Annotated in this window: 54 protein-coding genes, 3 tRNA genes, 1 other RNA gene and 1 pseudogene (2 of these 59 cut by a window edge); 35 read left to right on the top strand and 24 right to left on the bottom strand. The window is 67.7% G+C overall.

Annotated elements, in window-relative coordinates; genetic code table 11:
* On the bottom strand, window positions 1-2006 hold the 5' portion of the coding sequence (locus ABEA33_RS18245) for a transglycosylase domain-containing protein (protein WP_345528346.1). The gene continues 286 nt to the left of window position 1, outside the view; the window shows 2006 of its 2292 coding nt (coding positions 1-2006); the start codon lies at window positions 2004-2006; its stop codon lies beyond the left edge, outside the window.
* Window positions 2007-2243: 237 nt separating this feature from the next.
* Between ABEA33_RS18245 and ABEA33_RS18240 the strand changes: the two genes are divergently transcribed.
* The 3 genes from ABEA33_RS18240 (at window position 2244) to ABEA33_RS18230 (ending at window position 5163) form a co-directional block, all read left to right on the top strand.
* The gene (locus tag ABEA33_RS18240; protein WP_345528345.1) at window positions 2244-2876 is read left to right on the top strand and encodes a PadR family transcriptional regulator; all 633 of its coding nucleotides are present in this window, start codon (window positions 2244-2246) and stop codon (window positions 2874-2876) included.
* A gap of 17 nt (window positions 2877-2893) precedes the next feature.
* Window positions 2894-3979 (top strand): inositol-3-phosphate synthase, encoded by a 1086-nt coding sequence (locus tag ABEA33_RS18235; protein ID WP_345528344.1) that lies wholly within the window; start codon window positions 2894-2896, stop codon window positions 3977-3979.
* Between the two features lie 143 nt (window positions 3980-4122).
* A complete protein-coding gene (locus tag ABEA33_RS18230; protein ID WP_345528342.1) occupies window positions 4123-5163 on the top strand; it encodes a hypothetical protein in 1041 nt (346 codons plus the stop codon).
* 43 nt (window positions 5164-5206) lie between these two features.
* Here ABEA33_RS18230 and ABEA33_RS18225 read toward each other — a convergent pair whose 3' ends face one another.
* On the bottom strand, window positions 5207-6778 hold the full coding sequence (locus ABEA33_RS18225; RefSeq protein WP_345528341.1) for a helicase HerA-like domain-containing protein: 1572 nt from the start codon (window positions 6776-6778) through the stop codon (window positions 5207-5209).
* 35 nt (window positions 6779-6813) lie between these two features.
* On the bottom strand, window positions 6814-8241 hold the full coding sequence (locus ABEA33_RS18220) for a CCA tRNA nucleotidyltransferase (RefSeq protein ID WP_425577451.1): 1428 nt from the start codon (window positions 8239-8241) through the stop codon (window positions 6814-6816).
* Between the two features lie 99 nt (window positions 8242-8340).
* Here ABEA33_RS18220 and ABEA33_RS18215 point away from each other — a divergent pair, with 99 nt between their 5' ends.
* From ABEA33_RS18215 to trxA, 7 genes are all read left to right on the top strand, one after another.
* Window positions 8341-10497 carry a DUF6049 family protein gene (locus ABEA33_RS18215; RefSeq protein ID WP_345528340.1) on the top strand — a complete coding sequence of 719 codons (2157 nt, stop codon included), beginning with the start codon at window positions 8341-8343 and terminating at the stop codon, window positions 10495-10497.
* Window positions 10498-10516: 19 nt separating this feature from the next.
* The gene (gene murJ, locus ABEA33_RS18210) at window positions 10517-12214 is read left to right on the top strand and encodes a murein biosynthesis integral membrane protein MurJ (protein ID WP_345528339.1); all 1698 of its coding nucleotides are present in this window, start codon (window positions 10517-10519) and stop codon (window positions 12212-12214) included.
* A 71-nt stretch (window positions 12215-12285) separates the two neighbouring features.
* Window positions 12286-14142, top strand: coding sequence for a protein kinase family protein (locus tag ABEA33_RS18205; RefSeq protein WP_345528338.1), 1857 nt, complete (start codon window positions 12286-12288; stop codon window positions 14140-14142).
* Between the two features lie 10 nt (window positions 14143-14152).
* Entirely contained in the window at window positions 14153-14836 is a 684-nt protein-coding gene (gene sigM / locus ABEA33_RS18200) for an RNA polymerase sigma factor SigM (protein WP_345528337.1), read from the top strand.
* Window positions 14837-14875: 39 nt separating this feature from the next.
* Window positions 14876-15571: a hypothetical protein gene (locus tag ABEA33_RS18195; RefSeq protein WP_345528336.1), complete on the top strand. Its 696-nt coding sequence runs from the start codon at window positions 14876-14878 to the stop codon at window positions 15569-15571.
* A 109-nt stretch (window positions 15572-15680) separates the two neighbouring features.
* Window positions 15681-16694 (top strand): thioredoxin-disulfide reductase, encoded by a 1014-nt coding sequence (gene trxB, locus ABEA33_RS18190; RefSeq protein ID WP_345528334.1) that lies wholly within the window; start codon window positions 15681-15683, stop codon window positions 16692-16694.
* Between the two features lie 92 nt (window positions 16695-16786).
* Window positions 16787-17110 carry a thioredoxin gene (trxA, locus tag ABEA33_RS18185; RefSeq protein ID WP_345528332.1) on the top strand — a complete coding sequence of 108 codons (324 nt, stop codon included), beginning with the start codon at window positions 16787-16789 and terminating at the stop codon, window positions 17108-17110.
* A 72-nt stretch (window positions 17111-17182) separates the two neighbouring features.
* Here the strand turns inward: trxA and ABEA33_RS18180 are convergent, their stop codons facing one another.
* Entirely contained in the window at window positions 17183-17824 is a 642-nt protein-coding gene (locus ABEA33_RS18180) for a GNAT family N-acetyltransferase (protein ID WP_345528331.1), read from the bottom strand.
* Between the two features lie 61 nt (window positions 17825-17885).
* Here ABEA33_RS18180 and ABEA33_RS18175 point away from each other — a divergent pair, with 61 nt between their 5' ends.
* Both ABEA33_RS18175 and ABEA33_RS18170 read left to right on the top strand, forming a co-directional pair.
* A complete protein-coding gene (locus ABEA33_RS18175; protein ID WP_345528330.1) occupies window positions 17886-19100 on the top strand; it encodes a pyridoxal phosphate-dependent aminotransferase in 1215 nt (404 codons plus the stop codon).
* A 13-nt stretch (window positions 19101-19113) separates the two neighbouring features.
* Window positions 19114-19878 (top strand): lysophospholipid acyltransferase family protein, encoded by a 765-nt coding sequence (locus tag ABEA33_RS18170; RefSeq protein WP_345528329.1) that lies wholly within the window; start codon window positions 19114-19116, stop codon window positions 19876-19878.
* A gap of 59 nt (window positions 19879-19937) precedes the next feature.
* Here ABEA33_RS18170 and ABEA33_RS18165 read toward each other — a convergent pair whose 3' ends face one another.
* The 8 genes from ABEA33_RS18165 to rpmH form a co-directional block, all read right to left on the bottom strand.
* Entirely contained in the window at window positions 19938-20915 is a 978-nt protein-coding gene (locus tag ABEA33_RS18165; RefSeq protein WP_345528328.1) for a ParB/RepB/Spo0J family partition protein, read from the bottom strand.
* 67 nt (window positions 20916-20982) lie between these two features.
* Window positions 20983-21813: a ParA family protein gene (locus ABEA33_RS18160; protein ID WP_345528327.1), complete on the bottom strand. Its 831-nt coding sequence runs from the start codon at window positions 21811-21813 to the stop codon at window positions 20983-20985.
* 266 nt (window positions 21814-22079) lie between these two features.
* The gene (rsmG, locus tag ABEA33_RS18155; protein WP_345528326.1) at window positions 22080-22805 is read right to left on the bottom strand and encodes a 16S rRNA (guanine(527)-N(7))-methyltransferase RsmG; all 726 of its coding nucleotides are present in this window, start codon (window positions 22803-22805) and stop codon (window positions 22080-22082) included.
* Between the two features lie 35 nt (window positions 22806-22840).
* Complete coding sequence (locus tag ABEA33_RS18150) at window positions 22841-23392, bottom strand: Jag family protein (protein WP_345528325.1); 552 nt, start codon at window positions 23390-23392, stop codon at window positions 22841-22843.
* Window positions 23385-24386: a membrane protein insertase YidC gene (gene yidC, locus ABEA33_RS18145; protein ID WP_345528324.1), complete on the bottom strand. Its 1002-nt coding sequence runs from the start codon at window positions 24384-24386 to the stop codon at window positions 23385-23387. Before yidC ends, ABEA33_RS18150 begins: the two co-directional genes overlap by 8 nt.
* 3 nt (window positions 24387-24389) lie before the next feature.
* Window positions 24390-24683, bottom strand: a complete 294-nt coding sequence (gene yidD, locus ABEA33_RS18140) for a membrane protein insertion efficiency factor YidD (RefSeq protein ID WP_345528323.1) — start codon at window positions 24681-24683, stop codon at window positions 24390-24392.
* Window positions 24680-25039: a ribonuclease P protein component gene (gene rnpA, locus ABEA33_RS18135; RefSeq protein ID WP_345528321.1), complete on the bottom strand. Its 360-nt coding sequence runs from the start codon at window positions 25037-25039 to the stop codon at window positions 24680-24682. The genes yidD and rnpA overlap by 4 nt, the downstream gene beginning before the upstream one ends.
* A 29-nt stretch (window positions 25040-25068) precedes the next feature.
* Window positions 25069-25206 carry a 50S ribosomal protein L34 gene (rpmH, locus tag ABEA33_RS18130; RefSeq protein WP_185253047.1) on the bottom strand — a complete coding sequence of 46 codons (138 nt, stop codon included), beginning with the start codon at window positions 25204-25206 and terminating at the stop codon, window positions 25069-25071.
* Between the two features lie 467 nt (window positions 25207-25673).
* Between rpmH and dnaA the strand changes: the two genes are divergently transcribed.
* The 12 genes from dnaA to ABEA33_RS18070 all read left to right on the top strand — a co-directional run bounded on the left by dnaA (window position 25674) and on the right by ABEA33_RS18070 (window position 37863).
* Entirely contained in the window at window positions 25674-27149 is a 1476-nt protein-coding gene (gene dnaA / locus ABEA33_RS18125) for a chromosomal replication initiator protein DnaA (protein WP_425577450.1), read from the top strand.
* 420 nt (window positions 27150-27569) lie between these two features.
* On the top strand, window positions 27570-28706 hold the full coding sequence (gene dnaN, locus ABEA33_RS18120; protein ID WP_345528319.1) for a DNA polymerase III subunit beta: 1137 nt from the start codon (window positions 27570-27572) through the stop codon (window positions 28704-28706).
* 23 nt (window positions 28707-28729) lie between these two features.
* Entirely contained in the window at window positions 28730-29635 is a 906-nt protein-coding gene (gnd, locus tag ABEA33_RS18115; RefSeq protein WP_345528317.1) for a phosphogluconate dehydrogenase (NAD(+)-dependent, decarboxylating), read from the top strand.
* A gap of 12 nt (window positions 29636-29647) precedes the next feature.
* Entirely contained in the window at window positions 29648-30802 is a 1155-nt protein-coding gene (recF, locus tag ABEA33_RS18110) for a DNA replication/repair protein RecF (protein ID WP_345528316.1), read from the top strand.
* On the top strand, window positions 30792-31334 hold the full coding sequence (locus ABEA33_RS18105) for a DciA family protein (protein ID WP_345528315.1): 543 nt from the start codon (window positions 30792-30794) through the stop codon (window positions 31332-31334). The genes recF and ABEA33_RS18105 overlap by 11 nt, the downstream gene beginning before the upstream one ends.
* A 318-nt stretch (window positions 31335-31652) precedes the next feature.
* Window positions 31653-33710 carry a DNA topoisomerase (ATP-hydrolyzing) subunit B gene (gyrB, locus tag ABEA33_RS18100; protein WP_345528637.1) on the top strand — a complete coding sequence of 686 codons (2058 nt, stop codon included), beginning with the start codon at window positions 31653-31655 and terminating at the stop codon, window positions 33708-33710.
* 108 nt (window positions 33711-33818) lie between these two features.
* Window positions 33819-36494 (top strand): DNA gyrase subunit A, encoded by a 2676-nt coding sequence (gyrA, locus tag ABEA33_RS18095; protein ID WP_425577449.1) that lies wholly within the window; start codon window positions 33819-33821, stop codon window positions 36492-36494.
* Window positions 36494-37078, top strand: a complete 585-nt coding sequence (locus tag ABEA33_RS18090; protein ID WP_345528312.1) for a DUF3566 domain-containing protein — start codon at window positions 36494-36496, stop codon at window positions 37076-37078. The genes gyrA and ABEA33_RS18090 overlap by 1 nt, the downstream gene beginning before the upstream one ends.
* Before the next feature lie 82 nt (window positions 37079-37160).
* A tRNA-Ile gene (locus ABEA33_RS18085) sits at window positions 37161-37237 on the top strand.
* A 35-nt stretch (window positions 37238-37272) separates the two neighbouring features.
* Window positions 37273-37398, top strand: a complete 126-nt coding sequence (locus ABEA33_RS18080) for a DLW-39 family protein (RefSeq protein WP_345528311.1) — start codon at window positions 37273-37275, stop codon at window positions 37396-37398.
* A 25-nt stretch (window positions 37399-37423) separates the two neighbouring features.
* Window positions 37424-37499, top strand: a tRNA-Ala gene (locus ABEA33_RS18075).
* A 166-nt stretch (window positions 37500-37665) separates the two neighbouring features.
* On the top strand, window positions 37666-37863 hold the full coding sequence (locus ABEA33_RS18070) for a hypothetical protein (RefSeq protein WP_345528310.1): 198 nt from the start codon (window positions 37666-37668) through the stop codon (window positions 37861-37863).
* Between the two features lie 53 nt (window positions 37864-37916).
* On the opposite strand, the gene ABEA33_RS18065 is transcribed toward ABEA33_RS18070, so the two are convergent.
* Complete coding sequence (locus ABEA33_RS18065) at window positions 37917-39230, bottom strand: hypothetical protein (RefSeq protein WP_345528309.1); 1314 nt, start codon at window positions 39228-39230, stop codon at window positions 37917-37919.
* A 131-nt stretch (window positions 39231-39361) separates the two neighbouring features.
* On the opposite strand from ABEA33_RS18065, the gene ABEA33_RS18060 reads away from it, so the two are divergent.
* From ABEA33_RS18060 to ABEA33_RS18040, 5 genes are all read left to right on the top strand, one after another.
* On the top strand, window positions 39362-40522 hold the full coding sequence (locus tag ABEA33_RS18060; protein ID WP_345528308.1) for a DNA cytosine methyltransferase: 1161 nt from the start codon (window positions 39362-39364) through the stop codon (window positions 40520-40522).
* A gap of 73 nt (window positions 40523-40595) precedes the next feature.
* Complete coding sequence (locus ABEA33_RS18055; RefSeq protein ID WP_345528306.1) at window positions 40596-41138, top strand: hypothetical protein; 543 nt, start codon at window positions 40596-40598, stop codon at window positions 41136-41138.
* Between the two features lie 13 nt (window positions 41139-41151).
* Complete coding sequence (locus ABEA33_RS18050; RefSeq protein WP_345528304.1) at window positions 41152-41586, top strand: very short patch repair endonuclease; 435 nt, start codon at window positions 41152-41154, stop codon at window positions 41584-41586.
* 75 nt (window positions 41587-41661) lie between these two features.
* Window positions 41662-42047: RNase P RNA component class A (gene rnpB / locus ABEA33_RS18045), an RNA gene on the top strand.
* 96 nt (window positions 42048-42143) lie between these two features.
* On the top strand, window positions 42144-43004 hold the full coding sequence (locus ABEA33_RS18040; RefSeq protein ID WP_345528302.1) for a nuclease-related domain-containing protein: 861 nt from the start codon (window positions 42144-42146) through the stop codon (window positions 43002-43004).
* A gap of 131 nt (window positions 43005-43135) precedes the next feature.
* Here ABEA33_RS18040 and ABEA33_RS18035 read toward each other — a convergent pair whose 3' ends face one another.
* From ABEA33_RS18035 to ABEA33_RS18010, 7 genes and pseudogenes are all read right to left on the bottom strand, one after another.
* The gene (locus ABEA33_RS18035; RefSeq protein ID WP_345528300.1) at window positions 43136-44413 is read right to left on the bottom strand and encodes a hypothetical protein; all 1278 of its coding nucleotides are present in this window, start codon (window positions 44411-44413) and stop codon (window positions 43136-43138) included.
* Window positions 44414-44900: 487 nt separating this feature from the next.
* Entirely contained in the window at window positions 44901-45734 is an 834-nt protein-coding gene (locus ABEA33_RS18030; RefSeq protein ID WP_345528299.1) for a tyrosine-type recombinase/integrase, read from the bottom strand.
* A gap of 135 nt (window positions 45735-45869) precedes the next feature.
* Window positions 45870-45974: pseudogene (locus ABEA33_RS27585) on the bottom strand (hypothetical protein); the annotation flags it as partial.
* A 429-nt stretch (window positions 45975-46403) separates the two neighbouring features.
* On the bottom strand, window positions 46404-47042 hold the full coding sequence (locus tag ABEA33_RS18025) for a hypothetical protein (protein WP_345528298.1): 639 nt from the start codon (window positions 47040-47042) through the stop codon (window positions 46404-46406).
* A gap of 124 nt (window positions 47043-47166) precedes the next feature.
* Window positions 47167-47439: a hypothetical protein gene (locus ABEA33_RS18020; RefSeq protein WP_345528297.1), complete on the bottom strand. Its 273-nt coding sequence runs from the start codon at window positions 47437-47439 to the stop codon at window positions 47167-47169.
* Window positions 47440-47528: 89 nt separating this feature from the next.
* A complete protein-coding gene (locus ABEA33_RS18015) occupies window positions 47529-47951 on the bottom strand; it encodes a relaxase domain-containing protein (protein WP_345528636.1) in 423 nt (140 codons plus the stop codon).
* Window positions 47908-48273 carry a relaxase domain-containing protein gene (locus ABEA33_RS18010; RefSeq protein WP_345528296.1) on the bottom strand — a complete coding sequence of 122 codons (366 nt, stop codon included), beginning with the start codon at window positions 48271-48273 and terminating at the stop codon, window positions 47908-47910. The genes ABEA33_RS18015 and ABEA33_RS18010 overlap by 44 nt, the downstream gene beginning before the upstream one ends.
* On the opposite strand from ABEA33_RS18010, the gene ABEA33_RS18005 reads away from it, so the two are divergent.
* A complete protein-coding gene (locus ABEA33_RS18005) occupies window positions 48254-48895 on the top strand; it encodes a helix-turn-helix domain-containing protein (protein ID WP_345528295.1) in 642 nt (213 codons plus the stop codon). The genes ABEA33_RS18010 and ABEA33_RS18005 overlap by 20 nt on opposite strands.
* Before the next feature lie 232 nt (window positions 48896-49127).
* Window positions 49128-51509, top strand: a complete 2382-nt coding sequence (locus tag ABEA33_RS18000) for an ATP-binding protein (RefSeq protein WP_345528294.1) — start codon at window positions 49128-49130, stop codon at window positions 51507-51509.
* Window positions 51510-51518: 9 nt separating this feature from the next.
* Here ABEA33_RS18000 and ABEA33_RS17995 read toward each other — a convergent pair whose 3' ends face one another.
* From ABEA33_RS17995 to ABEA33_RS17980, 4 genes are all read right to left on the bottom strand, one after another.
* A complete protein-coding gene (locus ABEA33_RS17995) occupies window positions 51519-52883 on the bottom strand; it encodes a hypothetical protein (RefSeq protein ID WP_345528293.1) in 1365 nt (454 codons plus the stop codon).
* A complete protein-coding gene (locus tag ABEA33_RS17990) occupies window positions 52880-53419 on the bottom strand; it encodes a hypothetical protein (RefSeq protein ID WP_345528292.1) in 540 nt (179 codons plus the stop codon). Before ABEA33_RS17990 ends, ABEA33_RS17995 begins: the two co-directional genes overlap by 4 nt.
* A gap of 432 nt (window positions 53420-53851) precedes the next feature.
* Window positions 53852-54445, bottom strand: coding sequence for a site-specific integrase (locus tag ABEA33_RS17985; RefSeq protein WP_345528291.1), 594 nt, complete (start codon window positions 54443-54445; stop codon window positions 53852-53854).
* The gene (locus tag ABEA33_RS17980; protein WP_345528290.1) at window positions 54430-55032 is read right to left on the bottom strand and encodes a hypothetical protein; all 603 of its coding nucleotides are present in this window, start codon (window positions 55030-55032) and stop codon (window positions 54430-54432) included. Before ABEA33_RS17980 ends, ABEA33_RS17985 begins: the two co-directional genes overlap by 16 nt.
* A gap of 139 nt (window positions 55033-55171) precedes the next feature.
* On the opposite strand from ABEA33_RS17980, the gene ABEA33_RS17975 reads away from it, so the two are divergent.
* The 4 genes from ABEA33_RS17975 to ABEA33_RS17960 form a co-directional block, all read left to right on the top strand.
* Window positions 55172-55232 (top strand) — tRNA-Ser (locus tag ABEA33_RS17975).
* 206 nt (window positions 55233-55438) lie between these two features.
* A complete protein-coding gene (locus ABEA33_RS17970; protein WP_345528289.1) occupies window positions 55439-55663 on the top strand; it encodes a hypothetical protein in 225 nt (74 codons plus the stop codon).
* Between the two features lie 31 nt (window positions 55664-55694).
* Window positions 55695-57155, top strand: coding sequence for a plasmid pRiA4b ORF-3 family protein (locus ABEA33_RS17965; protein ID WP_345528288.1), 1461 nt, complete (start codon window positions 55695-55697; stop codon window positions 57153-57155).
* Between the two features lie 133 nt (window positions 57156-57288).
* Window positions 57289-57523, top strand: the 5' portion of a protein-coding gene (locus ABEA33_RS17960) for a hypothetical protein (RefSeq protein WP_345528287.1). Its footprint extends 224 nt past the window's final position; 235 of the gene's 459 nt are visible here — the first part of the coding sequence; it begins with the start codon at window positions 57289-57291; its stop codon lies off the right edge, out of view.

Here is a 57523-nt window from a genome sequence, read left to right as displayed (position 1 = left end):
TAGACCGGTGGCGGGAAGTCCTCCACCTCGGTGCCGTCGAGGTCGCGGGTCATCACGTCGGTCCAGGTGCGCGCCGGGTAGGAGCCGCCGAAGTACTCCGGCAGCCAGCCGTCGAGCTGGCCCTGACCCTTGCCGCGCACGTACATGACGGCGGTGGCGAGCTGCGGCGTGTAGCCGACGAACCAGGCCGAGGAGACCTGGTCGAGCCCGTTGGTCGCCGTACCGGTCTTCCCGGCCGCGGGGCGCCCGAGCCCCAGGGCGGCGGTGCCGGTGCCGGTGCTGACGACCTGCTGCATGGCGTACGACGTGTCGGCGGCGACGTCCTCGGAGACGGCCCGATCAGTGTGCTGCTTGTAGGAGTAGAGCGGCTCGCCGTCCTTGCTCACCACCTTGGAGATCACGTGGGCATCGGCCTTCCGGCCGCCGTTGGCGATGGTGGCGTAGGCGTTGGCCATGTTGACCGGGGCGATCGTGGCCGAGCCCAGCGCGATGCCGGAGATCGGCTCGAGACCCGGGCTGTTGTCGATGTTGTTGTAGCCGCCCTTGTTCTTGTTCCAGTTGGGGATGCCCAGGTCCTCGGCGGTCTTGAGGATCTTGTCGGGGCCGTCGGGCATCGAGACGGTGAGGTCGGCGAAGACGGTGTTGATGGAGTCCTCGGTGCCGCGCAGCAGGCTGACCGCGGAGCCGTAGTCGGTGCCGAGCCCGTCCGATCCGGTGCCCTCGTTGCGCACCCGGGGACCGGTGCCCTCCTCGTTGTAGTAGAAGGGGGAGTTGCCCTCGAAGCTGTCCTTGAGCGAGAAGCCGTCCTTGAGCGCCGCGGCGACGGCGAACGGCTTGAAGGTCGAGCCGGCCTGACCGCCCGTGACGGCCCAGTTGATCTGGGACTGGAGGTAGTCCTGGCCGCCGTAGAAGCCGCGGATCGCTCCGGTCCCGGGCTCGACGGACGCGACGGCGACGTGGAGGTTCTTCTCCGAGAACTCCTTGCCCTCGGGCCGCTGCGCCATGACGCCGTCCTTCGCCGCGGCCATGGCCTTCTGCGTGAAGGTCGTCGTGACCCGCAGGCCGTCGCCGTCGATCCTCTCGTCATCGAAGCCGAGCTTGTTCAGCTCGCTGCGAACCATGGCGAGCATGTGGCCCTTCTGCCCGCCGTACCTGCTCTCGGCCTGGATCTTCGGGAACTTCGGCAGCCGGCGCTCGGCCTTCTCAGCCTCCTCGGCGGTGATGTTGTCGGCGTCGGCCATCCCGTCGAGCACATAGTCGTAGCGCTCCTTGAGGGCGGCGCGAGCGTCGTCGCCGTTGGCGGGGTCGAACCTCGACGGGTTGTTGAGCACGGTGGCGAGGACGGCAGACTCACGCAGGCTGAGGTCCTTGGCGTCCTTGTCGAAGTAGGCCTGCGACGCCGCCTGCACGCCGTACGCACCGCGACCGAAGTAGATGGTGTTGAGGTAGCCCTCGAGGATCTCGGTCTTCGACTTGGTGCGCTGGAGCTTGAGCGACAGGACCGCTTCCTTCATCTTGCGCTCGTAGGACCGCTCCTGCGTGAGGTAGAGGATCTTGACGTACTGCTGGGTGATCGTCGACGCGCCCTGGGTCGAGTTGCCCTTGGCGTTGCTGAACGCGGCGCGGACGATGCCGCGCGGGTCGATGCCGCTGTCGCTCCAGAACGTGCGGTTCTCCGCGGCCACCACTGCGTTCTGCAGGTTGTCGGGCATGTCCTTGATCGGGATCGACTCGCGGTTCTGGGTCGCGAAGCTGCCGACCTCGGACTTGCCGTCGGCGTAGTAGACGAACGACGTCTGCGTCTCGAAGTCCTCGTTGGGATTCGGGATGTCCGTCGACCGGTAGAGGTAGACGAACCCGCCGGTGACCAGGAGGGCCCCGACCACACCAGCGACGAGGAGCCAACGAGCGACCCGCCACACCTTCTGCTTGCGGCTGCGGGGTCGCTTCGGGGACTTCTTGCTGTTCTGCTGCGTGGGCGCGGCGGCCCGGCGCTTGCCATTCACGTCGACGGCTCCGCGGGTCGGGATCAGGTCAAGGAAACTCAGGGTCGAGATCGTTCGACAGGGTACGGGGGCCGTCCATGCGCGCCCAAGACGACGCACGGCGCGCCATACACCCAGCCTGTGGAGCACGCGTGACGGGGCTCCCTGCGGTGATCGACGTCTCCATGGGAGCCGGCGACCGAACTCGCAACAGGTCCGTAGTTCGCAACGCGCGGATATATCGCTACGATAGGTCGCATGGCACGTCGCGCAGAGACCATCGAGCTGGCAGTCCTCGGACTGCTGCACGAGGGACCCATGCACGGCTACGAGCTCCGCAAGCGCCTCAACCTGATGCTCGGGTGGGGTCGAGTGCTCTCGTACGGGTCGCTCTACCCGACGCTGAAGAAGATGCTGCGCTCCTCGCTCATCGAGGAGACGTTGTCGACCAGGACCCCGGGCGCACCGGTCTCGAAGCGCCCGCGGATCACCTACCAGGTCACCGAGGCGGGCACCCGCGAGTTCGAGCGCCTGATGTCGGAGGTGGGTCCCACTGCGTGGGAGGACGACAACTTCGACATCCGGTTCGCGTTCTTCTCCTCGACCGACATGGAGATCCGGCTGCGGGTCCTCGAGGGCCGGCGTACCCGGCTCCAGGAGCGTCTCGACCGGGTGCAGAGCCAGCTGGCGATGACCCAGAAGGAGGTCGACCGCTACGCGGCCGAGCTCCAGCGCCACGGCGTCGAGTCGGTCGAGCGCGAGGTGGAGTGGCTCTCCAACCTGATCAACGCCGAGCGCAACGGCACGCCTCACCAGAAGTCTCCGACCACGGCGCCCAAGGCGCCTACGAGCAGGCCACCCGCGACCCCCGCGGCTGACCAGAAGTTGTGAACAGGAAAGGAATCCCGATGGGTTCGGTACGAGTAGCAATCGTGGGAGTCGGCAACTGCGCCACCTCCCTGATCCAAGGGGTCGAGTACTACAAGGACGCCGACCCCACTGGCACGGTCCCGGGTCTCATGCACGTGATGTTCGGTGAGTACCACGTGTCCGACGTGCAGTTCGTCGCGGCGTTCGACGTCGACGACAAGAAGGTCGGCAAGGACCTCTCCGAGGCCATCAACGCCTCCGAGAACAACACGATCAAGATCGCCGAGGTCCCGACCCTCGGCATCGAGGTGCAGCGCGGCCCGACGCTCGACGGTCTCGGCAAGTACTACCGTCAGACGATCGAGGAGTCCGGCGCCGACCCCGTCGACGTCGTGCAGGTCCTCAAGGAGACCGGCGCCGACGTGCTCGTCTCCTACCTCCCCGTGGGCTCGGAGCAGGCCGACAAGTTCTACGCCCAGTGCGCGATCGACGCCGGCGTGGCCTTCGTCAACGCCCTGCCCGTCTTCATCGCCTCCGACCCCGAGTGGGCCAAGAAGTTCGAGGACGCCGGCGTCCCGATCGTCGGCGACGACATCAAGTCGCAGGTCGGCGCCACCATCACGCACCGCGTGATGGCGAAGCTGTTCGAGGACCGCGGCGTGGTGCTGGACCGCACCTACCAGCTCAACGTCGGCGGCAACATGGACTTCAAGAACATGCTCGAGCGCGAGCGCCTGGAGTCCAAGAAGGTCTCCAAGACCCAGGCCGTCACCTCGAACCTGACCGGCCCGCTGGCCGGCCTGGTCGACAGCAAGAACGTCCACATCGGCCCGTCCGACTACGTCGCCTGGCTCGACGACCGCAAGTGGGCCTACGTCCGCCTCGAGGGTCGGGCCTTCGGTGACGTCCCGCTCAACCTCGAGTACAAGCTCGAGGTCTGGGACTCCCCGAACTCCGCCGGCATCATCATCGACGCGATCCGCGCCGCGAAGATCGCCAAGGACCGCGGCATCGGCGGCCCGATCATCTCGGCCTCGTCGTACCTGATGAAGTCCCCCCCGGTGCAGCTCCCCGACGACGAGGGCCGCCGCCGCGTCGAGGCCTTCATCAAGGGCGAAGAGTGACCTCAGCGCGCTGAGACCGTCGAGTGACGTGAAGTGGCTGTCAGGACTGGTTCCTGGCAGCCACTTCGCGTCTCTCGACGCGGTTTCCACAGGTACGACGGACCGCTGATTCGTCCACATGCGGTCCCGGGCATCCAGGACCTATGCCGCACCGCTGGGATCCGATCGCACCACCCGTCCCGGGCCTGGTGGTTCCGGTCCGCTTCGACCCGACCGGGGTGACCGGACCGACCCGGGGCCAGGCACGCGGACCGCGGTGGCGCATCACGTCGCCCGGTCTCGCCGTCCCGGCTGACGTTGGTGACGAGCTGGTCGAGCAGCGCATCCTCGAGGCCTACGCACGATCCGGGTCTCGCGCGGTCGTGACCGGCTGGGCCGCGTTGCGCCTCCACGGAGGCAACTTCTTCGACGGACTGGCGCGCGACGGTATGACCCGGCGACCGGTGCTGATCGCGGCGAACGGCGAGCGCCTCGGCAGCGACGCCCGCACGAGCGTCACGCGCGACCTGGTCCCGCCCGACGAGGTCGTGGTCATCCACGGCATCCGGTGCGCGATCGTCGAACGCGCGCTGTACGACGAGATGCAGCGGATCGGTGAGGTTCGCGAGATGGCGGTCGCGGTGGGCGCGGCCTGCGCGGCGCAGCTGACGTCGGTGAAGCGCATGCGGGCGTACGCCGCGACCCGCCGCTGGTACCGCGACGTACGGCTGGTGATGGAGGCCGTCGAGCTGTCGGTCGAGGGCTGTCGATCGCCGCAGGAGGATCGGTTCCGCCAGATCTGGGAGCTCGACGCATGCTGGGGTCGCCCGCTCATCAACCGGACCGTTCTCGATCTCGACGGCCGCTTCGTCGCCATGCCTGACCTGCTGGACCCGGTGCGCGGTGTCGTCGGGGAGTACGCCGGCGCCGATCACCGCGACATCGACCGACACGAGGCCGACGTCGACCGCCAGGCCGACGTACGACGGGTCGGCCTGGAGTGGGTCGAGGTGGTCGGCCGCAACCTCCGGGATCCGTACCGAGTGATCACTCGGATGGAGGATGCCGCGGCCCGGGCCGCCGGTGGACCTCGTCTCTGGACGGTCGCGCCGCGGACGACGCCCACCCTCGACCAGATCCTGGATCGGCGGGATGCCGGGTTGAGCCGTCGAGCGACGCGAATTGGCTCGGATTCCGCCGGATAGACAGCCAGTTGGCGTCGCTCGACGCGCCACGCCGACGAGACCGTCAGCGCCGACCCGTCTTGAACATCCCGCGGGCGATCTCTCGCGCCGCCGTACGCACGAAGTCCTTGAACGCCGCGGAGCCGACGACCTGGTCGACGAGCCCGTCGTCCTCGGCCGGCACCTTCTTCGGCGCCTTCTTGGGCACCTTCGGCTTCGGGGCCTTCGGCGCCACCTCGGCCTCCTGCTGCTGCTTGGCCGCACCTTGCTCCAGCCGGTCGGCGAGCATCTCGCGGGCAGACTCGCGGTCGACGGCGACCTGGTACTTCTCCGCTCGCGGGCTCGCGGCGACGGCTGCTGCCAGCAGGTCGGCGTCGCACGGGTCCATCCGCGACTCCGGGGCTCGTAGGCGCGTCCAGGCCACCGGGGTCGGGGCACCGCGCTCGTTCATCACCGTCACGACCGCCTCGCCGATGCCGAGCCCGGTGATGACGGCGCCGAGGTCGTCGTACCCGCTCGTCGGATAGGTGGCGACGGTCGCCTTCAGGGCCTTGGCGTCGTTGGGAGTGTGAGCCCGCAGCTGGTGCTGGACCCGGGAGCCCAGCTGGGCCAGGACGTTGTCGGGTACGTCGGTCGGGCTCTGCGTCACGAAGAAGACGCCGACGCCCTTGGAGCGGATGAGCCGCACGGTCTGGGCGATCTGGTCGAGGAAGGCCTTGGACGCGTCGGCGAAGAGCAGGTGGGCCTCGTCGAAGAAGAAGACCAGCTTGGGCTTGTCGACGTCGCCGACCTCGGGCAGGTCGTGGAAGAGGTCGGCCAGCAGCCACATCAGGAACGTCGAGAAGATCGCCGGCCGGTCCTGGAGCTGCGGCAGCTCGACCAGGGAGACCAGCCCGCGACCGTCCTCCCCGACCTGGAGCAGGTCCGCCGACTCGAACTCGGGCTCGCCGAAGAACACGTCCCCGCCCTGGTCCTCGAGCCCGATCAGCTCACGCAGGATCACCCCGGCGGTCGCGGAGGACAGGCCGCCCAGCTCCTTCAGCTCCGCCTTGCCCTGGTCGCTGATGAGGTGGGCGACCACGGCACGGAGGTCGGCGAGGTCGAGCAGCGGCAGCCCGCCCCGGTCCGCGTAGTGGAAGATCAGGCCGAGGCTGGACTCCTGGGTGTCGTTGAGGCCGAGCACCTTGCTGAGCAAGGTGGGCCCGAAGGCGCTCATCGTGACCCGCAGCGGCACCCCCGACCCCACGCCCCCGATGGCGTAGAACTCGACCGGGAAGCCGGTCGCGGTCCACTGCTGGCCCAGCGTCGCCGTCCGGTCGAGCAGCTTGTCGCCGCCCTCCCCCGGCTGGGCGAGACCGGACAGGTCCCCTTTGATGTCGGCAGCGAAGACCGGGACGCCCTGAGCGCTGAGCTGCTCGACGAGCAGCTGCAGCGTCCGGGTCTTCCCGGTGCCGGTCGCGCCGGCGACCAGGCCGTGCCGGTTCACCATGGCGATCGGGATCCGGATCGGTACGCCGGCGAGCCGGTCCGCGTCCAGCATCAGGCCCCCGAGCTCGAGTGCGGGGCCCTCGAAGGTGTAGCCCGCACGTACGGCGTCGGCGAGGGTCGGGTCCTCGGCGGCTTCAGTCGCTCCCATCGCCCGACTCTAGGACGGCCGTCAATGCGAGCCGCTCAGCGCTGCGCGCGCTCCGCCCACCACTCGAGGAGCGCAGCGGTCGCGTCCTCCGCGCTCTGCGGTCCGCGGTCCATGCGCAGCTCGAGGAGGAACTTGTAGGCCTCGCCGACCTCACGCCCCGGGCCGACTCCCAGGATCTCCATGATCTGGTTGCCGTCGAGGTCGGGCCGGATCGAGTTCAGCTCCTCCTCCTCGGCCAGGTGAGCGATCCGCGCCTCGAGCTCGTCGTACGTCCGGCTCAGCCGCTCGGCCTTGCGCTGGTTGCGGGTCGTGCAGTCCGCGCGCGTGAGGATGTGGAGTCGCTCGAGCTGGTCACCGGCGTCGCGCACATAGCGGCGTACGGCGGAGTCGGTCCACTCGCCCGAGCCGTAGCCGTGGAAGCGCAGGTGCAGCTCGACCAGCTCGCCCACCGCGTCGATCTCGTCGTTGGAGAAGCGCAGCGCCTTCATCCGCTTGCGGGTGAGCTTGGCCCCGACCACGTCGTGGTGGTGGAAGGTGACCGTGCCGTCGTCGAGGAAGCGGCGGGTCCGCGGCTTGCCGACGTCATGCATCAGCGCGGCGAACCGCGAGACGAAGTCCGGACCGCCGCCGGGCAGCCGTGACTCGAGGTCGATCGCCTGCTCCAGGACGGTGAGCGTGTGTTGGTAGACGTCCTTGTGCCGGTGGTGCTCGTCGCGCTCGAGTGCCAGCGCCGGGAGCTCGGGCAGCACGATCTCGGCCAGACCGGTCTCGACGAGGAGCGTCAGGCCGAGCCGCGGGTACGGCGCGCACACCAGCTTGACCAGCTCGTCGCGCACCCGCTCGGCGGAGATGATCTCGATCCGTCCCGCCATCGCGCGCATCGCCTCGACCACCGCCGGGTCGACGGTGAACCCGAGCTGGGCGGCGAAGCGCGCGGCGCGCATCATCCGCAGCGGGTCGTCGGAGAACGAGTCCTCCGGCCGGCCGGGCGTCCGCAGCAGCCGGTGCGCCAGGTCCACCACGCCGCCGTACGGATCCTCGAGCTCGCGCCCGGGCAGCCGCACCGCCATGGCGTTGACCGTGAAGTCGCGCCGGCCGAGGTCACCGGCGAGGTTGTCGCCGAAGTCGACGTCGGGCTTGCGCGAGGAAGGGTCATAGGACTCGGAGCGGTACGTCGTGATCTCGACCTGCCAGTCACCCTTGCGGCACCCGATCGTGCCGAACGAGCGGCCCATGTCCCAGATCGCGTCGGCCCAGCCCCTCAACAGCCGCTCGGTCTGCTCCGGTCGCGCCGAGGTCGTGAAGTCGAGGTCGTTGTGCTGGCGTCCGAGCATCGCGTCGCGCACCGGACCACCGACCAGGGCGAGCTCGTGGCCCGCCTCGGTGAACCGCCGGCCGAGGTCGTCGATGACCGGCGCGATCCGGTCCAGCTCGGTGGTGACGGAGCGTTGGACCTCGGCGATCTGCAGAGGCTCGAAGGGGGCGTCGGACACGGGAGACGAGTCTAGAGCCCGGGGGCCCGGGGGCCCGATTCGCACAGGTGCGGCCAGTAGAGTCGGCGCGTGCCACGCCCGTCGCTTCTGCCTGCCCTCGTGGCGGCCACGTTCGCGGGCATCCTTCTCTCACCACTGGGCGCCCCGACCGCCGGTGCCGCCGAGGTCGCCGCACCCAAGGCAACCGAGCAGGCACCGCTCGCGGTGACGATCGACCGGCTGACCCCGTCGGAGCTCCCGCGCACCGGACCGATCCGGGTGAGCGGCACGCTGACCAACACCGACGACGAGACCTGGACGACGGTCAACCTCTACCCCTGGTCGTACGACGTTCCGATCACCAGCACCGCCGAGCTGGCGGAGGCCGCCGACACCGACCCCGACAACCCCGTCGGCGAGCGGATCACCGACCCGGCGCCGTACTACACGATCGACGAGCTCGCTCCCGGCGAGACCATGCAGTACTCCTTCGCCGTACCCCGCAAGCGAATCCCCACCCAGGGCCCGGGCGTCTACTGGTTCGGGGTGCACGCCCTCGGCGCGAACGCCGACGGGCGCGACAACGTCGCCGACGGCCGCGCGCGCACGTTCCTGCCGCTGGTGCCGTCGAGGACGAGTCGCACCGTCGACACCGCACTGGTGCTGCCGATCCGACACGCCGTACGCCACGACGCGGACGGACGGATCGCCGACCTGCCCGGATGGACCAGCACACTCTCGGCGCTGGGACAGCTGCGCACCCTGACCGACTTCGGGGTTGCGGCCGGCGACCGTCCACTGACCTGGTTGGTGGACCCTGCGGTCACCGACGCCGTCGTCCGGCTGACGGAGGGCAACCCGGAGCGCTCGCTGGCGCCGACCATCGAACCCGGCGAGCCGGACGGGGAGGAGTCCGAGAGCCCGTCTTCCGATGCCTCGGACGAGCCCTCAGACGAGGCGAGCCCCGGGAACGGCGAGTCGGAGGACGCCGAGCCCGAGGACCCGGACGTCGCTGCCGCCTCGGCCGCCGGGTCCGCATGGCTCGACCGGCTGCACACGGGTCTCGAGGGCACCGAGATCCTGGGGCTGCCGTACGGCGACCTCGACGTCTCCGCAGCCGCCACCCACGACCCGGGCGCCTATGAGTCCGCCCGCGAGAGGTCGGGCACCGCGCTCGCTCCGTGGGGGCTCCCGCTGTCCCCGGCGGTGTCCGGGCCGTCCGGCTACCTCTCCCCGGACGCACTGGAGATGACTGGCGCCGACACCCAGGTCCTCGTCACAGACCGGATGTTCCGGGGTCGCGCGCCGTCGGTCGCCGAGATCGACGGACGCCCCGTGGTGGTGACCTCGTCCGAAGCAGCGAGCGGCGGTCCCGGGCCCGAGTCCCCGATGTCACCGGTCGCCGTACGCCAGCGGATCGTCAGCGAGGCGGCGCTCCGGCTGCTGTCGCCCGGGCAGCCGCCGCTCGTCGTCGTCCTGCCCTCGACCTGGGCGCCGGCGTCCAGCACCGGGTTCTGGGACGGTCTCGACCTCGACTGGCTCCGCCTCACCACCGTGAGCGCGATCTCCGCGCAACCGGGCCGCGGCGTCGACCCGGACCGCCTGCTCTACCCGGACCGCCAACGGGCCGCGGAGCTCGACGCCGTGGACTTCACCGCCGCGACCGATCTCGCCCGGGCCGGTGACACGTTGCAGAACCTACTGACGCTCAACGACCAGGTCGGCGGCGTCGTACGCGACGAGGCGATGACGGACCTCGCCAACGCCAACCGTCGCCAGCCGTTGACCAGCCGCGCGTCGGCATCGCGATCTCGTGACTGGATCGAGGACCACCTCAAGTCCGTCGAGGTGACCGCACCCAAGGCCGTGATCCTCTCCAGTGGCAGCGGCCGGTTCTCGGCGACCGTCCACAATGGGCTCGATCAACCCGTGACGGTGCGACTCGACGCGGTGACCGACCCGCAGCTGCGGGTCACGGTGCCCGACGCCAACGTGGAGATCGGCCCGGGCGCCCGGAGGACCATCCTGCTCAACGCGTCGTCGCAGGCGGTCGGGGTCCGCAACGTGCAGCTGCTGCTGACCGACTCCGAAGGCACCTCCCTCGGGTCGTCGGACTCGTTGCCGATCCGGTCCAACCGGGTCAGCAACGTCATCTGGCTGATCCTCGGGACCGGGGTCGCCCTGCTCTTCGGCACGATCGCGGTCAGGTTGTTCCGCAGGATCCGCGCGGCGGCCACGTCAGGGTGAGCACACGGATGAACGACCGATGAGCGCCTTCGACGACGAGCGCCCCGACGAGGAGCGCGAGCGCGTCCTCGCCAACAGCGCGGTGATGGCGGTCGGCACCGTCTTCTCCCGGGCGAGCGGGTTCATCCGGTCCGCCCTGCTGGTGGCGGCGCTCGGCGCGTCGCTGCACGCTGACCTCTTCAACATCGCCAACACGATCCCGAACATGCTCTACATCCTGCTCGCGGGCGGGGTCGTCAACGCCGTGCTGGTCCCGCAGCTGGTACGCACGATGAAGCAGGACCCTGACGGCGGCGACGCGTACGCCAACCGGATCATCACGCTCGCCGGGTTGTTCCTCGGTGGCGTCACCGTCCTGCTGGTGGTCGCCGCTCCCTGGGTGATGTCGATCTTCCTCGACTCGTCGTTCGCCCGTGCGTGCCTCAGCGCGCAGCGCGACTCGATCATCGACTTCGCGCGGCTGTGCCTCCCGCAGGTGTTCTTCTACGGGATGTACGTGCTCGTCGGGCAGGTTCTCAACGCTCGCGGTCGGTTCGGCCCGATGATGTGGGCGCCGATCGCCAACAACGCCATCTCGATCGCGGTGCTGGTCGTCTATCTGTTCGTCTTCGGACCGGCCGCCGGCTCCGAGCTCTTCGGAGCGTTCACACCCGGTCAGGAGTGGCTGCTCGGCCTGGGCGCCACCGTCGGCATCGCCGCCCAGTTCCTGATCCTGGTGCCCTACCTGCGTGCCACCGGCTTCCACTACCGGCCACGCTTCGACTTCGTCGGCACCGGGCTGAGCCGCACCTTCCGGCTCGGGGTGTGGACGGTGCTCTTCGTGATCGTCAACCAGATCGCCTACACGGTGGTGGTCCGGCTGGCCTCCAGCGGCACCTCGGCGGTGGCCTGCGACGGGGCGAGCGCGGGCGCCGCCACCGGCTACACGATCTACTCGATGGCGTTCCTGATCATCATGGTGCCGCACTCGATCGTCACGGTGTCGCTGTCGACCGCCATCCTTCCGCGGCTCGCGGCGCGCGCGGCCGACGGCGACCTCGCCGCGATGTCGCGGTCGCTGGCCTCCACGATGCGCAGCGCCCTCGCCCTGGTCATCCCGTTCGCAGCGCTCCTCTCGGTGCTCTCCACCGACGCGGCCCACCTGTTCTGGGGGTACGGCGCCGGCAAGGACGACTACGAGCTGTTCGCGACCCCGCTCGCGCTCTTCGGGATCGGGCTCGTGTTCTTCACCGTCCACTACCTCGTGCTGCGCGGCTACTACGCCCTCGAGCAGAACAGCCTGGTCTTCTGGATCCAGTGCGTCGTCGCCGCGACCAACATCGCCGCGGCCCTCGTCCTGGTTCGCGCCGTCGACGATCTCGACACGGCTCCGGCGCTGGTGCTCGCCTACGGTGCGGCGTACGCCGTCGGCGCGACGCTGTCCTACGCGCTGCTGGCCCGGCGAGTCGGCGGTCTCGACACCGCGAAGCTGCTCCGGTTCCTGGTCCGGCTCGCGATCGCCACCGGCCTGGCGACCGGGGCTGCCGCCGCCTCGGCGTACGGCCTCCACCTCCTGGTCGGGGTCGACAGCCTGCCTGCGGCGCTCGTCTCGGCGGTGGGAGCGGGGCTCGTCGGTGGCGCCGTACTGCTGGTCGTCGCCCGTGCGATGCGGATCCAGGAGCTGACGTCGATGGTCGACACGATCACCCGTCGGCTTCCCCTCCCACGTCGGCACTGACGTCGCCCTACGATGGCCTTGGGCCACCGGAGCGAGGGTCTTTGTCCCGGGCAACCGACGAGGGGAGCTGCGTGCCGAGCTCGATCCGGCCGGGCGACGTACTCGCCGACCGGTACCGACTGGTCGACCTGCTGACGGAGAGTGGGGGCGGCCGGTTCTGGCGCGCCCACGACCGCGTGCTCGAGCGCCACGTCGCCCTCCATGTCATCAAGGAGGACGACGAGCGGGCAGCGGCGTTGCTGGAGGCCGCGCGACGCTCCGCGACCGTGCACGACCGGCGCCTCCTCCGGGTCCTGGACGCCGACCGCGCCGACGGGCTCTGCTACGTCGTCAACGAGTGGGGCTCGGGTGACTCGCTCGACATCATGCTCGCCGCCGGGCCGCTCGGCCCCCGCCGGGCCGCCTGGCTGGTGTCGGAGGTCGCCGGGGCGGTCGCTGCCGGCCACGCGGTGGGCGTCTGCCACGGCCGCCTGATCCCCGAGAACGTCATCGTGGACAACACCGGCAGCGTCCGGCTCATCGGGTTCGCCGTCGACGCCGCCATGCACGGGCTGCCGCCGGGACGGGCGTCGACCGACGTGGCCGACCTGGGCGGGCTGCTCTACTGCGCGCTGACCGGCAAGTGGCCCGGCGTCTCCGCGTCCGCCCTGGCCGAGGCGCCGCTCGTGCAGGGGCGGGTGCTGCGTCCCCGCCAGGTCCGCGCCGGGATCCCCCGCCCGCTCGACACGCTCTGCGACGAGGTGGTCAACCCCTACTCAGGTCCGGCGGGCGCCAAGCTCCGCGAGGTGCACGACATCGCGTCCGCTCACGGGATCGCGGACTACCTGGCCGCGTTCGTCGGCGACACCGCCGGTCTGGTCGAGGCCGAGGCCGCTGCCGGGCACCGCGACATCAGCGAGACCGTGGCGCTACCGGCCCTCCCGGATCCGCCACCCCGCGACGCCGTACCGCCGCCGGAGCCCGAGCCCGAGCCCGACCTGGAGCCGACGGAGCTCCCGACCCAGGCCGGCCTGCCGATCTTCGACGACGAGACCGACGACGTGTCCTGGCTGGCCGCTCCGGGCGAGCCGGCGCCGCCGCCACCGCCGTTCGAGGAGCCACCGGAGCGACCGCTCTTCGCCCCGTCGCCCGCTGGCGGGCGGCCCGAGCGCACCCCGCGGCCCGGCACCCAGCCCGCCCCGGTCCCGACACCCGCCCCGCCCCCGAGGGGCACGCCGCCTGCGGGCGGCGGTGGACGCAGCGGCTTCTGGCCGTGGGACACCGGCACCTCCACCGGCGCCATCGGTGCCATCGACGAGCCGGTCGAGGAGGTGCCCGGCCGGAGCTGGCTGCGGCTCGCGGCGGTCATCGCCGCCGCCGTCCTGCTCCTGGTCGCCGTCGTCGTCGCCTACAACCTGGGCCGCGGTCGGACCCCGCTCGGCGCGGTGCCCGATGACGACACCCCGAGCCGAACTCCGTCGAGCCAGACACCGATCTCCCCGGCCGCCGACCCGATCACAGACGTGACCGCCACCGACTTCGACCCGGAGGGCTCGCCGCCCGAGGAGAACCCCGACCTGGCACCGCTCGCCGTCGACGGCGACAAGACCACCGCGTGGCGGAGCCTCAACTACAAGCAGAACTTCGGTCCCGGTGGCCTCAAGTCCGGCGTCGGCCTGGTCCTCGACCTCGGCGCCGACCGCACCGTGACAGGGGTCGACATCACGGTGCTCGGCGGCTCGACCGGGCTGTCCCTCTACCTGAGCGATACCGCTCCCACCACGCTGGAGGGCCTGACGCCGGTCGCCACCGCCACCATCGACACGAGTGACCGGGTCGACCTCGAGCAGCCGACGCAGGGCCGGTTCCTGACGGTGTGGCTGACCTCGGTGCCCGCCACGCTCGACGGCTTCCGCGGCGAGGTCGCCGAGGTGACGGCGCTCGGATGACCACACTCGCATGACGGAGTCCAGCGACGCCGATCTGCTGGCGGCCCACGTCGCCGGTGACCCCGATGCGTTCGGGTTGCTGTTCGCGCGGCACCGAGACCGGCTCTGGGCGGTCGCGCTGCGGACCATGGGCAACCGGGAGGACGCCGCCGACGGGCTCCAGGACGGCCTGGTCGCGGCGTACCGACGCGCCGGGACCTTCCGCGGCGACGCCGCCGTGACGACCTGGCTGCACCGCGTCGTCGTCAACGCCTGTCTCGACCGCCTCCGCGCCGCAAAGGTACGCCGGGCCGAGGCGTTGCCCGACGACCTCGAGGAGCGCGGAGACCGCGGGTCCCTCCGCTCGGCGACCGGCGAGGCCGCGGACCCGGCCGACAACGCGGACCGGACGGAGCAGCGCGAGCTGGTCCTCGCCGCGCTGCGCACCCTGCCCGAGGAGCAGCGGGCAGCGCTCGTGCTCGTCGACATGGAGGGCTACCCGGTCGCGGAGGCCGCGCAGATCCTCGACTGCGCCGTCGGGACCGTGAAGTCGCGCTGCTCGCGGGGCCGGGCCCGACTGGCCGAGCTGCTCGCCCCACTCCTCGACGCCGACGACCGTGACCCGCACGACACCCCGGCCCGGAACCCCGTGACCTCGGCGCCCGTCGAACCCACCGACGCTCCCCGCGGGCCACCGCCCGTCGTCGAGCACTGATCTCCGACCACCGACGACCTCGCGAGGAGGTGAACACCCGTGTCCGATCCCGACCTGACGCCGTCCGAGGAGCAGGTACGCCGACTGCTGGCCGATGCTCGCCACGACGAGCCCATGCCCGACGACGTCACCGACCGACTCGACCGGGTGCTCGCCGACCTCCAGGGCGAGTCCCGTCGTACGTCGGCGCCGATCGACCTGGCTGCCCGACGGCGCAGGCGGGTCGCACGCAACGTGCTCGTCGCCGCTGCCGCGATCGTCGTGCTCGGGGTCGGGATCTCGCGGGTCGATCTCTCCGGTCAGGACGCCGACGGCGGCTCCGCCGACTCCGGAGCGGCCTCGGCTCCGGAGGCCGCCGCGCGCGAGGGCGACGCCGGCGGCGGCGACACCGACCAGGATCTCGAGCGCCTGATCAAGGGTCGCCCGCTCGTGCTGAGCTCCGAGGACTTCGATCGGCAGGTGCGCCGGCTCAGCCCCGACCCGCGCGCCTCGCTCGCGGAGCTCCCCCTCGAAGAGGGCTACTCGGACGACGCGCACAAGGACCTGGCGGCCGACGCGCCGCGCCCGTGGTGCTACGACGCCGCCTGGGGCGTCGGCCAGCGCATCGCGGTCCGGTACGACGGACAGCGCGGCGTCCTGGTGCTCCGGCCTCCGTCGGGCGACTCTCGCACGGCAGACCTCTACTTGTGCGGCGAGACCGTCCCGACCCGGTCCACGACCGTCCCCGCGGGCTGACCCCCAGGACCGACCGGGGCGGGGGAAGTTTCCTCACCTACGATCGGTTCTACTTGATGCCGCTCGACCTGACCGCGGCACCGTCCAGCAACGAGGAGAGTCGCGCTCCATGTCCGACAACATCCGGAACGTCATCATCATCGGCTCCGGCCCGTCCGGCTACACCGCGGCGGTGTACGCCGCCCGTGCGAGCCTCCAGCCGCTGGTCTTCGAGGGTTCCGTGACCGCCGGTGGCGCGCTCATGAACACGACCGAGGTCGAGAACTTCCCCGGCTTCCGCGACGGGATCATGGGCCCGGCCCTGATGGACGAGATGCGGGCCCAGGCCGAGCGCTTCGGTGCCGAGCTGGTCTCCGACGACGTCATCGAGGTCGAGCTGACCGGCGACATCAAGACCGTGAAGACCGCCACCGACACCTACCAGGCGCGTTCGGTGGTCCTGGCGATGGGATCGGGATATCGCAAGCTCGAGTTGCCCCGCGAGGACGAGCTGTCCGGTCGTGGCGTCTCCTGGTGTGCCACCTGCGACGGCTTCTTCTTCCGCGACCAGCACATCGCCGTGGTCGGCGGCGGCGACTCGGCGATCGAGGAGGCGACCTTCCTGACCCGGTTCGGCTCCAAGGTGTCGCTGATCGTGCGCCGCGACGAGCTGCGCGCCTCCAAGATCATGCAGGAGCGCGCGTTCGCCGACCCCAAGCTCGAGATCATCTGGAACTCCAAGGTCGCCGAGATCAACGGCGCCGACCGGCTGGAGTCGCTCACCCTCGAGGACACCGTCACCGGCGCGACCAGCAACCTCCCCGCGACCGGCCTCTTCATCGCGATCGGCCACGACCCGCGCTCGGAGCTGCTGCCCGGGCAGGTCGACCTCGACGAGAACGGCTACGTCCTCGTCGAGCACCCGTCCACCGGCACCAACCTGCCCGGCGTCTTCGCGGCCGGGGACCTGGTCGACCACCACTACCGCCAGGCCATCACCGCCGCCGGCACCGGCTGCGCGGCCGCTCTCGACGCCGAGCGCTACCTCGCGGAGCTGGAGCACGTCGCCAGCACCGGGCTGGAGGCCCAGGCCAGGGCCGACGCGGAGCTGCTCTCCGAGACGGTCCAGACCGCCGGCGCCTGACGGCCACTCCCGCCGGAGCGGCGGGGAACATCACACACCGGCGTGGTGTTCAGTAACCAGACCTCCGAGTTCACCGAAGAAGGGATCCATCCGTGGGCAACATCAGTGCAGTGACCGACGCCGAGTTCGAGGCGCAGGTCCTCAAGTCCGACAAGCCGGTCCTCGTGGACTTCTGGGCAGAGTGGTGCGGTCCGTGCCGCCAGGTCGCCCCGATCCTCGACGAGATCGCGACCGCTCACGGTGACAAGGTCACCTTCTTCAAGATGAACGTCGACGAGAACCCGGTCACGCCGTCGTCGTACCGCGTCACCGGCATCCCGACCATCAACGTCTACCACGGCGGCGAGGTCGTGAAGAGCATCGTCGGCGCTCGCCCCAAGGCGAAGCTCCTCGACGAGCTCGCCGAGTTCATCTGAGCTGTCCTGGCCTGAGCTTGCGAAGGCCAGGACCCAGCAGTTAGGTCGAGTAGCCCGGCGAGCGGGTTCAACTCAGCTCCACCGCGAGGCCCGCGTCGCTTTCGGCGCCGGGCCTCGTGCTGATTTCGGGCGAACGGCGCCGACGAGGCGCTCCAGCGCGGACTCGACCTCGCCCTTCCAGCTGATCGCCGCCCTCAGGTCCATCCGCAGCCGCGGCGTCGTCGGGTGCGGCCGGTGGGTCTTGAACCCGACGCTGCCGAGGAACTCCACCGGCAGCAGGCACCGACCTCCGCGGCCGGACGGGTCGCCGAAGGCCTCGATCGCGGCGATTCCGCCGCGCTGCACCAGGTCGCGGGCCATGCCCTGGACCAGCATCCGGGCCAACCCGCCGCCGCGGTAGGCCGGCTCGATGTGCACGGTCGTGAGCAGCACGGCGTCGGGCGACACCGGCGCTGTGGCGAACGCAGCCGCTCCTGGGAGGAAGGCGTCGGGCGCATAGACGGCGTACCCGACCGGCACGTCGTCGACCAGGATGACCCGGCCGCAGGACCCCCACTCGCGCAGCACCTCCGAGACCCAGGCGTCCTTCTCGGCGCAGGCATCCGCGGCCCGTTCGCGGCGTACCGGGTCGAGCTCCCAGAACAGGCAGGACCGGCAGGGCGCGCTGATCGCCTCGAGATGATCGAGAGTCAGCCGGACCACCTTGCGCGACATCACACTCCCTCCACAGGGCTCCTGCGAGCCATCGTAGGCGCGCGCCTGTCAGGATGGCGGCGTGCGCAAGATCCGACAGAGCCGCAAGCTGCAGAACGTCCGCTACGACGTGCGGGGTCCGATCCTGCTCGAGGCTCAGCGGCTGGAGGCCGAAGGCCACCACATCCTCAAGCTGAACATCGGCAACACCGCGCCGTTCGGGTTCGATGCGCCCGAGTCGATCGTCGCCGACATGGTGCACCACCTGCCGGACTCGCAGGGCTACAGCGACAGCAAGGGCATCTACCCGGCGCGTACGGCGGTCGCGCAGTTCTACCAGAGTCGCGGCCTGCGCGACGTCACCGTCGAGGACGTCTTCATCGGCAACGGTGTCTCCGAGCTGATCTCGATGGTGCTGCAGGCCTTTCTCGACGACGGCAACGAGATCCTGGTGCCGGCGCCGGACTATCCGCTGTGGACCGGCGCCGTCACTCTCGCCGGCGGCACGGCGGTGCACTACGAGTGCGACGAGGACAACGGGTGGAACCCCGACCTCGCCGACATCGAGGCCAAGATCACCGAGAACACACACGGCCTGGTCATCATCAACCCGAACAACCCCACCGGCGCCGTCTACAGCCAGGAGATCGTGAAGGGGCTGGTGGACATCGCGCGCCGCCACGACCTGGTGGTCTTCTCGGACGAGATCTACGAGAAGATCATCTTCGACGACGCCGTGCACCACCACGCCGCGACGTACGCCGGAAGCGACGTGCTCTGCCTGACGTTCAGCGGCCTCTCGAAGGCCTACCGGGTCTGCGGCTACCGCGCCGGCTGGCTGATGATCTCGGGTCCTCAGGAGCTCGCCGAGGACTTCCTCGAGGGGCTCACGCTGATGGCGAACATGCGGATGTGCGCCAACGTGCCCGCTCAGCACGCGATCCAGACGGCGCTCGGCGGCTACCAGTCGATCGAGGAGCTGATCGTCCCCGGCGGGCGCTTCTACGAGCAGAGCAAGACCGCCAGCCGGTTGCTGAACGAGATCCCCGGCGTCTCCAACGTGGAGCCCCGCGGCTCCCTCTACTGCTTCCCGCGGCTCGACCCGGAGGTCTACCCGATCGAGGACGACGAGGCCTTCGTCATCGACCTGCTCCGCGCCAAGAAGATCTTGGTGACTCACGGGACCGGCTTCAACTGGCCGCGACCCGACCACTTCCGGTTGGTCACCCTTCCCGACCTCCACGTCCTCGAGGAGGCGATCGGCCGGATCGCCGACTTCCTCGAGACCCGTCGCTGAGTCGAGGAGCGTCGTGCGCGACATCGCCTACCCCCCGGTCATCCTCGCTGCGAAGACCGGCTTCCGGCTGCTCGGCCAGCGCTTCACGATGACGGGCACGGAGCACGTCCCGAGGTCCGGCGGTGTCCTGCTCGCCTACAACCACATCGGGTATGTCGACTTCGTCTACGGCGGCCTCGCGGCGAACCCGTCCGGACGCCTGGTCCGGTTCATGGCCAAGCGGGAGCTCTTCGACCACGCATTGGTCGGGCCGCTGATGCGCTCGCTGCACCACATCGAGGTCGACCGCGGGGCCGGCGTCGCCTCGTTCCGTACGGCGGTCGAGTTCCTGCGTCGGGGTGAGGCCGTCGGCATCTTCCCCGAGGCCACGATCTCCCGGTCGATGGAGCTCAAGGAGTTCAAGACCGGTGCCGTCCGAATCGCTGCCGAGGCGGGAGTGCCGGTGGTCCCCGTGATCATGTGGGGCACCCAGCGGATGATGACCAAGGACCACCCGAAGGACTTCTCCCGCGGCAAGACGATTGCGCTGACGGTCGGCGAGCCGCTGCACCCGACCGGTGCGGACCCGGCCGCCGAGACCGCCGAGCTGCGTGCCGCGATGACCGAGCTGCTCGACCGGACCATCCGCGACTATCCGGCCGAGGAGCAGCCGCCGGGCTCGTGGTGGCTGCCCGCGTCGTACGGCGGGAGCGCACCGACACCCGAGGAGGCGCTGCGCCTCGACGCCGAGGAGAAGCGTCGCCGTGCGGAGCGAAGAGTCAATAAGTCGACAAAGTGACTGGTAGCTTTAGCGTCTTAGCTAGTAGTCGTTAAGTCGCGTTAGGCCGCGGTGCACGCTCAGATCGGTCGATCGTCGCGGTTGCGAGGGTCCATGATGTCGACAATTCGCTGGAGGTCGTCGATCGATCCGAACTCGACGGTGACCTTGCCCTTGCTGCGGCCGAGGTCGATCTTGACCCGCGTCTCGAACCGGTCCGAGAGACGCTCGGCGAGGTCGACCAGGCCGGGCGCCACTGGCTTCTTGCGGACGACTCGGGGAGCCGGACCGTCGGCGTCGCGCATCGCGACGATCTCCTCGAGCGCTCGGACGCTGATGCCCTCCGCGACCACCCGGGCGGCCAGCCGGTCCTGGACCTCGGGGTCCGAAATGGCGAGCAGCGACCGGGCGTGCCCCGCCGAGAGGACCCCTGCCGCCACCCGACGCTGGACCGCCGGCGTCAGCTTGAGCAGACGGAGCGTGTTGCTGATCTGCGGGCGGGACCTGCCGATCCGGCTGGCCAGCTCCTCGTGGGTGCATCCGAAGTCGTCGAGCATCTGGGCGTATGCCGCCGCCTCCTCCAGCGGGTTCAGCTGGGAGCGGTGCAGGTTCTCCAGGAGGGCGTCGCGGAGCATGTCCACGTCGTCCGTCTCCCGCACGATCGCGGGCACCATCTCGAGACCGGCCTGCTGCGAAGCCCGCCAGCGCCGCTCGCCCATGACGAGCTCGTAGTCGTCGGGACCGTGCCGGCGCACGACGACCGGTTGCAGGACGCCGATCTCCCGGATCGAGTGCACCAGCTCCGCCATCGCCTCCTCGTCGAAGACCTGGCGCGGCTGGACCCGGTTCGGCTGGATCAGCCCAACCGGGATCTCGGCGAAGTAGGCGCCGGCGACGGGGGCCAGCCCTGAGACGTCCAGCTGTCCGGACGATTCGGCAGTGGTCGCGCCGTCACCGTTCGAATCCGCGCCCGACTCGCTCGCCGCCGGACCTGTCGGGATCAGCGAGCCCAGGCCGCGGCCGAGGCCCCGGCGTGGCGCGGGGCGGCTGGCATTCATTCGGGGTCCCCTCGAAAGTGTGGGCTGGCGACGCGAACCTGGGGAGGCACGCAGTTTCGTGGCGTGATCAACGACTGGCTCCCTGGATGGCGATCTCGCGTGCGGCTTCGAGGTAGGACAGTGCCCCCGGAGATCCTGGATCGTAGGTCATCACGGTCTGGCCGTACGACGGCGCTTCGGAGACCCGGACGGAGCGTGGTATCGACGTCTTGAGGACCTGGTCCCCGAAGTGCTCCCGGACCTCCTCGGCCACACCGGAGGCGAGTCGGGTGCGGGCGTCGAACATCGTCACCAAGATGGTGGAGACCTCGAGCCCCTGGTTCAGGTGCGCGCGGACCATCTCGACTGTCTCGAGCAGCTGCCCCAGACCCTCGAGCGCGTAGTACTCCGCCTGGATCGGGATCAGCATCTCGTCGCCGGCGACCAGTGCGTTCAGGGTGAGGAGCCCCAGCGAGGGTGGGCAGTCGATGAGGACGTAGTCGAAGCGGTCCTCCCCCGCCTCGGCGGCGGTGCCGACCCACGGGTGACCGTGCACGGCCTTGCGCAGTCGGCTCTCCCGGGCGACGACCGAGACCAGCTCGATCTCGGCCCCGGCGAGGTCGATGGTCGCCGGCACGGCCCAGAGGTTCTCGATCTCCGGTGACTCGGTCGTCACGTCGACGAGGGGCTCCCCGTCGACCAGGGCGTCGTACGTCGATGGCACGCCACGCCGATGCTCGACGCCGAGCGCGGTCGAGGCGTTGCCCTGAGGATCCAGATCGATGACCAGGACGCGCTGGCCGAGCTGGGCGAGCGCGGCGGCGATGTTGACGGTCGAGGTGGTCTTGCCGACCCCGCCCTTCTGGTTGGCCACCACGAAGATCCGCGTCTTGCTGGGACGTGCCAGCGCAGGACGCATTCGAGCTCCCTGGCGCGCGAGCACGATGTGCTCCGCCGCACGGGCCAGAGGAGTCGCGTGGTCGTCATCGAAGACGGGGGCCGCTACCGCGATGTCCGCAGCGGTTCGGACACGGAAACCCTCGGTCGCGTCGGTTTCACGTGAAACATCCGGAGCCAGTGGTCCCGTCGCCCCCTGTGGAGAACCGGCCTCAACTTGTGGATAGCTCCGCTCACCAGGGGTCTCCGATCCGGTGGAAAACTCGCCACCGTGATCGGCGTTGTCCATCACGTCCTACGCCTCCGCTTCGATGTCGGCCGTCCACGACCCGCTGCCCGTGCCCCTGGAGCACCAGGCCGGTCCGGACTTGCCGCAAGCGGCCAAGATACCTGGGTGGGGTCATCCCAAGCCACCCGGAGTGCGACCGTGGGGGACACAGGCCAGTCCGCGCCGAGCAGCAGGACCTCGGGTGCCGCGCATCCCCATCGAGTCAGCTCGGCGGCGGCTGCGTCGATCTCGTCGCTGACCGAGCTGCCCTTCATCGCGATCAACGCGCCGTCCGGCGCCACCAGCGGCATCGACCAACCAAGGAGCCGCTCCAACGGAGCCACCGCGCGGGAGGTGACCACGTCGAACGTCCGCACGCCATGCAGAGCGTCGGCGCGGCCACGGAACACCTCGACATTGCCCAGCGCCAAGACCGATGCGACCTCCTCGAGGAACGTCGTACGCCGAAGTAGCGGTTCGACCAGTGTCACCGAGAGGTCCGGTCGGGCAATGGCCAGCACCAGTCCCGGCAGGCCGGCGCCCGACCCGATGTCGCATACGGTTGAGCCCTCCGCGACCAGCTCACCGAGCAGTGCGCAGTTGACCAGGTGACGGTCCCAGAGTCGTGGTGCCTCACGCGGCCCGATCAGTCCCCGGACCACTCCATCGGTCGCGAGCAGCTCGGCGTACTGCTCGGCCAACGGCAGACGGGCGGACGGAAACGCCCTCCGCGCCACTTCGGGCACGGAGGGCGTTTCACGTGAAACATAAGGGTCCATCGTCACTCGGGAAGGACCACGACGTACCTACGTGGCTCCACGCCCTCGGACTCCGACGACAGCCCAGCAGCGGCAACGGCGTCGTGGACCACCTTGCGCTCGAACGGGGTCATCGCGGAGAGCGACACCGACTCTCCCGAGGCACGCACCTTCGCCACCGACTCGTTCGCCACCTGGATCAGCTCTTCGCGCTTGCGCGCCCGGAAGCCGGAGATGTCGAGCATCAACCGCGTGCGTTCACCGGTCTCGCGGTAGACAGCAAGCCGAGTGAGTTCCTGGAGCGCTTCGAGGACCTCTCCGTTGTCACCCACGAGCTGCGACAGGTCGGCGCCCACGATGGAGACCGCGGCACGGTCCCCGTCCACGTCCATGTCCAGGTCGCCGTCGAGGTCCGCGATATCCAGCAGCTCCTCGAGGTAGTCGGCAGCGATATCGCCCTCCTGCTCCAGCTCCTCGAGGCGAGAGGACGCGGAGCGCGACTCGTCGACCTGACCCTGCTCCCCAAAGGCCTGCGCGGTCGTCGGGGTCTCGTCCGTCACGGTCTCGTCACTCATCGGTGCCTCCTTCGGGCTTCGGCTTGGGGACGGGTCGCTGACCCGAGCCCTGCTGACGCTGCTTCTTGGTCTGCTTCTTGGGCTGCTGCCGCTGCTGCTGCGGACGCGCCTCTTCCTCAGGGACCACCTCGGCCGCCTCGACGGCAAGCGTCTTGCCATGCTTCGCGGCCTTCGCCCGGTCCCGCTCCAGCTTCGCCTTCTCAGCGGAGGTGCCGGGCGCCGGGTTGTTGCGGATGACGTAGAACTGCTGACCCATGGTCCACAGGTTCGACGTCGTCCAGTAGAAGAGGACGGCGATCGGGAACGCGATGCCGCCCACCGCGAACACGACGGGCAGCACGTAGAGGAGAAGCTTCTGCTGCTGCGCGTACGGTCCAGACAGGGCGTCGGCCGGCATGTTCTTGCTCATCAGCTGGCGCTGCGTGGTGAACGTCGTGGCCGTCATGGCGAGCACCAGGATGGCCGCCACGATCATGACCGCAACGTCGCCGTCTGCCTTCAGGAACGTCGCCTTCAGCGGAATGCCGAACAGCTCCGCGTTCTGGAAGCTGGTCGCCAGCTCCGGGGTGATGAACGCCTTGCCGTCACCCTTCGCCGCGTGGTGGTCGAGCAGCCGGAACAGCGCCAGGAAGATCGGCATCTGGATCAGGATCGGCAGGCACGAGGCGAACGGGTTGGTGCCGCTCTCCTTGTACAGCTTCATCGTCTCCTGGGCGAGACGCTCGCGGTCGTGACCGTACTTCTTCTGCAGCTCCTTGACCTTGGGCTGGATCAGCTGCATGTTGCGGCTGGACTTGATCTGCTTCACGAAGAGCGGGATCAGCGCCGCTCGAACCGTCAGCGTCAGGCCGATGATGGACAGCACCCAGATCAGGCCACTGTCCGGGTTCATCCCGATCTTCTCGAAGAGCCAGTGCCACGCGACCAGCACTGCGGAGATCGCGTAGTAGAGCGGCGTCATGATCAGACCGCCGAGGTCGCCGAGGAATCCCACGGATCAGGCTCCTTGCTGGGGTGAGGGAGAGGCGCCCGCATGCCTGCGGGAGCCCTCTGCTGATTCAAAGCGAGGTGGCACCGGGTCGTACCCGCCGGCGGCCCACGGGTGACACCGCAGCAACCTGCGTAACGTCAGCCAGCTGCCATACAGGCTGCCGCGTGTGGTGACCGCGTCCAGGGCGTACGCCGAGCACGACGGGTGGTAGCGACACACCTGGCCGTACAGCGGACTGATCAGCAGGCGATAGCCACGCAGCAGCCCGATCAGCAGCCAACGCACCGGGTCGTACTTCACGCCGTCACCTCCGACCGCACCCGAGCGAGGCAACGCGTCAGGTCGGCCGAGAGTTCCCCGTACGTTGCGCTCGCCGAGGCCGGGAGCGCCCTGACCACGAGCGCAGCAGAACCCGGGAGCGACGTGACGTGCTCCCGGGCCAGGTGTCGAAGTCGGCGCTTCACGCGGTTGCGGACCACGGCATTGCCCACCGCCTTGCTGACCACGAAACCGATCCGCGGACCGGGTACGCCGGCCGAGGCGTCCACCCCGTCTGCGAGGTGCACGACCACGGTGCGACTTCCGGCCCGCCGACCCGTGCGCACGGTCTGCTGGAAGGACGCTCCATCAGTGAGACGGCGTTCCGACGGCAGCACGCGCGCGGCCTGGGCGGCGGGTCCTGCCGTCAGACCGCGAGGCTCTTGCGGCCCTTACGGCGCCGCGAAGCGAGGATCGAGCGACCCGCGCGGGTGCGCATCCGCAGACGGAAGCCGTGCACCTTGTGCCGGCGGCGGTTGTTCGGCTGGTACGTACGCTTGCTCACGAGGTTCTCTCCATACTGGTTCAGGGCAGCCACACGGGCCGGGACGGCAGTGCCTGACTACTTTCGGCTGGCACCGCCCGTCCACGACGTGACCCACTGGGATCGGCTGCTCTTCGTGGACATGCGGCACCGGTCGACACCGGGTGACCGAGCAACGGTACGCGCTGGCAATCCACAGGGTCAAACCCGCGAGCAGCCGCCTTCACTCTGCCTGTGGATGACGGCTTGCCGCCGCCCGGTCCACCTTGTTACGTTCGAGCAGACCGAGGTTCCCCGCCGCCCTCGATCCAGACCTTAGCGCCAGGTCGTGTGACCCCCGACACATCGGGCTGAATACGCTCCTGACCTGCACAGACAGTGCAATCTCTGGGTCACGGATGTGTCTCGGACGGGCTCTCTCCACAACGAGGGAGTCGGGTTCACAACCTGTGGACAAAGTTGTGGACCAACTCGACGACCAGGCCGGACTGGCAGAGCAGCAACAGGGCAGCAACAGGAAAGCGGGAGCGGTGGAGCAGCACACCTCGGACCTCGACGTGGCGTGGCGAGGCGTCGTCGACGACCTCCAGCCCAACCAGCGGGCCTGGCTGAGTGCCAGCGAGCCGGTGACGCTCCACGAGAGCACTGCCATCGTCGCGGTCCCCAACGACTTCACCCGCAACCAGCTCGAGGGCCGGCTACGCGCCCAGCTGGAGGACGCCCTCAGCCTGCGCTTCGGCCGCGAGATCCGCATCGCCGTCACGGTGAACCCAGCACTCGAGACCGAGATGACTCCGGTACCGATCGACGAAGCGATCCAGCCACAAAGCAACTTGTCGACAAAGCCACAGATGGATATTCGACCGGTCGCCCCGCCCGCGCCCTCGCCGGAGCCCGTCGACGTCAGCTCGCGCCCGAGCTCGCTCGAGACCCGGCTGAACCCGAAGTACACCTTCGAGACCTTCGTCATCGGGTCCTCGAACCGGTTCCCGCACGCGGCCGCGGTCGCGGTCGCCGAGGCACCGGGCAAGGCGTACAACCCCCTCCTCGTGTACGGCGACTCCGGCCTCGGCAAGACCCACCTCCTGCACGCGATCGGCCACTACGTCCGCTCGCTCTACACGTCCGCGCGCGTGCGCTACGTGTCGAGTGAGGAGTTCACCAACGAGTTCATCAACGCCATCCGCGACGACCGCCAGGATCGGTTCAAGCGCCGCTACCGCGACGTCGACGTGCTGCTCATCGACGACATCCAGTTCCTGGAGGGCAAGACCCAGACCCAGGAAGAGTTCTTCCACACCTTCAACACGCTCCACAACGCCAACAAGCAGATCGTGCTGACGTCGGACCGCGCTCCGAAGCGACTCGAGGCACTCGAGGACCGCCTGCGCAACCGCTTCGAGTGGGGCCTCATCACCGACGTGCAGCCGCCCGACCTCGAGACGCGGATCGCGATCCTCCGCAAGAAGGCCGCGATGGACCGGCTCACCGCGCCGCCCGACGTGCTCGAGTTCATCGCCTCCAAGATCCAGACCAACATCCGCGAGCTCGAAGGCGCACTCATCCGCGTCACGGCCTTCGCGAACCTCAACCGCCAGGAGGTCGACATGACCCTGGCCGAGATCGTGCTCAAGGACCTGATCCCCGAGGGCGGCGAGCCCGAGATCACCGCGGCCCTGATCATCGCCCAGACCGCGGCGTACTTCGGGCTCTCGATCGAGGAGCTCACCGGCCCCAGCCGCGGACGCCACCTGGTGATGGCCCGCCAGATCGCGATGTACCTGTGCCGCGAGCTCACCGATCTGTCGCTGCCCAAGATCGGCGCGCAGTTCGGCAACCGCGACCACACGACCGTGATGTACGCCGACCGCAAGATCAACCAGCTGCTCGCCGAGCGCCGCGCCGTCTTCAACCAGGTCAGCGAGCTCACCAACCGGGTCAAGCTGCAGGCACGCCAGTCCTGATCCGAACGACAACTTGTCGTTCCTCAGACCTGTGGACGAGGTGTGGGTCCAAATGACATGCACGACCGTTGCCTGTGGAAGCACGACCGTCACCGTGTGCACTCCGGCTCGCCGTACACACCCCGCCACGGCCAGCGCCTCGTAGTTCCACAGCCCCTGTGCATGTCGAATCGCCCGACTGACCTGCACGAATCAGAGTTCTCCACAGTTTCCACCGTTGCTATGACTCCTCCGTACCTCTAGATCTCCCCACCACCCGTCAACGTCCATCCGAGGCCCAACCTGGGGACAACCACCCGAACGGCGGCCTTGACGGCCTCGGTCTCGGCGAAGAAACAACACCGAACCTCCCGCTCACCGTGGCTGCATGGCAGGATTCGCAAACCACTGTCCGTGCCCGACCGACCAGAAGGACCCATCGTGAAGTTCCGCGTCGAGCGCGACGTGCTCGCCGATGCCGTCGCCTGGGCTGCCCGCAGCCTCCCGGTCCGCCCGAGCGTCCCGGTCCTCGCGGGCCTGCTCATCGAGGCGAACGACGACGGCTTGGTGCTCTCCACCTTCGACTACGAGACCTCGGCCCGAGCCACGCTCAACGCCCAGGTCAGTGACGAAGGGCGCGCCCTGGTCAGTGGCCGGCTGCTCGCCGACATCTGCCGCAGCCTCCCGGCCAAGCCTGTGGACATGGTGCTGGACGGAGCGCGCGTCTCCCTGACCTGCGGCTCGGCGCGGTTCAGCCTGCAGACGATGCCGGTCGAGGACTACCCGGCGCTGCCCGACATGCCGGCGGCGACCGGGACCGTCGACAGCGAGGGCTTCGCACACGCCGTCGCCCAGGCGGTCACCGCTGCCGGTCGCGACGACATGCTCCCCGTGCTGACCGGCGTCCGGATCGAGATCGACGGTTCGACGATCTCCCTGCTGGCCACCGACCGGTTCCGGCTCGCGCACCGCGAGCTCGCCTGGAACCCGCACACCCCCGACATCTCCGCGGCCGCCCTGGTCCCCGCCCGGGTGCTCGGCGACACCGCCAAGGCGCTGACCGCCGGCGGCGAGGTCACCATCGCGCTCGCCACGACCGGCACGGGCGAAGGCATCATCGGGTTCGAGGGCGACGCGCCCGGGGGTCGCCGGCGTACGACGACGCGTCTGCTCGACGGCGAGTTCCCCAAGGTCCGCAGCCTCTTCCCTGCCGAGCACCTGACCACCGCCCTGGTCGACAAGACCGCGCTGATCGAGTCGGTCCGTCGCGTGTCGCTGGTCGCGGAGCGCAACACCGCCGTCCAGCTGGCGTTCAGCGAAGGCGTGCTTACGCTGGACGCAGGGTCCGGCGACGAGGCGCAGGCGTCGGAGTCGATCGAGGCGAGCATCAACGGCGAGGACATCACGACGGGCTTCAACCCGCAGTTCCTCCTCGACGGGCTGACCGTGATCGACCAGCAGGTCATCGAGCTGGCCTTCACCCAGGCCTCCAAGCCCGTGGTCCTCAGCGGGTCGACCGAGGGCGAGGCCGAGACCGCGTTCCGCTACTTGCTGATGCCGCGCCGGCTCCTGTCTTGAACCACAGGTCCTAGGCTGTCGCCATGGACATCGGACTCGTCGGGCTCGGCAAGATGGGTGGCAACATGCGCACCCGTCTGCGCAATGCGGGACACACCGTCATCGGCTACGACCGCAACCCGGACCTGGCCGACGCTGACAGCCTCGCCGCCATGGTCGAGCAGCTGCCATCGCCGAAGGTCGTCTGGGTCATGGTCCCCGCCGGCGACCCGACCCGCGGCACCATCGAGGAGCTCGGCGAGCTGCTCGGCGACGGCGACCTCGTCGTCGACGGCGGCAACTCCAAGTGGACCGACGACCAGCTCAACGCCGAGATGCTGGCCAAGAAGGGGATCGGGTTCGTCGACTGCGGTGTCTCCGGTGGTGTCTGGGGTCTGCAGAACGGCTACGCGCTGATGTGCGGTGGCACCGACGACGACGTCGCCAAGGTGCAGCCGGCCCTCGACGCGCTCAAGCCCGAGGAGGGCGGCTTCGTCCACGCGGGCAAGAAGCCCGGCGCCGGCCACTTCGCCAAGATGGTTCACAACGGCATCGAGTACGCGATGATGCAGAGCTACGCCGAGGGCTGGGAGCTCCTCGAGAAGGTCGACCTGGTCGACAACGTCACCGAGGTCTTCGACTCGTGGCGCTCCGGCACCGTCATCCGCTCCTGGCTGCTGGACCTGTTGGTCGCGGCCGTGGAGGAGGACCCGCACCTCGACAAGATCGCCGGGTACGCCGAGGACTCGGGTGAGGGACGCTGGACGGTCGAGGCGGCGATCGAGAACGCCGTCCCGATGAACGTCATCGCAGCCTCGCTCTTCGCGCGCTTCACCTCGCGCCAGGACGACAGCCCGGCGATGAAGGCGATCGCCGCGATGCGCAACCAGTTCGGCGGGCACGCCGTCCACACGGAGCCGCCGCCCGGCGGCGACGCCGGCCCAGCCTGACCTCCGGCATCCGTGTACGTCGCCCACCTCTCGCTCCACGACTTCCGGTCCTACGCGACCGCCGATGTCGAGCTGGGGCCAGGGGTGACGGCGTTCATCGGCCGCAACGGTCAGGGCAAGACCAACCTCGTCGAGGCGATCGACTACCTGTCGCGGCTCGCCTCCCACCGGGTATCCGGTGACGCGCCCCTGGTCCGTTCGGGTGCCGAGCAGGCGGTGGTGCGCGCCGCCGTCGTACGCGACGGACGCACCGCGGTGCTCGAGGTCGAGATCAACCCGGGGCGCTCCAACCGCGCGCGAGTCAACCGGTCGCCCCTCCCCCGCGCCCGCGAGATCGTCGGACTGGTGCGGACGGTCGTCTTCTCCCCCGAGGACCTGACGCTCGTGAAGGGGGACCCGTCCGACCGGCGTCGCTTCCTCGATGACCTCCTCGTGCTGCGTACGCCGCGCCTGGCCGGGGTGCGATCCGACTACGACCGGATCCTCAAGCAGCGCAACTCGCTCCTCAAGACCGCAGGCGCCGCGCGCCGCGGGTCCTCGAGCCAGGAGGGCGCACTGTCGACGCTCGGCGTGTGGGACGACCACCTAGCGCGGACCGGCGCCGAGCTGCTCGCCGAGCGGCTCGCGCTCGTCGAGGCGCTGCGGCCGTACGTCGGCAAGGCATACGAGACCGTCGCGCGCGGCGCGACCCGCGATGACGCCGAGGTCGAGTACCGGTCGTCGTTCGACCTCGACGGACGGACCCAGCGCGACGACCTGGCCGAGGCGCTGCTCGCCGAGGTCGGCCGCCGACGCAAGGACGAGCTCGACCGCGGGATCTCGCTGGTCGGGCCGCACCGCGACGAGCTGCTGCTGAGTCTCGGGCACGGCCCCGACCAGGACCGGCTGCCGGTCAAGGGCTACGCCTCCCACGGCGAATCCTGGTCGTTCGCGCTCGCGATGCGCCTGGCGTCGTACGACCTGCTCCGCGCGGACGGGGACGACCCGATCCTGATCCTCGACGACGTCTTCGCCGAGCTCGACACCGATCGTCGCGCCCAGCTCGCTGAGCTCGTGTCCGGTGCCGAGCAGGTGCTGGTCACCGCGGCCGTCGGCGCCGACGTGCCCCAGGCGCTGGCCGGGGTGCGGTATGCCGTGGGCGGCGGCGAGGTCGTCCGTGAACACTGAGACCCCGGACGGCAGCGACCTCCCCGACGAGCCGCCGACGCACGACGCCGACGGGCTCGACCTCGCCAGGGCACTGACCCGCTCGACCGCGAAGTCGACTCCCAAGGCCCGGAAGCCGAAGCGGTTCGACCAGCGCAGGACCCGTGGCCGGGTCACCGGGGCCTATCCGGATGACCGCGATCCCCAACTCCTCGACGACACCGTCAGCCGGTTGGTCGCCGACCACGGTTGGGCCGTCGACCTCCGGGTGCAGGGTGTCTTCGGCCGCTGGCCGGAGCTGGTCGGGACCGACGTCGCCGAGCACTGCACCCCGGAGACCTTCGACGAGGGCCGGCTGGTGGTGCGCACCGACTCGACCGCCTGGGCGACCCAGCTCAAGCTCCTCGCACCCACCGTCGTACGTCGTCTCAACGAGGAGCTCGGGCACGGCACGGTCACCGTCATCGAGGTGCTCGGCCCGCACGGTCCGACCTGGAAGAAGGGCCCCCGGTCGGCTCGCGACGGACGCGGCCCGCGCGACACCTACGGCTGACCCGGTCCACGTCGTCCGGAGACGAGCCCAGAGACGATCTGGCGGGCCCGCCGACGTACGGGGACCTATCCGCACCCCTGCGAGGGCCTTCGATCGCCGCTCACGGGGCGCTACGGGCCACTATTCCTCCACAGATCCCCCCGGCCCTGCGGGGCACACGTGGAATGCGGCCTTCTGACGGCTATCATGGAGTTCGGCCGCACCGCACTCACGCACGCGGCCGTCTCCATGTCATGACAGCCGTCAGAAGAGGTACGCGTGAGCGACGTCAACCCGGTCGAGGCCGACGAGACCCCCAACGCCCCGTCCACGACCACCGTGGCCCAGGGCCGCGTCGAGACCGAGTACGACGCCTCCGCCATCCAGGTGCTCGAGGGCCTCGAAGCGGTCCGCAAGCGACCCGGCATGTACATCGGCTCGACCGGTGAGCGCGGCCTGCACCACCTGATCTGGGAGATCGTCGACAACGCCGTGGACGAGGCGCTCGCCGGCCACTGCGACCGGATCGTCCTCACGCTCCAGGCCGACGGCGGCATCCGGGTCGAGGACAACGGTCGTGGCATCCCGACCGACACGGCTCCCGGACAGGAGCTGCCCGCGCTGACGCTCGCGCTGACCGTCCTGCACGCCGGCGGCAAGTTCGGTGGCGGCGGCTACAAGGTCTCCGGCGGCCTGCACGGTGTCGGTGTCTCGGTGGTCAACGCGCTCTCGAGCCACGTCATCGCCGAGGTCCGCAACCGTGGACATCTCTGGCGCCAGAGCTTCACCATCGGGGTCCCGGACGGCCCGCTCGAGCAGGTCCGGGCGATGGAGCCTGGGGAGCGCACCGGCACGACCATCACGTACTGGGCCTCCCCCGACATCTTCGAGACGACCACGCACTCGCTGGAGACGATCACGTCGCGGGTGCGCGAGTACGCGTTCCTCAACAAGGGCCTGGAGATCGTCGTCCGCGACGAACGGCCCGCCGCCGAGGAGATCGCCGACGCCGTCGAGGACGAGATCGTCTCCGACGAAACCGACGCCCAGCGCGCCGACGCGATCAAGCGCGCGGAGTCCGGTGGCATCGAGCAGGTCTTCAAGTACGACCGCGGCCTCGTCGACTACGTCGAGTACCTCAACCGCCGCAAGCAGGTCGCGAACCCGACGATCATCTCCTTCGACGCCGAGACCCCCGAGTCGGTCGAGAGTCACATGAGCCTCGAGGTCGCGATGCAGTGGAACACGACGTACTCCGAGTCGGTCCACACCTTCGCGAACACCATCAACACCCACGAGGGCGGCACCCACGAGGAGGGCTTCCGCGCGGCGCTCACCTCGCTGGTCAACAACTGGGGCTTCGAGTGGGGCCTGATGAAGAAGCCCGAGGACCGCGTCTCGGGTGACGACATCCGCGAGGGTCTGACCGCGATCATCTCGATCAAGATGGGCGAGCCGCAGTTCGAGGGCCAGACCAAGACCAAGCTCGGCAACACCGAGGCCAAGGGCTTCGTCCAGCGGATCATGAACGACCAGCTCGGTGCCTGGCTCGAGCAGAACCCCGCCGAGGGTCGCGACATCATCCGACGCTCGCAGGCCGCGGCCCAGGCCCGGATCGCCGCGCGCAAGGCGCGCGACCTGGCCCGGTCCCGCAAGGGCCTGCTCGGCGGCGGCAGCCTCCCCGGCAAGCTGTCCGACTGCCAGTCGACGAACCCCGCCGAGTGCGAGGTCTTCATCGTCGAGGGTGACTCCGCCGGTGGCTCGGCGCGGCAGGGCCGCGACCCGCGGATCCAGGCGATCCTCCCGATTCGCGGCAAGATCCTGAACGTCGAGAAGGCGCGCATCGACAAGGTGCTCGCCAACACCGAGGTGCAGTCGATCATCTCTGCCCTGGGCACCGGCATCCAGGAAGAGTTCAACATCGAGAAGCTGCGCTACCACAAGGTCGTGCTGATGGCGGACGCCGACGTCGACGGCCACCACATCAACACCCTGCTGCTGACGTTGCTCTTCCGCTTCATGCGGCCGCTGATCGAGGGCGGCTACGTCTACATGGCGCAGCCCCCGCTCTACCGACTGCGGTGGAACAAGCCGCAGGAGCACGAGTTCGTGTACTCCGACGCCGAGCGGGACGCGCTGCTCCGCGAGGGACAGGCAGCCGGCAAGAAGCTGCCGAAGGAGAACCCGGTCCAGCGCTACAAGGGTCTCGGCGAGATGAACGCCAAGGAGCTGTGGGAGACCACCATGGATCCCGACCAGCGCCTGATGCTCCAGGTCACCCTGGACGACGCGGCCCACGCGGACGAGATCTTCTCGATCCTGATGGGCGAGGACGTCGAGCAGCGTCGTTCGTTCATCCAGCGCAACGCCAAGGACGTCCGATTCCTGGATATCTAGATCTCTAGCGAGATCCCTAGATACCAGTAGAGCCGACGAGAGAGACCAAGAACTGTGACTGAGACCCCCATCGGCGGCCGGATCGAGCCGGTCGAGCTGCAGACCTCCATGCAGCGCGCCTACATCGACTACGCGATGGCCGTCATCGTCGGCCGCGCGCTGCCCGACGTACGCGACGGCTTGAAGCCGGTGCACCGCCGGGTGCTCTACGCGATGTACGACGGCGGCTACCGGCCCGACCGCGGGTTCTCCAAGTGCTCGCGCGTCGTCGGTGACGTCATGGGTCAGTACCATCCCCACGGCGACACGGCGATCTACGACACCCTGGTCCGTCTCGCCCAGCCGTGGGTGATGCGCGCGCCGCTGGTCAACGGCCAGGGCAACTTCGGCTCGCCGGGCAACGACTCCGCCGCGGCCATGCGGTACACCGAGTGCCGGATGGCGCCGCTGGCCCTGGAGATGGTCCGCGACATCGAGGAAGAGACCGTCGACTTCCAGCCGAACTACGACGGTCGCTCCGAGGAGCCCGTCGTACTGCCGGCACGGTTCCCGAACCTGCTCGTCAACGGCTCGGCCGGCATCGCGGTCGGCATGGCCACCAGCATCCCGCCGCACAACCTGGGCGAGGTCGCGGACGGCGCCCGCTGGGCGCTCGAGCACCCCGACGCCACCCGCGAGGAGCTGCAGGAGGCGCTGCTCGAGCGGATCAAGGGGCCCGACTTCCCCAACGGCGCGCTGATCGTCGGCCACCAGGGCATCGAGCAGGCCTACCGCACGGGCCGCGGCTCGATCACCCAGCGAGCGGTCATCGAGGTCGACGAGGACGCCCGTGGTCGCACCTGCCTGGTGATCACCGAGCTGCCCTACATGGTCAACCCCGACAACCTCGCGCTGAAGATCGCCGAGCTCGCCGACAGCGGCAAGGTGCAGGGGATCGCCGACGTCCGCGACGACACCTCGGACCGCACCGGTCAGCGACTGGTGGTCGTGCTCAAGCGCGACGCCGTGGCCCGGGTCGTGCTCAACAACCTGCTCAAGCACACCGAGCTGCAGACCAACTTCAGCGCCAACATGCTGGCGCTCGTGGACGGGGTGCCGCGCACGCTCTCGATCGACCAGTTCATCAGCAACTGGGTCACCCACCAGATCGAGGTGATCCGGCGCCGTACCGAGTTCCGCCTGCGCCGGGCCGAAGAGCGTGCCCACATCCTGCGCGGTCTGGTCAAGGCGCTCGACGCGCTCGACGAGGTCATCGCGCTGATCCGGCGCTCGCCCGAGGTCGACGACGCTCGCCAGGGCCTGATCGAGCTCCTCGAGATCGACGAGCTCCAGGCCAACGCGATCCTGGACATGCAACTGCGCCGGCTCGCGGCCCTGGAGCGTCAGAAGATCATCGACCAGCTCGCCGAGATCGAGATCGAGATCGCCGACCTCCAAGACATCCTGGCCAACGTCGCCCGGCAGCGTCAGATCGTCTCCGACGAGCTCTCCGAGATCGTCGAGAAGTACGGCAACGACCGGCGTACCCAGATCATCGCGGCGGATGGTGACCTCTCGATGGAGGACCTGATCCCCGACGAGGAGCTGGTCGTCTCGATCACCCGCGGTGGCTACGCCAAGCGGACCCAGCGCCAGGCGTACCGGATCCAGAAGCGCGGCGGCAAGGGCGTGCGTGGCGCGACGCTGCGCGGCGACGACGTCGTCGAGCACTTCATCGCGACCACCAACCACCACTGGCTGCTCTTCTTCACGACGGCCGGCCGGGTCTACCGGACCAAGGCCTACAACCTGCCCGAGGCGTCGCGCGACGCGAAGGGCGGGCACGTCGCCGGACTGCTCAGCTTCCAGCCCGACGAGAGCATCGCGCAGGTGCTCGCGATCCGCGACTACGAGCAGGCGCCGTACCTCGTGCTGGCGACGAAACATGGTCTGGTCAAGAAGACCCGGCTGGGTGACTACAACTCCCCCCGCCAGGCTGGCGTGATCGCGATCAACTTCCGCGATCAGCACCCGACTCTGGGGCAAGACGAGCTGATCGGCGCCGAGCTGGTCAACGAGGGCGACGACATCCTGCTAGTCTCGCGCAAGGGTCAGGCGATCCGGTTCCACGCCGACGACTCGCAGCTGCGTCCGATGGGCCGCGCGACCTCGGGCGTCACCGGGATGAAGTTCCGGACCGACGTCGACTCCGTGCTGTCGATGTCGGTCATCCGTGCCGAGCAGGTCGCGGCCGAGGAAGCCGCCGAGGCGAAGGCCGAGGCGACCGGGGAGTCGACGGCCGCCGGCGAGCTGCCGGACGTGAAGGAGCAGTACGTCTTCACGATCACTGACGGCGGCTTCGCCAAGCGCAGCCGGATCTCGGAGTACCGCCTCACCAACCGCGGTGGCCTCGGCATCAAGGCGATGGCGCTGGCCAACGAGGACCGTGGCCAGCTCGTCGGTGCGTTCATCGTGGAGGAGGGTGACGAGATCATGTCGATCACTCAGAGCGGCCAGGTCGTGCGCAGCCCGATCAACGCCGACTTCCGGCCGACCGGACGGTCGACGATGGGCGTGAAGTTCGTCGGTCCAAAGTCCGGGGACTCGGTCGCCGTGGTGGCTCGCTCCGTCGAGTCCCGTGAGGACGAGGAGGGCGAGGTCGAGGGTGACGCCGAGAGTGAGCCGAACGGCGGAGAATCGTCCGATGCAGGCGTGGGTGCAACAATCGAGGGAACAGTGAGCGAGACGGCGTCCGACGCCACCGACGCAGCCGCGCCCGAGACTGACGGGGAGAGTGAGGCCTGATGACCGACCGGTCCACCGAGAGCACCACTACTCGCACCGCCGCCGATCGTTCGACCACCGGTAAGAAGCCACCTCCGGGCTCGAAGCCCAACACACGGGGCCTCGGCGAACGGATCTCGTCCGCCGTCGGTCAGGCCACCGACGAGCACCGGGCCAACGCGGACCCGCGCTCGAAGACGGCAGCGAAGAAGGCCTCGCCGAACCGGAAGCCTCCGCGGCGTGCTCGGCTGCGACTGACCCGGATCGACCCGTGGTCGGTGATGAAGACGTCTTTCCTGCTGGCGATCGCCTTCGGTGTCGTCACGATCGTGTCGGTCTTCATCATCTGGTCGGTGCTCTCCGCGGCCGGTGTCTGGGACTCGATCAACCAGACCGTCCAGGACGTGGTGGGCGGCGAGGACGTCGGCACCTGGGACGTCGAGAAGTACGTCGGCATGTCCCGTGTCATGGGCTTCACCATGCTCGTGGCCGTCGTCGACGTCATCCTGATCACCGCGATCGCGACGCTGGGCGCCTTCCTCTACAACATGGCGGCAGCACTCCTCGGCGGTGTGGAGCTCACCCTCGCCGAGGACCAGCGCTGACGTCGTACACCCCGACACCGGCAGCGCTGGACGCCGTTTTGTCGGGTGCTCCGAGGGTGGGGTAACGTTCCCTCTCGGTCCGGGGCCTATAGCTCAGACGGTTAGAGCGCTTCCCTGATAAGGAAGAGGTCAGAGGTTCAAGTCCTCTTAGGCCCACCATCCCGGTACGCAAACCCAGCTCCATGGGAGTCACCATGAAGAAGACCCTGCTCCTCCTGGCGCTCGTCGGCGCGGCAGTCGTCGTCAAGAAGAAGCTCGACGAGGGCAAGCACGAGCAGGCTCTCTGGGCCGAAGCGACGGACAGCGTCAGCCGCTCCTGATTCACCTGCGGTCACTGACCGCATCGGGGCCTTGGCGCAATTGGTAGCGCACCTGCTTTGCAAGCAGGGGGTTAGGGGTTCGAGTCCCCTAGGCTCCACCACGAGAAACCGCAGGTCAGCCTGCGGTTTTTTCCCATTTCGAGCCTATCCCCCTGCTACCGACGGGTTCACTGCGGGGGACTGGTGGGGGAAGCGGGCCTTGGACAGCGATTCGACTGTCGGTGGCGAGGGGCACCCTTGGGCTCCAGGCAACCCCAGGAGGAACTGATGGCGCTCCACGTCAATGGCAGTTGGAACGGCTGGTCGGGCGAAACCATCGTCGAGCTGACTGACGGATCCGTCTGGAAGCAGATCGAGTACCGGTACGAGTACCGCTACTCCTATCGGCCACGAGTCGAGATCAGCAGCAACAAGATGCAGGTTGTCGGGATGAGCCGTCCGGTCCGCGTTCGACGACTCGCTTGATCAGAGCGCAGGGCGCTCGCTCCAGCAGCTTGTTGGCCCTGTTGTCGACTTGGTCAACGCGTACCGGGCGGTGAGACTGACTCGTGGCTTGGCTCGGCCGCCGCCTCCTCGAGCATCGGGTCGACAACGTCTGCGGTGGTCACCGAGAAGACAACGTCGGTCCTTGTTCCGCTCCGGTGCTCCCGGCCTGAAACTGAAGCGCCAGGGTCGAGGCTTGAAGTCCAGGCGCTGTCAACGACCTGGATCGGCGTCAGGCGGTCGGAGAAGGTCGAGTGACGGGGCAATCCGGCAGTGCGACCGAACCAGAAGTCCCATCGGCCGGTCGCAGAGAAGACACAGGCCGCTACGACGTCGAAGGCATCGACCGGATAGAAGCGTGAGGCAGGATCAGACTTCGATGAGCGGGTCTTCTGCACCTCGACTCGGAACTGGCCCGCGGCATTCAGCTTGGGGCTGGCGTTCTTGCACTCGACCCGCACTACCTCGCCTGCGACGGTGGTGACATCGAAGTCGTGCATGGCGTCGACATCCAACCGGCGAACTTCGGCGATGCCGGGATCTTCGCGGAGGCGACGCTCCAGATGGTGTTCAGCGACACCGCCGCGCACAGCCACAGACAGACGGTTCCGCCCCCCGATGATGTCCAGGATCTGCTCGCTCGTCAGTGCAAACTGCTCCTCGAGGACATGACGTCGAGCTGGCTCATCGGGTGCTTGGTGGAGCATGGCCTCTGCTGCAGAGAACCTCAGCGCAGGGTCAAGTCGTAGCGAAGCAGCCCGTCGCTCAAGGCGGAGGTAGTCGATGAACCGGTGGGGCTGGAATGCGACTACAGTCTCCAGGCTTGATGGCGACCGCGGTGCTCGGCGACGTGTCCCGCTTCGGTTGATCTTCTCCCACACGTGCCAGGACTGCGTCCGAGCGAGTTCGATCTCGGAGGCTTTGGCGTAGAAGGAGATCCCCATAGGCAGCGGATCCCAGAGTTGTGCGTCGAGTCCGACAAACACCTCGTCCTCGAGGTCGATGCCAACTATGAGACTGACGTCCACTCCAGCAATGTCTCGTGCGACGGGGTGTGGGCGTTCCCAGCTGTCTTCGGAGCCGTACCGAAGCTGACCGCGAACCTCGTCGGCGGGACGGTTGCGGATGGTGTTTCTCGTGATCCTGAACGGGTAGACAAGAACGCCGATGCGCTCGTCCGAGCTTGCCTGGATGCCCAGGTATACCGGGGCTCGGCTCGCGTCGCTCGCGTAGAGCACTCGCCCGCCTGACGAGCTCACGGCATTGAGCAAGAACGTATGGAGGTCGCGGCGGCCGCTCACGCGATAGACCTCGCCGACATCCCGGCCCGCGACCAGGTGCTCGTTCACCGCAGTTGCTCCCTTCGGGACTGCCGTACGGCATGTCGGTAGCTTCGGCAAGAGTGGTGGCGACGATACTGATTCGGTGGCTCGTTCGTACGGCGACGGGCTGCGCGGCAAGAAGGATGACGAGGTAGTTGATGCGTGAGGAACGACCTGTACTGAGCCTGTTCTCAGGGGCGGGCGGTTTGGACCTCGCCGTGGAGCGCGCCGACGCCGATCCGCTCGATAGTTCCGATCATGGTCGGGGACTCCTGTCCGTCGCAGTGGCAACTGACTACAACGAACCGGCGCTCGCAACACTCGCCAAGAATTTCCCACACACTCAGACTGCGGTCGGCGACATCCGTGAGATGTCGACTGCGCAGCTCTTGGACCAGGCTGGAGTCTCCGCGGGCGAGCCCGCCCTCGTCGTCGGCGGCCCCCCCTGCACTCCCTTCAGCAAGTCGGGCTTCTGGCTCGAACAGAAGCGCACGAGCAGTGACCCGAACGCGTCACTGCTCGACGAGTACGTGCGGGTCGTCCGTGAGTCGCGACCACGAGCGTTTGTCCTCGAGAACGTTCAAGGGCTGACCTACAAGACACACCGTGCGCAGTTCGAACGTCTTCTCCGCGGCCTGGGTGAGCTGGGCTACAACCCCCAGTGGAAGGTGCTCCTCGCCGCCGACTACGGAGTCCCGCAACTGCGTCGACGGGTGTTTGTCGTAGGCCGGCGAGACGGCGAAGCGTTCCAGTTTCCCGAGGCGACACACTCGGGATGGAGCGAGCGAGACCGCAAGGTCGATCTGTCCAAGCTTCCACACGTGACGGCCAGCGAGGCGTTCGCGGACCTGCCCTCGCTCGCAGTCGCGTCTGACGATGAGATCGTCGATGGCAAATACGGAGCTCTTGCGGCCGAGGTGCCACCGGGGCAGAACTACCTGTGGCACACAGATCGCTATGGAGGGCGCGATGTCTTCGAGTGGCGCAGTCGGTACTGGACCTTCCTGCTTCGGCTCGATCCCAATCGTCCGGCGTCGACCCTTCAGGCTCAGCCCGGGCCATGGGTCGGACCGTTCCACTGGGAGAACGTTCCTACCGCCACAGGCGTCGACCGGGCCCGTCGCCTGCGCGTCAACGAGATGCTTCGGCTGATGTCTTTCCCCGACGACTTTGCGATCGATGGGACGAGGGCTGACGTCCAGCGACAGCTGGGAAATGCAGTCCCAGTGGAGCTCGGCAAGGCCGTCGTCCGCGCACTAGTGACCCAGATGGGAATCCTCAAGCCGCGAAGCACAGCTCGCGCGATCGCACTCGGGTAGCGACCTGCGAACCCTCCACGGTGGGATGCGCAGAAGTCGAGCGGAGCGCAAGGTGGTCTGACAAGCTCCGACCATGCCCTACCCGAGTTGGCGCTACTTCCCCTCTAACTCTGCGCCTCCCGGGTGGGTTGCCTCCCTTATCGCCGTCTTTCGGGCAGCTGAGCCAACGATTTCTACTCAGAGCACCCGAACGGGTCTGAGTAGCGACGGCGTACTCGCGGTCCTCGCTCCGGGCCTGATCGAGCTCGGCTTTGAGGTCGAGGACGGCAAAGGACGGCTGGGGAAGGTTCGCCGACCGGTTCTCTTTGGAGAGAACGGCTTGCCGACCCTCACCTACGAAGTGGATGCGGCGCATGCCGAACACGGAATCGTTGTCGAGATCGAGGCTGGGAGGGGAGCCAGAGGCAATGCTGAATACCGCGACCTGGTGAGGACGAGTCTCATTCTCGACGCCAACTTCCTGGTCCTAGCTCAGCCGCTCGCTTATCGCTTTAAGTCCGGCGCGCGAGAGGGCACCGAGCACGCCTACTTGAACACGATCAATCTTCTCGACGCGATCTACACGAGCCGACGCCTCCGGCTTCCGTTCGACGGTTTGCTCCTCGTTGGGTATTGAGTGCGCAGCAGGCATGCTGTTCGGTGTGGTCTCGGAGTACACGCCTTGGGCCTCGTCCGCAGCGGTACGAGCGACGATGCGTGGGAACCGGCGTCGCGACACCGTCCCTGAGCTGGCGATCCGGCGAGCGGTGCATGCCCTAGGGCTCCGCTACCGCGTCGATGCTAAGCCGATTCCCGACCTGAATCGACGTGCAGACCTTGTCTTCACGCGAGCAAGAGTCGCCGTCTTCGTTGACGGGTGCTATTGGCATGGGTGCCCAGACCACGGAACGGTTGCAGTGACGAACGCTGACTACTGGACTTCCAAAATTCGGCGCAACCGGGCCCGTGATCGAGACACTGACGCCGTGCTCGCCGCACGTGGGTGGGTCGCGCTGCGGATCTGGGAGCACGAACCTGTTGCATCGGCCGTCGAGAGGATCGTGACCGCAGTCCGCCGTCACTAGTCGGACACGATGTCGATGGAAGTATCGACGCGAGCCGGACGTCCGGGGCTAGAGCCCCTATGCTGACTGAGCGGATGGGCTGGCCGGGCGACCGCGTCGCACTCTTTCGAGAGGCGTCGAGGAAAGTCCGGGCTCCACAGGGCAAGGTGGTGGCTAACAGCCACCCGGGGAGACCCGCGGGACAGTGCCACAGAAAAGAAACCGCCTCTCCTCGGAGAGGTAAGGGTGAAACGGTGGTGTAAGAGACCACCAGCGGACTGGGTGACCAGGCCGGCTAGGTAAACCCCACTTGGAGCAAGGTCAAGAAGTTCGGAGCCTCCGGGCACCGAGCGCGCGCACGTTTGAGGGCTGCCCGCCCGAGTGCGCGGGTAGATTGCTGGAGGCCGTCGGTAACGGCGGTCCGAGATGGATGGTCGCCCCTCTTCGGAGGACAGAACCCGGCTTATGCGCCAGCCCATCCGTACTACCGGGTTGTTCGGTGGCCGAACAGCGAACGGCATCAAGACGCCCGCAGTGAACCGCGGACAAGGGGCCCGGTACGTCGCTACCGTCCATCCGTGGCCTCCAACGAGAAGCAGATGAAGCTCCGGTACGCGGGCGTCTGCCGCTTCTGTGGGGCCGGCCTGGCGGTCGGCACGGAGGCGATCTACGAGCGCTCGATGAAGACCATCCGGTGCCTCGACTGCTCCCGCGCCGCCCAGCTGGTTGAGGTGCCAGCGAAGCGGGTCCCGAATCGAGCATCAGTGGTCGAGCCTGTGGCGACCGCGGAGTCGATCGACGTCGGCATCCCCGGCGCGTCTGCGCGACGTGAGGGCGAGCGTCGTCGTGTCAGGCGCAAGACCCGCGTACGCGAGAAGCATCCGAAGCTTGGCGGCCTCATCCTCGCCGCCACCCACGACCCGCAGTCGACGACCGCGTGGATGACGGGCGCCCTCGGTGAGGAGCGCCTCGGCGAACGACTAAACGAGATCTCATCCGACACCATGCGAGTCCTCCACGACCGCCGCATCCCCGGCACGCGCGCCAACATCGACCACATTGCAGTCACCCCGACCGGCATCTACGTCATCGACGCAAAGAAGTACAAGGGCCGGCCGTCGCTCAGGGTGGAAGGTGGCATCCTGCGCCCGCGCGTCGAGAAGCTCTTGGTCGGCTCGCGCGATCAGACCAAGCTCGTCGACGGCGTTATCAAGCAGGTCGACATCGTGTGCTCTATCGTCGGCGACGACGTCCCAGTCACCGGGGTCCTCTGTTTCATCGAAGCCGACTGGCCGCTCCTCGGCGGATCTTTCCGTGCCCGCGGCGTCGAGGTTCTCTGGCCGAAGAAGTTCTATCCGCGGCTCACCGCCGACGGTGCCTTCGCTTCCCAAGTCGACGCCCTTCACCGGAAGTTGGCTGCAGCGCTTCCTCTCGCGTGACAACGGTGGAGCAGGGACCTCTTGGGTACACCGCGCGAGTGCGAGTGCGGGTGCAGTTCAGGCAGGATCGACGCCCCAAGCATTTGAGCGATGCCTGTCGGCACCTGATGTGTGACGGGCCGAATGGCGCATCACCATGCAACGTCCGGCTGGAACAGGTCGTCGAGCCTGCTGGCAAAGCCAAGTGCTGGTAACGCTTGGTCTAGGAAGCCGCCCTCCGCAGAGCACAGCGCATGTAGGAGACCAGGCTGATTCGATCGCGTGCGGACAAGAATCGACTCCCGGATGCGATCGGTTGGTAGCCCACGTCTGTACGCCCATGCCCTGCCTCTTACCTCGGTTCGGTCATCCGGAAGGGGTGGTAACCGTCGGCTCGCGCTCGAAAGAACGATGCCTCCCAGGTCAGGGAAGTCATCAAGAAGCTGAGCGACCAAACCACTGAACGACATTGCCTTCTCGGCGAGCGGGAGTCGCTCAAAAGGCGTGAAGGGCTGGAAGAGCCCATGGTTCTCAACCCAGATCCAGGCTCCTGGTGCGGCAGATGCCTGCTCGGCCTTCACCCGGATCTTGGCGACCGCCCTCGCCCCCTGATCTGCCTCCAACAATGGCCCCACCAACTCCGTCCCTACCGGCTCGGGTCCTGGTGTGACTATGAGCGGTGCACGGTCTGCGTCGGTGATCGTGTGGGGCAGATGCGTGCTTGCCGTCAACTCCGCGGCAGCACGCATGAGTTCCTTCCAGGCGGACTGTTCGTGGCGATTCAGGCGTCCGGGGACTTCCCCGCTCCAGTGCACTAGATACCGACTCCCCAGACTGCGGAGGAACTCCATGTTCTCGTCGATGGCGTCGGACTGATCGCTGAACTCCCTCTCGACGAAGAGAGTCACGATCTCGACCGCCAGGCTCTCGGCACCTGTCTCGATAAGCACGTCGGATGGCCAGCTTCCGACGCGAGACTCGAACTGCACCTGATGGCCCAAAGACTGCGCAAGTGCTCCGAGCCGAAGTTGAGCCATCGCGTGCGTCAGTCGGCCAACCTTCAGATCACGCCTGAGCTCAGCGCGGAGACGACCGAGCCCGGCAACGTCTTTACTCTTGGCGAACTCAACGGATGCCCACCAGCGCAGCAGCTCGCAAAAGGCTGCCCGAGGACCGTACGGCGACAGGACTGGAGACAGTCTTGCCAAGGTAGGGACCGGCACGCTCAGCCTGTCGGGAAAACCCATGCACGCCGCCACCCACTCATCACCCAGGAAGGCGCGCATGCCAGACGTTAGGTGCGCCGCTACCGCCCTCCCCTGACTGGTGAGGTACTCGGCCGCCTCCGGCTTACCCACGATGCTGGGCCAGGTCGGCGCCCGGCGCCCGGCTTCAATGGCCATCCATTCATCGCGGTCCTCGTCATACACGGGACGGAACTCTCGCTGGACGGCCAGTGATTCGCGCTGTGCTCCTGCTGCTTGAGACTGTCCAGGGACGCTTCGAGGTATGCCTCACCTCGCCACTCGACGCCGCCGAGTCGGCCCCACTGAGCCGCGTCGTCACGCTCTCACCCCGATAGCCACGATCTAGCGCTTGTGTTTGCCAGGTTGGTCGGCGCCGGACGACGCGGCGCTCCCGCTCCCGCGTAAGGCAGGAGTGACGGTAGCTACCGCTTGGGCCGTGGCGGCAACGGCTGCGATGACTGCCGCGGCGTCGCCGACAGCCGAGAACGTCTCGTGCTTCTGAGGTTGAATTTCGAAGGTTGGCATGTGGTTGCTCCTAGGTCGCGGCAGAGCTGAAGACTGGCACGCACCACCGACACCGTGGCCAGCTGCAGCTCGGCGTCGTGAGACGTTGCGGCGAAACACACCAGACGAGAACCGCCCCTGGCAGCGCGCCAGCCCATCCGCACCCCTACAGGGCTAGCTCGGCGTCGATCGCTGAGCGCGTTCGGTCGTCGGAGTCGTGCCAAAGATGCGCGTACGTCTCGAGGGTCTCGCTCGGAGATGCGTGGCCTAGCCGCGCTTGCACCGTCCTGACGGACTCGCCGTAGCGGATCAGTAGGGACGCGTAGTAGTGCCGCAGCGCGTGCATGCCCGAACCGGTCAACTCGCTCAGCCCCGCCGCTTGAGCGGCGGGACGCCAGACATGGCCGAACGTCGATCGCGCGATCGGTCTCCCAGCCAACGTGAAGACGAGACCGTTCTCGCCAAGTTCCTGACCCTGCAGATGCTCGTTCAGTGCCTTGACCACCACACGTGGGAGCGGGATGATCCTGCGGCTCGACGTCGTCTTGAGGAGTCCGAGTGCGGTCGTCGGCCCGGGGAGCGTCCGGAGCTGGCGGTCCACGATCACGACCGGGTCGTCGCCATCGAGTTGTAGGCGGTCACGGGTCACGCCGAAGACCTCACCCTGCCGCATTCCGGTACCGGCGGTGAAGGTGACGAGTGCACGGAGTTCGTGCGGTACCTCGGCTCGGAGTCGGGTGATCTGCTCGGTGCGTAGCGGCACCACGAGCCGGCGCTCGCGGGTCGGGAGACGTGTTCCTTCGCACGGGTTCGTCACAAGCCGTCGGTCGCGGATCGCCGCGAGGAAGATGGAGGAGACGATGCCGTGGACCACGCGGACCGTCGAAGCGGCCAGCCCGCCAGCGGCGCTCAGTATGCACACCCAGCTCTGGATGTCGGAGTGGACGATCGTCACGAGCCGTCTGTCACCGAGGGTCGGGTAGACGTGTCGGCGCAGCATGGTCTCGACGTGTGCGCTGCTGCTGGCGCGATGGAGCCGTATCGATCTCCACATCTCGGCGTACTCCCGAAAGGTGACACCGTCTCCTGGCGGCTGAGTGGGGCGCCCGATCGTGCTCGGTGCGGTGACTTCATCAAGCCACTGCTGGGCGTCGTCCTGCTGAACGAAGTGCCGAGCGTGCTCGCGTCCGTTCGAGTCGCGGTACCGGGCGCGCCACCGGCCGTTGGGCCGTAGGGCCACGCTCCCTTCAAGCTCCCACTTCCCTCGTGTCTCTCGACGCCTCGTCGGCCAAAGCAGCCCGCGAGCTTATCCGGCCAGAGCTGAACCCCGGACCGGGTCCTCGGAAAGGATCGCTCCAGAAAGGTCCAGATGGTGAGACGTCGAACGGGGAGATCGCGAACGATTCGTCACCGATCATCACCGAATGTCACGGGCCGTTTCGGACTGTCACGGGCTGTCTCGGACGACGGAAATTCACTGGTTGACGCGCGGCTTGCCGCGGCTCACTGTGGTGGTCTGCTCGATGTCCCAATCTGGGTACCCGCGGGCGCGGATGGAGTCTTGATGTGAGCAGATACCGCGCGCGGCATTCGGGAGATCGCGATGGGCTTGGCAATGCACCTCGGTTTCGACGACCTCGATTCGCCACTGATGCGGGCGGTCTGCGGTTCATGGGCACGCTGGTGCACCGACGATCCGGAGCTCGCAGTGGTCGAGACGCTGACCGAGCTGCCTGAGTGGACACGCCACGCGTGCGGGGAGGAGAAGGACGCCGTCCTCTCCAAACTTGCTGGGCTGACGGCGTACGACCGCGATGCAGCGGTCGCGCTGGCGTGGCTGCTCCTGCCGGGGGCAACCAGGGTCGCCGCTGAGCTGAGTGACCTGCATCCGGAAATCGATGACTTGGTGGCCGGCCAGCTGTGGATCGAGGTGTCCGGTGCCCACCGGCTGAGGCCTCGCCGTGTCGCTGCGACGATCCTGGCGCGCACCCGACGAGAGGTGGCCGCCGAGCTGGGTGTCGGTGACCTCGCAAAGAGACGGGACCGCGTCTGGGCCGAGGCCGTTCGGATCGAGAAGGACGAGAACCTGCTGGTGGTCGCCGACGGACACGAGTCGCTCGATGACCTCTTCGATCAGATCACCGACCTGATGATCGACGCGATGGAGGCGAAGGCGATCAACGCCTTCGATGCGTGGCTGCTCTGCACACTGGCGCAACTCGCCGCACGGTTGGGCGCCGCTGGGCATCGTGGACGGATGGGTCTGACGACCCCGGCCGTGGTCGACGAGCTCTCCGACATCGTCCATCTCTCGCCGCGAGCGATCCGGCGTCGAACGACCACGGCCCTCGATCGGCTTGCCGAGTACGTCGAGGTTAGGCAGAGCCCCGAGCGACTCGCCGTGTGGCGAGCCCAGCACCCGAGCTGCGTGGTCACTCCGGCTGAGGAGATGCAGCTCGTGCTGGGGTCAGGTTCATCAGCGACCGCGTCGCCTCGTCGACCAGTTGCTGGACAACGGCGCTCACCTTGTCGGCCGAGACGTCGGTCCCGCGGACCTGGCGCTGCGTCTCGGCGTACATGTGCCAGGACTGCCACGTCGCGCGACGGCCTTCGAGTTCGGAGATGACCCGTGCTGCTGCCTCCTCCAACCACCGGCCCGTCACCCGTGGACGCGTCTGTGTCTCGGGGTTCAGCGCCGTCTCCACCATCCGCTCCAGGCCGAGCCGGCCAAGCTCCTGGATCGCTTCGGCCTGCCAGGTCGACCGCTGCTCGGCCTCCGAGCGTGCCTCGTGCTTCAGTGCGCGTGTCGCCAGATGGCGCGCTGCTTCAGTGCGAGCGTCTCCTTCCTCGTGGGTGGTTGGCCACGCGCCGTGGTGAAGTGAGCCACGAGCTCGTTGGTGCGGGCCTCGATGTCGCGCCGCCGGTGGGACCACCGCTCGCATAGCATCTCGTCGACGCCGTCGATCTCCCGGACCGTGCGTCTCCCCGATCCCCGCCCGGTGTCGACGAAGCGGACGCCCAGACGTTCAACGAGGTGGTGCTCGAGGGCGGTGTTGTAGGCCTCGGAGGCGGCGACGGCGTAGTGGTGCAGCACGGTGCCGTAGAGCGACAGCCACTTGCCCCGACGTGTCTGCACCTTGTTCGCGACCGCGATGTGCGTGTGTAGGTCGGGGTCACCAGCGCGGGAGTCGCCGTGGGTGAACCCTGCCGCGACCAGCCCTCGGGTCTCGACCTGTCGTGCACCGTCGGTCCCTTCTCGGGTAAAGATCGCGGTGGCTTTCCAGAAACACGAGGGCATCCGCGACGGCCGCGTCGTGCGCCTGCTTGATGGGGACGGCGACGTCAGGTGGAGCGACCACCCACAGCGTCGATACAGACTTCACCGGAGAGAAGGTCAGATCGAAGCCGGCCACCGCATCGGGCCGGTACGCGCGGCCGAGCGCCGGGCCGGTCACTGGGTGGCGGCCCTCGCCGAAGAGGTTCTTCATCTGCTCAGCGCTGACAGGGTCGCCGTGCTCGATGCCGTCGACTCCAACCAAGCCAGACCGCATCCCATCGCCCGGGTGCCTCGCCCTTCGCGGAGTAGTAGTCCGCGAGCTTCATCCGGCCCAGCTCCGTGGAGTCTGCGACCGCGACCTGCCTGGTCAGTTACTCGTACCCCGACCCGGCCGCCAGCTTCTTCAGGGTCATCGTCACGCGCCTCAAGGCCGACGAGGCCCGGCGAGTGGTCACCGCAGATCCAGAATGAAAGAGGTGTGTGGGGAAGCGAAGGGCGGATGCGGCGGCAGGGCAACAGGGGAGAGAAAGAGAGGCGGGAGGGTCGAAGGGCGGGAGCGGAGGGAGCGGAGGGAACGGAGGAAATTGAGGTGGCCACTGGAGTCTGGTTTGTGGCCTTTGTGGGGCGAACGTGCCAACCAGGCTGCCGCGTACCCAGGAGACCGAGTGACCGCAACCACCGGCGCTTCACGCCGCCTCGTCTCGATCACTGAGACGGCCGAGATTCTAGGTATCTCGCCGAAGACCGTCCGCCGCCGAATCGCGACCGGGGATCTCGCCGCCGTTCGCCTCGGGAGGCGAACTATCCGAATTAGGACCGAGTCGATCGACAAGATGATCGACGCGCACTCAGTCACACCCTGGGCATTGCGGAAGTGGCAGTGAGATGGACTGTGCTCGGGGTGACTTGGCAATCTCCAGCGTCTGTTCAATAGAGTTGGCGAGGACCAGAGGCTTCAGCTCGTCTGCCATCGCGGCGCTGGTAGAGGCTGAGGAGTTGATCGTCGGCCGGCAGAGGATGTAGCGCACTCAGTCCAATGGCAGTTGGACTGTCTTGCGGCGATCACGGGCAAATCACCGCTAGCCTGACCACGCCAAAGTCCAGAGGGAGACAACGATGTCCGAGAGCGTCCTCGTCAGCGAGACCGATCGTGATCAGCTGGTAGCACAGGCTGCGAAGGTTCGGTCACTCACGAAGAAGGCGCTCGACACCCTTCTCAGTGCACACTCGGATGGAGTGTGGCCCTATGAGTTGGTGGTGCCACCGGCCGCAGGAGCGAACGCCTTCAAGCCTGCCACGAGAGTCAACCCAGACCTTCCCGGGGCGACCAAGCAGGACGAATCAAGGTTGCCCCAGGACGCGGGCGCGGTGGGCGTTGAGACAGCAAGGCAACCCGAAACCTATTCGACCAGCACTCAGTCGATGGTTCTCCACGCACTAGCTGTGAGCACTGGTCACTTGACGAACAGCCGACTGGTTCCTGCAATCGAGGGCCGCACTGTCTCGGTAATTGATAAGAAAGACATGCCGCGTGCGGACGCCTGCCTCCGTGCTGGTCTCAAGAGACTCATTGGCGAGGTCGCCAAGAGCCCCCAAGATCAGCCCCTCCTCAAATCGAAGACTTGGGGTGAAGACGATCCACTGACACTCATGTGGCTCTTCGAGCTGCTAGGTGACGATAATGCGGCGATCGGGACACTCGACGCGGACGAACAACGACAGGTACAACAGATCCGTGACCGTATAGACGAATTGGCACTGTTGTTGGTCAGGCGGGCCAAAGCGACGCCCCTTGTCCCGCTCCTAACCTTCGATCCGCCGCGGCACACCGGTACGCACCACCCGTTTGTGCTCCTGCGCATCGTTCAACTCGCCTTGGCGCAAGGCCCGAGGCACGAGGCTCACGGAGAGGTGACAACTCCGCAGATTGAGGCCTTGTTCCGCGCAGCGCTGAACACCGAACTCGCAAACAGCAGCATTCGCGACGGTGGCTTTGACCCGGCGTCCTTGGTGTTCTCACTCGAAGGCCTTGTGCTGCTTAACGCAGACTCGGTGCGTGAAGAACTGGTTGACCGCGTTTTCGAAGTACTCCGTGGCGTACAGGCAACTTCCTCTCACTGGCGCCCAGTTCACCCCATTACGACGAACTGGCAGGGACTCATTCTCTTACCGCAGAGCGTGGAGGTCGCCAACTCCTTCTTGCGGATGTGCAGCTCGTGGTCAAACGGCGGATCGCTCTTTTCAAGCAACGTAGTAGCGATCCGGCAATACGCCGACTGGGTCTTAGCCAGTTCCATCTTCCTGCCTGACGAAGGTGGTCAAACTCGAACAGGATGGCAGTCGGAGCATACCTACCTTGCGAGTACGATCCACCTCTGGGCCACGAGCCAGTCAGTCCTTTTCCTCGAGCATTTTGCCGCGATGCTCGACATCCATGTGGCCGCTATCTCAAGGCTAGCTGCCAATATCGAATTCACTGCCGCCGGCAGCACGACCACCGAGAAGCGAGAGGCGAACTGGCACAAGGCAATGAGAGAGCGTGAGCCGCTCGCCGGCCTGGATGGAGACGGGGACCATCTCGTCTTCCGCCGCGTCGATGACGCGCTCGTCGAAGCGGCCAAGAGCAATAGCGACGACCAAATCTGGTCGATCCTACTTTACGGCCCGCCGGGTACCGGCAAGACCGCGTTCTCGCAGGCAATTGCCGATGCGCTGGGATTCGACTTCATCTCGATCTCACCCAGCGACTTCACCCGTGCTGGTGAGGCAGGTGTTGAAGCGCGTGCTCAAGAGGTATTTAAGGTTCTCGGCCTTCAGTCGAGGGCTGTCATCCTCTTCGACGAGATCGACCGACTTCTCTTGGACCGAGACAGCGAGGATTATGGCAAGCAAGGCGACTTCTTTCAATTCATGACGCCGGGCATGCTTACGAAGATCAACAGTCTTCGGCAGGCGGAGCGCTGTGTCTTCATCATTGCTACCAATTACGCTGACCGGATCGACAGCGCAATCAAGCGTCCTGGCCGGGTCGACGAGCACCTGCTCCTGCTTCCGCCTGATCTCAACCGCCGTCGCGCGATCATTCAAGATGTTGCGAATAAGGGCGTTGCCAATGGAGGCGCGCAACTAAGCGAGGAATGGATGGACTCCATCGCGAAGGCGACCCCGCTGTACATCTATAAGGAACTTGAAGCGGGCGTGCAACGCCTCCAAAAGGTGCTGATCAGGGCGGGGCAGCTAGATATCGATGATGCGTTCGGGTCGGCCCTGGAGAGGCTCCGGCTCGACACGCCGACGATCAGCTTGGACAGCTATTTCTATCGGTTCGACGGATTCGACCCCGAGCAGATCGACCGGGGTCCGTGGTTTGAGACGTGCATGCTCGCTTACCTACTTGCCGAAACTGAGTCGGAGGCGCCGAAGGACTGGGTGCGTACCGTTGTTAAGGCGAAGCGTGACCAACTGCCAGACGAGATCCGACAACTGCTGTCCGCCTGATTTCAGGGCTTAGGCGCGGCGCGCAGGGATTCCAGCGCCTCGCAGTAGGTCGCCGACGTGTGAGGTGATACCAACACGTCCGTGGACCTCAATGCCTCGATCTTCGCGCTGCGCCTGAGTAATGAGCTCCCGAAGGTCATCCAATGGCTGACCGGCCTTATACTGTAGCCAGCCATGTGCAGGTGATCCAGGATAGATAACGTCGTCCCCCGACACCCCGCCGGCGCGGTGAAGTTGGAGTACCCAAATATCATTGCCGTCATATGCCCACTCCAAGCTGACGGGCCCAAGCATCTTTACGAGGCTCCTCCACGTCTCGGCCACAAGCGACTCGACGACGGGCGGCAGATGCTCTGGCTCATGCTCGCCGAGCATGAACCGATCTCCGTAGCCGCGGACGCCTTCTACCGCTGGACCAAGTTGGTTTGTCCGCGGAGCAGCAGCGCCGCTGTAGTGCGCGTCGACACCCTCTTGGGCTAGGACGCTGGCGATTGCCTCGCCGGTCAGGTCCTCCTGTGCCAGAAGGCTGAATGGATCTACCCAGCCCCGGATAGTAGTGAACTGTCCGGGTGTTCGCGTGCGAGGTGCGGTTCTCAGCCACGTCTCGGACGTGCCCGTCCGCCGGCCGAACGAGAACGGTGGCAACGAGCGCGGGAAGACCTTGGTCGAGGGGACCGGCCAGCCGAACAGGTCGGCAACCAGCAGGCCGAACACCTTATCGCCAATGAGATGACTGAATGGATTCGGCCAGTCAATTGTCGCACTGAGTGCAGCGCTGTCCGTTCTTGAGGTCTCCCAGATAATTACGTGGGAATGCTGGACGCCTACACGCATCGGATGCACAGAAAACTCTATGCGTCGGCCCGCGGTCGGACCGAAGTCGATGTCAAACCCGTACACGGCTTCCAACAGCCTGGTCCCCACCTCGGCTGGGAGAGTGAGGTGATGGGCGTCTTCCACGGCGCGGGGAGTGTCGCCCGGAGCGAACTCGATTACGCCGCCTTGGTACACCCCCGAGACGCCGCCGTCGCTGACGTCGATCGTCTCATTCACGATGGTGTAGTAGCCGTCGCGGGCCAACTGCCGCACGGTCTGGGCGGCTGAGTCGATGTCCGTGAGACCGTAGTGAAACGGGTTGCCACTAAGCCGATCGGGCTTGAAGGAGCGCACGTTCACCGAGTTCGACGCCGAGGCATCCATAACGAGCTTAACTAGCGGCTCGACCGATTCGCTGGCCAGTCCTGCGCCATCGCCCTGCCTTGCTCGGAGCACCAAGTGGCGGGCTTCCGGGGGAGCCCCTGGACCGAAGCTTACGAACTGGGCGACGTTGGACGTCCCCTGGAGCGCAACCAGCGTGTCGTCCTTGAGACTCATGTTGCCTCGCCGCTTGCGTGGGACAGGATCTCGACGGCCTCCATAAGGCTGGTCGGCTCTAGGCCAAGTTCCTTGATGTGCGCGATTGCCTGCCGTGAGTGTTGGAGCCCGTCGTGAAGCGACAAGGGCGCGAAGGTGTGATCGACCACGGACAGCCCGTCAGTGACCGCCTTTGCGAACTCATGGGTGCAACCAGTGCTGTAGGCCCAGCCTGGGCTAAGCAGCACCTGCCCTGCAGCTCGTTCGATGAACCCGAGCCAGAAACTGATGTACTGCGCTTGGCTCCAGGTTGCGACCACGAGGTTCGCGGGGTTGATGAAGTTGTGCTCCGGCAGTCGGCTGTTCGCCTCAACGATGGTCTCGGCAGTGATCGCCGCGTTGTGCGCGATCGCATGGTCGCGCACGACGTCGAGCAGACCGGACTCGATGTCTTCGATGCGGCCGTGGGCGCCGCGACGGGCCAACTCCTCGTAGAACCAGGGACCCGTGGTGATTGGCGTGCTGACATAGACCGTCTTGGGTCTGTAGAACGTCACACCGTCTAAGAATGTGAGCAGCGCAGCCGCCACTGGGTCACCCCCGCCGCTGGGAGCGGCCGCAATCGTCCACGCAGTGGACTCAGTCGTCATCGAAGCCGCCCTGGTCATGACACCGTTCCTCGTCGCATAGCGCACCATAGACCGGTGCCCCTGTGGAGCGCCTGGGGAACACTCGCACCAAAACTGTGGATACCGCCACGGTTCCCGGCCTCCTGCTGTGGACTGTGGTCTGACTGCCAGTATCGCCCCCGTGCCGCAGCGAGTAATCCACAGGCTCGGCGATTGTGGATAACTTTGTCCCGGAGTCATCTGGTGGATGCGACGGGTCCGTTCCGTCTCCCGGTGAGGCAGGTGGTCGTGGCCAAGCCTTGCCAGGTTCGCGTGCTTACGAGAGTTTCGCACCTGATTCACCCGGGGGATCCGAGTCGCTCAGTCTGCCCTCTGAGAGGCCTGCCAGGCGGCGTATGTGTCGCCGATCCTGTCGGCCAGCGACCTGTCACGATCGAGGGAGGCATGCTGGTAGATGGCCATCGCGGTCTGTGAGGCGTGACCGGCACGGGCCTGGAGCTCGGCGGCTGTGGCCCCGTGCTGGCCGGCGATCGTGAGGGCGGTGTGCCGGAGGTGATGGACCGTGAGGTCCGGACGGCCGGCTTTGTCGCGGGCTGGTCGGTAGCGGTCCATCAGGTAACGGGCGCTCATGTGGTCGCTGCGGTCGCCGGGGAACAGCAGTCCAGTCGGGCCGGGTGCGGTGTGCTCGAGCAAGTGCTTCTGCAGCATCGGCAGGAACGGTGGCGGGGCATGCACGATTCGGATACCGCTCGCCGTCTTCGGGGCAGTGATCGGCCGGCCGCAGTCAGCGCACGCACCCGGGGCCGCGCGCATCCTGTTCTTGTCGACCTTCCGGGTGATGTCGATGCGACCGATGACGCCGTCGATGTCGGATCGGCGCAACTCAAGCGCCTCGCCCTCGCGTAGGCCGACGAATGCGGCGAGTACGACGAACAGCTTCAGCCGCTCAGGCATGTCGTCGATGATGACGGCCAGCTCGTCAAAGGTCGCCGGCCGCGCCACTCGCTTGACCCGGGCGTGCTCGCGCCGCGGATCTTCGGGGGAGCCCGGTCGATGAGTTCGTCTTCCTCGGCGGCTTGGAGCAGTGATCGGAGGAGCCGATAAGCGGCGGCGTTGGTGGCATCGGTCTTGGGGTCCAACGATCCGCGCCAGGACTTGATGTCGGCGAGAGTGACGTCGACCAGCGGCACCTCCCGGAAGGTCGGCAGGAGGCGCGAGTCCAAGAGCTGCCGATAACCGGTGAGAGTGTTCGGTCGAAGGGCACGCTCGGCGAGGTATCGGTCGGCATAGCCACCCACGGTGTTGAACGCTGCCTCGCGCTGGCGTCGCGCCTGCGCCTCTTCGCGGGCTCGAGGTGGCGTCCAGGTGTCCCGGTCGACGAGCGCATGCTCTGCGGCCAGCCAACCCTCGGCGTCCATCTTGGTGGCGAGCGTCCGGGAGTAGCGGGTGCCGTCGGGCATGGCGTACCGCGCCCGGTGGGTCACCTGGCCGGACCGGCTGACTCTTCGCTCGACCTCACCGAAGCCCCTGCGCCGCGCCATCTCGAGTCCTCCAACCGCTAACCCCCTGCTGCAATGGCAGGGACACTACGCTGCGGGGGACTGATGGGGGAAACGTGGGACAAAGACGTCTCCAGATGACCACTTCTGACCCGCACCTTTACGCTCTTCGACCGGTCTCGGGAGGCGTCTGGCGCTGCTTTGCAAGCAGGGGGTTAGGGGTTCGAGTCCCCTAGGCTCCACTACGAGAAGTCGCAGGTCCCCTGCGGCTTCTTCCACTTCTGGCCCACCCGCCTGCTCACACTCGTTGTCCTGAGGGGGCGCTTCACGTCAACGGCAGTTGGACCGGCTGGTCGGGGGGCACCATCGTCGAGCTGACCGATGGACCGTCCGGAAGCAGCTCCCCGCCGTCGGCCGCGGTGGCGCCCTCGACCTCGCCGCACGCTGGGTGCGACCCGAAGCGCACCACGAGCTCGAGTCGGTCCGCCGGTTCAGCGATCCTGCGTACGCCGACCTCAGCCTGCTCATGCGAACCGGTGAGCGTGCTGGTGAGGTCTTCGACGCCCTTCTCAAACGTGGCGAGGTTGTCATCCATGCCAGCGAGGTCGAACGCACCGCGGCCCTGGCCGCGATCGGCGGCGACGGCGACCAACTCGTCATCACTGACGGGTAGAACGTCGAGTCGACGGTGATTGAATGTCCTGGTGGCCGAACCCACCGACGTCCAGCACCTGGTGAAGCAGCTGATGGCCGGCGCCAGCCCCGAGGAGAACAAGGCACTCCTCGACGCGCTGATGAGCGGGCAGGTGTCCAGCATCCTCGAGAAGCTGAAGCGCGAGGAGGCGCCGATGCTCCGCCCCGTACCGACCGAGGTCCGCGGGTTCCGGGCGCGTCTGGACCTGCACGGCGCGAAGCCGCCGGTCTGGCGGCGACTCGAGCTGCCCGGTGACCTTCCCCTGCCGCGGCTGCATGACGTGATCCAGGCGGCGATGGGATGGTACGACAGCCACCTGCACCGGTTCCGCACCGGCCACGACCACCGCTCGCCGTACTTCGTCACGCACTTCGACCTCGAGGAGGGCGACGACGGGACGCTCGAGGACGACGTACGGCTCGACCAGCTCCTCGCCGAGAAGGGCGACGAGCTCTGGTACGAGTACGACTTCGGCGACGGCTGGGACCACAAGCTGGTGGTCGAGGAGGTGCTCGACGCGTCACCCCCGACCGTGCGCTGCACCGGCGGACGGATGGCCTGCCCGCCCGAGGACTGCGGCGGCATCGGCGGCTACGAGGAGCTCGCTGCCTGGGTCCGCAGCGGGCACGACGATGCCCAACTCCCCGGGGTCTTCGACAACGCGGCGCACGCCCACGACTGGCTGCCGATCGACTGGCACCCCGACCAATTCGACGTCGAGGAGACCAACGCCGCGCTCACGAGCGCGGCCGCCCAGCCGGTCGCGGTCACCGGGGAACTGGCGGAGCTGGCCGAGCAGCTCGAACAGCGCGGCAACCGCCTGCTGCGACAGGTGCTGGGCCGCCCGCTCTCCCACGGGCCGACCGACGTCACCGAGGCCGAGGCCACCCGGCTCACCGAGACCTACCGCATCTTCCTCGACATCATCGGCGACGGCGTCACACTGACCGACGCGGGCTACCTCCCACCCGCGGTGGTCGAGCAGGTCGCCGAACGCACCGGCATCGCCGACTGGTGGATCGGCAAGGCCAACCGGGAGGATCTCACCTTCCCGGTCGCAGGCATCCGCACCACAGCGCGCGCCCTCGGGCTGGTCAGCGTCCGCAAAAGCCGACTGAGCCCGACCGCCGCCGCCATCCGGTGTGGCCCTGACCCGCAGGCACTGTGGCATCACATCGTCGACCGACTCCCCTTGGGCACCAAGGACGCCGAGCGCCAGGCGGCCTGGATGGCACTCGCTGTGACCGGCAGCGGCGTACCGGCCCAGGAATGGCGCGGCGAGATCAGCGAGCTGCTCTTCGCGCTCGGCTGGCACAGCGGACGCGACCGGTTCTCGCCTCCGCCGGCCAACAGCGCGACCCTCGGCGTTCTCGAGCAACTCGCAGGAGCGGCACGAAGCCGCTGGGGCGAGACCAAGGGCGTCGACCTGGCCGTCGCGGCTACCGCGCGTGCGGCGATCCGACGTACCTGACCCATTGATGGCCTGCAGCCCGGCGATTGCCTGGAGCTGCGTCGCGAGAAGGTCAACGCAGTCAACGAGCGCGCCCTCCTCGTGGGCAGAGAGGTGACCGTCGCGGCTACGTGCCGACCCGCTGGTGGACTGCGTGCACCGGATCATGGAGCGTCCGCACGAATTCGTGGTCGTTCGGGTGAACCCGGTGGAGGCGGACATCCACATACGTCTGCTCGTCCGCCTCGACCGCGAACTCGTGGCCTGTGGAGGGCGCGGCCCGGAAGCGGCCTCAACGTCGCCGGGGCGCGCCGAGATCCCACCACTCGCCGGGCTGTTCCTCCCGGACGATTCGCGCGGTGAACTCAACCTGGCCCAGGTTGCAGAAC

This window comes from Nocardioides endophyticus (assembly GCF_039543845.1).
Lineage (GTDB): Bacteria > Actinomycetota > Actinomycetes > Propionibacteriales > Nocardioidaceae > Nocardioides > Nocardioides endophyticus.
This window is presented reverse-complemented; position numbering and strand designations above follow the sequence as displayed.

Excerpts from the sequence above, each read along its gene's own strand:
- ABEA33_RS18240 (WP_345528345.1), top strand. The coding sequence starts at position 2,244 with ATGGCACGTCGCGCAGAGACCATCGAGCTGGCAGTCCTCGGACTGCTG.
- ABEA33_RS18235 (WP_345528344.1), top strand. The coding sequence starts at position 2,894 with ATGGGTTCGGTACGAGTAGCAATCGTGGGAGTCGGCAACTGCGCCACC.
- ABEA33_RS18230 (WP_345528342.1), top strand. The coding sequence starts at position 4,123 with ATGCCGCACCGCTGGGATCCGATCGCACCACCCGTCCCGGGCCTGGTG.
- ABEA33_RS18225 (WP_345528341.1), bottom strand. The coding sequence starts at position 6,778 with ATGGGAGCGACTGAAGCCGCCGAGGACCCGACCCTCGCCGACGCCGTA.
- murJ (WP_345528339.1), top strand. The coding sequence starts at position 10,517 with ATGAGCGCCTTCGACGACGAGCGCCCCGACGAGGAGCGCGAGCGCGTC.
- sigM (WP_345528337.1), top strand. The coding sequence starts at position 14,153 with ATGACGGAGTCCAGCGACGCCGATCTGCTGGCGGCCCACGTCGCCGGT.
- trxB (WP_345528334.1), top strand. The coding sequence starts at position 15,681 with ATGTCCGACAACATCCGGAACGTCATCATCATCGGCTCCGGCCCGTCC.
- ABEA33_RS18180 (WP_345528331.1), bottom strand. The coding sequence starts at position 17,824 with ATGTCGCGCAAGGTGGTCCGGCTGACTCTCGATCATCTCGAGGCGATC.
- ABEA33_RS18165 (WP_345528328.1), bottom strand. The coding sequence starts at position 20,915 with ATGAATGCCAGCCGCCCCGCGCCACGCCGGGGCCTCGGCCGCGGCCTG.
- ABEA33_RS18160 (WP_345528327.1), bottom strand. The coding sequence starts at position 21,813 with ATGCGTCCTGCGCTGGCACGTCCCAGCAAGACGCGGATCTTCGTGGTG.
- ABEA33_RS18150 (WP_345528325.1), bottom strand. The coding sequence starts at position 23,392 with ATGAGTGACGAGACCGTGACGGACGAGACCCCGACGACCGCGCAGGCC.
- gnd (WP_345528317.1), top strand. The coding sequence starts at position 28,730 with ATGGACATCGGACTCGTCGGGCTCGGCAAGATGGGTGGCAACATGCGC.
- gyrA (WP_425577449.1), top strand. The coding sequence starts at position 33,819 with ATGCAGCGCGCCTACATCGACTACGCGATGGCCGTCATCGTCGGCCGC.
- ABEA33_RS18090 (WP_345528312.1), top strand. The coding sequence starts at position 36,494 with ATGACCGACCGGTCCACCGAGAGCACCACTACTCGCACCGCCGCCGAT.
- ABEA33_RS18080 (WP_345528311.1), top strand. The coding sequence starts at position 37,273 with ATGAAGAAGACCCTGCTCCTCCTGGCGCTCGTCGGCGCGGCAGTCGTC.
- ABEA33_RS18070 (WP_345528310.1), top strand. The coding sequence starts at position 37,666 with ATGGCGCTCCACGTCAATGGCAGTTGGAACGGCTGGTCGGGCGAAACC.
- ABEA33_RS18060 (WP_345528308.1), top strand. The coding sequence starts at position 39,362 with ATGCGTGAGGAACGACCTGTACTGAGCCTGTTCTCAGGGGCGGGCGGT.
- ABEA33_RS18055 (WP_345528306.1), top strand. The coding sequence starts at position 40,596 with ATGCCCTACCCGAGTTGGCGCTACTTCCCCTCTAACTCTGCGCCTCCC.
- ABEA33_RS18050 (WP_345528304.1), top strand. The coding sequence starts at position 41,152 with ATGCTGTTCGGTGTGGTCTCGGAGTACACGCCTTGGGCCTCGTCCGCA.
- ABEA33_RS18030 (WP_345528299.1), bottom strand. The coding sequence starts at position 45,734 with ATGCTGCGCCGACACGTCTACCCGACCCTCGGTGACAGACGGCTCGTG.
- ABEA33_RS18025 (WP_345528298.1), bottom strand. The coding sequence starts at position 47,042 with ATGGACGATGTCGGAGAGCTCGTCGACCACGGCCGGGGTCGTCAGACC.
- ABEA33_RS18005 (WP_345528295.1), top strand. The coding sequence starts at position 48,254 with ATGCCGTCGACTCCAACCAAGCCAGACCGCATCCCATCGCCCGGGTGC.
- ABEA33_RS18000 (WP_345528294.1), top strand. The coding sequence starts at position 49,128 with ATGTCCGAGAGCGTCCTCGTCAGCGAGACCGATCGTGATCAGCTGGTA.
- ABEA33_RS17995 (WP_345528293.1), bottom strand. The coding sequence starts at position 52,883 with ATGAGTCTCAAGGACGACACGCTGGTTGCGCTCCAGGGGACGTCCAAC.
- ABEA33_RS17985 (WP_345528291.1), bottom strand. The coding sequence starts at position 54,445 with ATGCCTGAGCGGCTGAAGCTGTTCGTCGTACTCGCCGCATTCGTCGGC.
- ABEA33_RS17980 (WP_345528290.1), bottom strand. The coding sequence starts at position 55,032 with ATGGCGCGGCGCAGGGGCTTCGGTGAGGTCGAGCGAAGAGTCAGCCGG.